55 protein-coding genes and 1 pseudogene (1 of these 56 only partly in view) are annotated in these 54,900 nt (G+C 66.1%); 17 read left to right on the forward strand and 39 right to left on the reverse strand.

What is annotated here, in order from left to right:
• Positions 1–108: 108 nt before the first annotated feature.
• Positions 109–420 (reverse strand): hypothetical protein, encoded by a 312-nt coding sequence (locus FK527_RS11795; RefSeq protein WP_144733997.1) that lies wholly within the window; start codon positions 418–420, stop codon positions 109–111.
• A 265-nt stretch (positions 421–685) separates the two neighbouring features.
• On the opposite strand from FK527_RS11795, the gene FK527_RS11800 reads away from it, so the two are divergent.
• Complete coding sequence (locus FK527_RS11800; protein ID WP_144734183.1) at positions 686–1,804, forward strand: class I SAM-dependent methyltransferase; 1,119 nt, start codon at positions 686–688, stop codon at positions 1,802–1,804.
• Positions 1,805–2,007: 203 nt separating this feature from the next.
• Positions 2,008–3,072, forward strand: a complete 1,065-nt coding sequence (fba, locus tag FK527_RS11805; protein WP_144734000.1) for a class II fructose-bisphosphate aldolase — start codon at positions 2,008–2,010, stop codon at positions 3,070–3,072.
• A gap of 128 nt (positions 3,073–3,200) precedes the next feature.
• Here fba and FK527_RS11810 read toward each other — a convergent pair whose 3' ends face one another.
• On the reverse strand, positions 3,201–4,538 hold the full coding sequence (locus tag FK527_RS11810; RefSeq protein WP_144734003.1) for a D-amino acid dehydrogenase: 1,338 nt from the start codon (positions 4,536–4,538) through the stop codon (positions 3,201–3,203).
• Between the two features lie 527 nt (positions 4,539–5,065).
• On the opposite strand from FK527_RS11810, the gene FK527_RS11815 reads away from it, so the two are divergent.
• The 5 genes from FK527_RS11815 to FK527_RS11835 all read left to right on the forward strand — a co-directional run bounded on the left by FK527_RS11815 (position 5,066) and on the right by FK527_RS11835 (position 10,723).
• Positions 5,066–6,181 (forward strand): Re/Si-specific NAD(P)(+) transhydrogenase subunit alpha, encoded by a 1,116-nt coding sequence (locus tag FK527_RS11815; protein WP_144734007.1) that lies wholly within the window; start codon positions 5,066–5,068, stop codon positions 6,179–6,181.
• 256 nt (positions 6,182–6,437) lie between these two features.
• Complete coding sequence (locus FK527_RS11820; protein ID WP_144734010.1) at positions 6,438–6,755, forward strand: proton-translocating transhydrogenase family protein; 318 nt, start codon at positions 6,438–6,440, stop codon at positions 6,753–6,755.
• Positions 6,756–6,788: 33 nt separating this feature from the next.
• Positions 6,789–8,219, forward strand: a complete 1,431-nt coding sequence (locus FK527_RS11825; RefSeq protein ID WP_144734014.1) for an NAD(P)(+) transhydrogenase (Re/Si-specific) subunit beta — start codon at positions 6,789–6,791, stop codon at positions 8,217–8,219.
• Positions 8,220–8,253: 34 nt separating this feature from the next.
• Positions 8,254–9,930 (forward strand): long-chain-fatty-acid--CoA ligase, encoded by a 1,677-nt coding sequence (locus FK527_RS11830; protein WP_144734017.1) that lies wholly within the window; start codon positions 8,254–8,256, stop codon positions 9,928–9,930.
• Between the two features lie 43 nt (positions 9,931–9,973).
• Positions 9,974–10,723 (forward strand): 5'-methylthioadenosine/adenosylhomocysteine nucleosidase, encoded by a 750-nt coding sequence (locus FK527_RS11835; RefSeq protein ID WP_144734020.1) that lies wholly within the window; start codon positions 9,974–9,976, stop codon positions 10,721–10,723.
• Between the two features lie 47 nt (positions 10,724–10,770).
• Here FK527_RS11835 and corA read toward each other — a convergent pair whose 3' ends face one another.
• Positions 10,771–11,760 (reverse strand): magnesium/cobalt transporter CorA, encoded by a 990-nt coding sequence (gene corA, locus FK527_RS11840; RefSeq protein WP_144734023.1) that lies wholly within the window; start codon positions 11,758–11,760, stop codon positions 10,771–10,773.
• Between the two features lie 205 nt (positions 11,761–11,965).
• Here corA and FK527_RS11845 point away from each other — a divergent pair, with 205 nt between their 5' ends.
• Positions 11,966–12,358, forward strand: coding sequence for an S-adenosylmethionine decarboxylase family protein (locus tag FK527_RS11845; protein ID WP_144734025.1), 393 nt, complete (start codon positions 11,966–11,968; stop codon positions 12,356–12,358).
• A gap of 1 nt (position 12,359) precedes the next feature.
• Here the strand turns inward: FK527_RS11845 and FK527_RS11850 are convergent, their stop codons facing one another.
• The 11 genes from FK527_RS11850 to FK527_RS11900 all read right to left on the reverse strand — a co-directional run bounded on the left by FK527_RS11850 (position 12,360) and on the right by FK527_RS11900 (position 22,777).
• Positions 12,360–14,012: an FAD-dependent oxidoreductase gene (locus tag FK527_RS11850; RefSeq protein WP_144734028.1), complete on the reverse strand. Its 1,653-nt coding sequence runs from the start codon at positions 14,010–14,012 to the stop codon at positions 12,360–12,362.
• The gene (locus FK527_RS11855) at positions 14,009–14,443 is read right to left on the reverse strand and encodes a type II toxin-antitoxin system VapC family toxin (protein WP_144734031.1); all 435 of its coding nucleotides are present in this window, start codon (positions 14,441–14,443) and stop codon (positions 14,009–14,011) included. The genes FK527_RS11850 and FK527_RS11855 overlap by 4 nt, the downstream gene beginning before the upstream one ends.
• Positions 14,440–14,673, reverse strand: a complete 234-nt coding sequence (locus tag FK527_RS11860; RefSeq protein ID WP_144734034.1) for a hypothetical protein — start codon at positions 14,671–14,673, stop codon at positions 14,440–14,442. The genes FK527_RS11855 and FK527_RS11860 overlap by 4 nt, the downstream gene beginning before the upstream one ends.
• A gap of 57 nt (positions 14,674–14,730) precedes the next feature.
• Complete coding sequence (locus FK527_RS11865; RefSeq protein WP_144734037.1) at positions 14,731–16,293, reverse strand: polyamine aminopropyltransferase; 1,563 nt, start codon at positions 16,291–16,293, stop codon at positions 14,731–14,733.
• Positions 16,294–16,353: 60 nt separating this feature from the next.
• Positions 16,354–16,575 carry a DUF350 domain-containing protein gene (locus FK527_RS11870; RefSeq protein WP_144734040.1) on the reverse strand — a complete coding sequence of 74 codons (222 nt, stop codon included), beginning with the start codon at positions 16,573–16,575 and terminating at the stop codon, positions 16,354–16,356.
• Between the two features lie 51 nt (positions 16,576–16,626).
• Positions 16,627–18,192, reverse strand: a complete 1,566-nt coding sequence (locus FK527_RS11875) for a DUF4178 domain-containing protein (protein ID WP_144734043.1) — start codon at positions 18,190–18,192, stop codon at positions 16,627–16,629.
• Between the two features lie 84 nt (positions 18,193–18,276).
• Positions 18,277–19,317 carry an SPFH domain-containing protein gene (locus FK527_RS11880; protein ID WP_144734045.1) on the reverse strand — a complete coding sequence of 347 codons (1,041 nt, stop codon included), beginning with the start codon at positions 19,315–19,317 and terminating at the stop codon, positions 18,277–18,279.
• Positions 19,318–19,417: 100 nt separating this feature from the next.
• Positions 19,418–20,338 carry a uracil-DNA glycosylase family protein gene (locus FK527_RS11885; RefSeq protein WP_144734048.1) on the reverse strand — a complete coding sequence of 307 codons (921 nt, stop codon included), beginning with the start codon at positions 20,336–20,338 and terminating at the stop codon, positions 19,418–19,420.
• Between the two features lie 179 nt (positions 20,339–20,517).
• Positions 20,518–21,018 (reverse strand): ribosomal protein S18-alanine N-acetyltransferase, encoded by a 501-nt coding sequence (rimI, locus tag FK527_RS11890; RefSeq protein WP_144734051.1) that lies wholly within the window; start codon positions 21,016–21,018, stop codon positions 20,518–20,520.
• On the reverse strand, positions 21,015–21,761 hold the full coding sequence (gene tsaB, locus FK527_RS11895; protein WP_144734054.1) for a tRNA (adenosine(37)-N6)-threonylcarbamoyltransferase complex dimerization subunit type 1 TsaB: 747 nt from the start codon (positions 21,759–21,761) through the stop codon (positions 21,015–21,017). Before tsaB ends, rimI begins: the two co-directional genes overlap by 4 nt.
• A 74-nt stretch (positions 21,762–21,835) precedes the next feature.
• The gene (locus tag FK527_RS11900; RefSeq protein ID WP_144734057.1) at positions 21,836–22,777 is read right to left on the reverse strand and encodes a zinc metalloprotease HtpX; all 942 of its coding nucleotides are present in this window, start codon (positions 22,775–22,777) and stop codon (positions 21,836–21,838) included.
• A 182-nt stretch (positions 22,778–22,959) separates the two neighbouring features.
• Here FK527_RS11900 and FK527_RS11905 point away from each other — a divergent pair, with 182 nt between their 5' ends.
• The 6 genes and pseudogenes from FK527_RS11905 to trxC all read left to right on the forward strand — a co-directional run bounded on the left by FK527_RS11905 (position 22,960) and on the right by trxC (position 26,921).
• Entirely contained in the window at positions 22,960–23,391 is a 432-nt protein-coding gene (locus FK527_RS11905; protein WP_144734060.1) for an Hsp20/alpha crystallin family protein, read from the forward strand.
• A gap of 14 nt (positions 23,392–23,405) precedes the next feature.
• Positions 23,406–23,819, forward strand: coding sequence for an Hsp20/alpha crystallin family protein (locus tag FK527_RS11910; protein ID WP_144734063.1), 414 nt, complete (start codon positions 23,406–23,408; stop codon positions 23,817–23,819).
• Positions 23,820–23,893: 74 nt separating this feature from the next.
• Positions 23,894–24,400 (forward strand): Hsp20/alpha crystallin family protein, encoded by a 507-nt coding sequence (locus tag FK527_RS11915; RefSeq protein ID WP_144734066.1) that lies wholly within the window; start codon positions 23,894–23,896, stop codon positions 24,398–24,400.
• A 56-nt stretch (positions 24,401–24,456) separates the two neighbouring features.
• The gene (dacB, locus tag FK527_RS11920; RefSeq protein ID WP_144734069.1) at positions 24,457–25,965 is read left to right on the forward strand and encodes a D-alanyl-D-alanine carboxypeptidase/D-alanyl-D-alanine endopeptidase; all 1,509 of its coding nucleotides are present in this window, start codon (positions 24,457–24,459) and stop codon (positions 25,963–25,965) included.
• A gap of 3 nt (positions 25,966–25,968) precedes the next feature.
• A pseudogene (locus FK527_RS11925) lies at positions 25,969–26,222 on the forward strand (SemiSWEET transporter).
• A 264-nt stretch (positions 26,223–26,486) separates the two neighbouring features.
• Positions 26,487–26,921 carry a thioredoxin TrxC gene (gene trxC / locus FK527_RS11930; protein WP_144734072.1) on the forward strand — a complete coding sequence of 145 codons (435 nt, stop codon included), beginning with the start codon at positions 26,487–26,489 and terminating at the stop codon, positions 26,919–26,921.
• A gap of 27 nt (positions 26,922–26,948) precedes the next feature.
• Here trxC and FK527_RS11935 read toward each other — a convergent pair whose 3' ends face one another.
• From FK527_RS11935 to leuC, 6 genes are all read right to left on the reverse strand, one after another.
• Complete coding sequence (locus tag FK527_RS11935) at positions 26,949–28,256, reverse strand: EAL and HDOD domain-containing protein (protein WP_144734076.1); 1,308 nt, start codon at positions 28,254–28,256, stop codon at positions 26,949–26,951.
• A gap of 64 nt (positions 28,257–28,320) precedes the next feature.
• Entirely contained in the window at positions 28,321–29,589 is a 1,269-nt protein-coding gene (locus FK527_RS11940) for an EAL and HDOD domain-containing protein (protein WP_144734079.1), read from the reverse strand.
• Between the two features lie 185 nt (positions 29,590–29,774).
• Positions 29,775–30,851, reverse strand: coding sequence for a 3-isopropylmalate dehydrogenase (leuB, locus tag FK527_RS11945; RefSeq protein ID WP_144734082.1), 1,077 nt, complete (start codon positions 30,849–30,851; stop codon positions 29,775–29,777).
• Positions 30,852–30,921: 70 nt separating this feature from the next.
• Positions 30,922–31,572, reverse strand: a complete 651-nt coding sequence (gene leuD, locus FK527_RS11950) for a 3-isopropylmalate dehydratase small subunit (RefSeq protein WP_144734085.1) — start codon at positions 31,570–31,572, stop codon at positions 30,922–30,924.
• A 32-nt stretch (positions 31,573–31,604) separates the two neighbouring features.
• On the reverse strand, positions 31,605–31,733 hold the full coding sequence (locus tag FK527_RS11955; protein ID WP_144734088.1) for an entericidin A/B family lipoprotein: 129 nt from the start codon (positions 31,731–31,733) through the stop codon (positions 31,605–31,607).
• Between the two features lie 10 nt (positions 31,734–31,743).
• Positions 31,744–33,165, reverse strand: coding sequence for a 3-isopropylmalate dehydratase large subunit (leuC, locus tag FK527_RS11960; RefSeq protein WP_144734091.1), 1,422 nt, complete (start codon positions 33,163–33,165; stop codon positions 31,744–31,746).
• Here leuC and FK527_RS11965 point away from each other — a divergent pair.
• A complete protein-coding gene (locus FK527_RS11965; RefSeq protein ID WP_144734094.1) occupies positions 33,164–33,382 on the forward strand; it encodes a hypothetical protein in 219 nt (72 codons plus the stop codon). The two genes, leuC and FK527_RS11965, sit on opposite strands and share 2 nt — an antisense overlap.
• Before the next feature lie 48 nt (positions 33,383–33,430).
• Here the strand turns inward: FK527_RS11965 and FK527_RS11970 are convergent, their stop codons facing one another.
• The 10 genes from FK527_RS11970 to grpE all read right to left on the reverse strand — a co-directional run bounded on the left by FK527_RS11970 (position 33,431) and on the right by grpE (position 44,278).
• Positions 33,431–34,795, reverse strand: a complete 1,365-nt coding sequence (locus FK527_RS11970) for an MBL fold metallo-hydrolase RNA specificity domain-containing protein (protein WP_144734097.1) — start codon at positions 34,793–34,795, stop codon at positions 33,431–33,433.
• Positions 34,796–34,921: 126 nt separating this feature from the next.
• The gene (locus FK527_RS11975) at positions 34,922–36,406 is read right to left on the reverse strand and encodes a UbiD family decarboxylase (protein ID WP_144734100.1); all 1,485 of its coding nucleotides are present in this window, start codon (positions 36,404–36,406) and stop codon (positions 34,922–34,924) included.
• Positions 36,407–36,422: 16 nt separating this feature from the next.
• Positions 36,423–37,046 (reverse strand): UbiX family flavin prenyltransferase, encoded by a 624-nt coding sequence (locus FK527_RS11980; RefSeq protein ID WP_144734103.1) that lies wholly within the window; start codon positions 37,044–37,046, stop codon positions 36,423–36,425.
• Entirely contained in the window at positions 37,030–37,461 is a 432-nt protein-coding gene (locus tag FK527_RS11985) for a putative zinc-binding protein (RefSeq protein WP_144734106.1), read from the reverse strand. The genes FK527_RS11980 and FK527_RS11985 overlap by 17 nt, the downstream gene beginning before the upstream one ends.
• Complete coding sequence (gene ubiT / locus FK527_RS11990; protein ID WP_144734109.1) at positions 37,458–37,994, reverse strand: ubiquinone anaerobic biosynthesis accessory factor UbiT; 537 nt, start codon at positions 37,992–37,994, stop codon at positions 37,458–37,460. Before ubiT ends, FK527_RS11985 begins: the two co-directional genes overlap by 4 nt.
• A gap of 175 nt (positions 37,995–38,169) precedes the next feature.
• Entirely contained in the window at positions 38,170–39,060 is an 891-nt protein-coding gene (locus FK527_RS11995) for a U32 family peptidase (protein WP_144734112.1), read from the reverse strand.
• Positions 39,061–39,108: 48 nt separating this feature from the next.
• Positions 39,109–40,176, reverse strand: a complete 1,068-nt coding sequence (ubiU, locus tag FK527_RS12000; protein ID WP_144734115.1) for a ubiquinone anaerobic biosynthesis protein UbiU — start codon at positions 40,174–40,176, stop codon at positions 39,109–39,111.
• A gap of 266 nt (positions 40,177–40,442) precedes the next feature.
• Positions 40,443–41,573 (reverse strand): molecular chaperone DnaJ, encoded by a 1,131-nt coding sequence (dnaJ, locus tag FK527_RS12005; protein WP_144734118.1) that lies wholly within the window; start codon positions 41,571–41,573, stop codon positions 40,443–40,445.
• A 94-nt stretch (positions 41,574–41,667) separates the two neighbouring features.
• Positions 41,668–43,608 carry a molecular chaperone DnaK gene (dnaK, locus tag FK527_RS12010; protein WP_144734121.1) on the reverse strand — a complete coding sequence of 647 codons (1,941 nt, stop codon included), beginning with the start codon at positions 43,606–43,608 and terminating at the stop codon, positions 41,668–41,670.
• Positions 43,609–43,720: 112 nt separating this feature from the next.
• Positions 43,721–44,278: a nucleotide exchange factor GrpE gene (gene grpE / locus FK527_RS12015; RefSeq protein WP_144734124.1), complete on the reverse strand. Its 558-nt coding sequence runs from the start codon at positions 44,276–44,278 to the stop codon at positions 43,721–43,723.
• A gap of 106 nt (positions 44,279–44,384) precedes the next feature.
• Between grpE and rlmD the strand changes: the two genes are divergently transcribed.
• Positions 44,385–45,905: a 23S rRNA (uracil(1939)-C(5))-methyltransferase RlmD gene (rlmD, locus tag FK527_RS12020; protein ID WP_144734127.1), complete on the forward strand. Its 1,521-nt coding sequence runs from the start codon at positions 44,385–44,387 to the stop codon at positions 45,903–45,905.
• A gap of 19 nt (positions 45,906–45,924) precedes the next feature.
• Here the strand turns inward: rlmD and FK527_RS12025 are convergent, their stop codons facing one another.
• From FK527_RS12025 to FK527_RS12065, 9 genes are all read right to left on the reverse strand, one after another.
• Positions 45,925–46,293: a hypothetical protein gene (locus FK527_RS12025; RefSeq protein ID WP_246072775.1), complete on the reverse strand. Its 369-nt coding sequence runs from the start codon at positions 46,291–46,293 to the stop codon at positions 45,925–45,927.
• 93 nt (positions 46,294–46,386) lie between these two features.
• Complete coding sequence (locus FK527_RS12030) at positions 46,387–47,085, reverse strand: Bax inhibitor-1 family protein (protein ID WP_144734131.1); 699 nt, start codon at positions 47,083–47,085, stop codon at positions 46,387–46,389.
• Positions 47,086–47,180: 95 nt separating this feature from the next.
• The gene (locus FK527_RS12035) at positions 47,181–47,609 is read right to left on the reverse strand and encodes an ExbD/TolR family protein (protein WP_144734134.1); all 429 of its coding nucleotides are present in this window, start codon (positions 47,607–47,609) and stop codon (positions 47,181–47,183) included.
• 2 nt (positions 47,610–47,611) lie between these two features.
• Entirely contained in the window at positions 47,612–48,334 is a 723-nt protein-coding gene (locus FK527_RS12040) for a MotA/TolQ/ExbB proton channel family protein (RefSeq protein ID WP_144734137.1), read from the reverse strand.
• Positions 48,335–48,688: 354 nt separating this feature from the next.
• On the reverse strand, positions 48,689–49,417 hold the full coding sequence (locus FK527_RS12045; protein WP_144734140.1) for an energy transducer TonB: 729 nt from the start codon (positions 49,415–49,417) through the stop codon (positions 48,689–48,691).
• Between the two features lie 166 nt (positions 49,418–49,583).
• Entirely contained in the window at positions 49,584–50,744 is a 1,161-nt protein-coding gene (locus tag FK527_RS12050; RefSeq protein ID WP_144734143.1) for an alpha-hydroxy acid oxidase, read from the reverse strand.
• Between the two features lie 84 nt (positions 50,745–50,828).
• Complete coding sequence (locus tag FK527_RS12055; RefSeq protein WP_144734186.1) at positions 50,829–51,518, reverse strand: Fe2+-dependent dioxygenase; 690 nt, start codon at positions 51,516–51,518, stop codon at positions 50,829–50,831.
• A gap of 19 nt (positions 51,519–51,537) precedes the next feature.
• A complete protein-coding gene (locus FK527_RS12060; RefSeq protein WP_342778973.1) occupies positions 51,538–53,994 on the reverse strand; it encodes a TonB-dependent receptor in 2,457 nt (818 codons plus the stop codon).
• A gap of 207 nt (positions 53,995–54,201) precedes the next feature.
• Positions 54,202–54,561 (reverse strand): SWIB/MDM2 domain-containing protein, encoded by a 360-nt coding sequence (locus tag FK527_RS12065; RefSeq protein WP_144734145.1) that lies wholly within the window; start codon positions 54,559–54,561, stop codon positions 54,202–54,204.
• Positions 54,562–54,804: 243 nt separating this feature from the next.
• Here FK527_RS12065 and rraA point away from each other — a divergent pair, with 243 nt between their 5' ends.
• A protein-coding gene (gene rraA / locus FK527_RS12070; protein WP_144734147.1) for a ribonuclease E activity regulator RraA crosses the window boundary here: on the forward strand, positions 54,805–54,900 show its 5' portion. Its footprint extends 417 nt past the window's final position; 96 of the gene's 513 nt are visible here — the first part of the coding sequence; its start codon is at positions 54,805–54,807; the stop codon falls past the right edge of the window.

Consider the following 54,900-nt stretch of genomic DNA (forward strand, 5'->3'; position numbering starts at 1 on the left):
CATCATGGTGTACGGGCTCCTTTGCTGGCTTGCTCATGTTCCTCAATCAGGGCTTGCAAAACGGCACGAGCCATGAACAGGGGGTAGCGGCGGGAGTCTATACAATCGTCAGGGATGCGACATGTAGTCGGCAATGCAGCCTCGGATGGTTGCAGTGACTCGAGCCTGAGCGTAGCGGCCACCCATGCCATTGGCCGACAAATTTTCCAATAGAGCCGCAGGCACCTCTTCGCGAAGCACGCGTTCCGTGAGCGCTTTGAGTTTTTGCGCTCCGCCATCGCCAAAGACCAGCGCCACCACGATCAGCCCCACTGGGATGCCGACCGTCAGCATCGTGACGGCCGAGGCGATGGAGTCTTTGTCCCGATGGTAGAGCCCAGCGCCCAGCAGACCCAAGGCACTGAGCAAGATCAGCAACATAATCAGGGCCAGCCCGAGCCTAGGAGCCTGTCGGACTTTGGGCGTCGATAGCGAGAATGCGCCCCAGTGAGACCAGTTTTTGCCGGATTCGCCGCCCCATAGTGGTGCTATGGGGCAAGAAGACGGTAAAAAATGGGCCGCTGCGGCGCATTCGCAGCCGACGATTGCAAAGTCCGACAGGCTCCTAGCCCAGGCGGGCAATGCCAACATTTTGAGCCAGCGGATCAAGTCGCTGGACGTTTTGAAAGACTCGTCAGTCACCTGTATGCCTCATATTCCGACCGAGAGCGCCCCGACCGAATTGGAGCAAATTATCGTGCAGGCCATCTCCGCCACCGGCGGCTGGCTGCCGTTCGACCGCTTCATGGCGCTGGCGCTGTACGCGCCGGGGCTGGGTTACTACGCGGGCGCAGCGCCCAAGTTTGGCTTGCTGCCGGATTCGGGCAGCGACTTCGTCACGGCGCCCGAGCTCTCGCCCGCGTTCGGGCAGACCCTGGCCGTGCAGGTGGCCGAGGCGCTCGACCAGACGGGCACGCAGCAGCTGTGGGAATTCGGCGCGGGCTCGGGGGCGCTGGCCTTGCAGTTGCTCGATGCGCTGGATGCGCTGGGCGTGCGCGTGCAGCGCTACCACATCGTCGAGCTTTCGGCCAGCCTGCGCGCGCGCCAGCAGGCCTTGCTCGCGCGCCATGCGCACCGGCTGCAGTGGCACGACACGCTGCCCGAGCGTTTCGAAGGTGTGGTGCTGGGCAACGAGGTGCTCGACGCCATGCCCGTCAAACTGCTGCAGCGCACGGGTGGCGTGTGGCACGAGCGCGGCGTGGGCTGGGAAAAGGACTCGGCGGCGGCGCGCTTCGTCTGGCGCGACAGGCCCACCGACTTGCGCCCGCCGCTCGACATTGCCGGCACGCACGATTATTCGACCGAAATCCACCCCCAGGCCGAAGCCTTCGTGCGCACGCTGGGCGAGCGGCTCGCGCGCGGTGCGGTGTTGTTGCTCGACTACGGCTTTGGCGAGAGCGAGTATTACCACCCGCAGCGCCACATGGGCACGCTGGTGTGCCACCGCGCGCACCAGGTCGATGCCGACCCGCTGGCCGACGTGGGCAGCAAAGACATCACGGCGCACGTGAACTTCACCGGAATCGCGCTCGCGGCGCAGGATGCGGGCTTTGCGGTGCTGGGCTACACCACGCAGGCGCACTTTCTGATCAATTGCGGTTTGGTATCAAAAATGGAGCTGCTCACGCAGGCAGGAAGGGCGCAAGCGGCCAAATTGATCATGGAACACGAAATGGGCGAGCTGTTCAAGGTGCTGGTGCTGGCCAAGGGCGCGCCCTGGAATGCGCTGGGCTTTGCGCACGGCGACCGCACGCACCGGCTGTAGGTGCGCAGGAAGAGACCATTCGGGCTGTTTCCCCACGCTGGTGCATGCTGCGCGGGCGGCTACACTCGAAAGTTGTGCTGCGGCCACGGAGAAGCGGGGAAGAAAAGGGGAAGAAAAGGGGAAGAAAAGGGGAATATTCCCCGCGCACATCCTGCCGGCTGCGCAGTAACGCATTCTTCATTCACGATTCAGGGAGCCAAACCATGCCACTCGTTTCCATGCGCGAACTGCTGGACCACGCCGCCGAAAACGGCTACGGCATTCCAGCCTTCAACGTCAACAACCTCGAACAGGTGCAGGCCGTGATGGCCGCGGCCGACGAGGTCGGCGCGCCCGTGATCCTGCAAGCCAGCGCCGGTGCGCGCAAGTACGCGGGCGAGAGCTTCATCAAGCACCTGATCCAGGCCGCCGCCGAGGCGTACCCGCACATCCCGCTCGTAATGCACCAAGACCACGGCACCAGCCCCAAGGTCTGCGAAGGCGCAATTGCGCTGGGCTTCGGCTCGGTGATGATGGACGGCTCGCTGCTCGAAGACGGCAAGACGCCCGCGCCGTTTGATTACAACGTGCGCGTCACGCGCCAGGTCGTCGAGATGGCGCACAAGGTGGGCGTGACCGTCGAGGGCGAGCTCGGCTGCCTGGGCTCGCTCGAAACCGGTGAGGCCGGCGAGGAAGACGGCATTGGCGCCGCAGGCAAGCTGGACCACAGCCAGATGCTGACCGACCCCGAGGAGGCCGCCGAGTTCGTCAAGGCCACGCAGCTCGACGCGCTCGCGATTGCCATAGGCACCAGCCATGGCGCGTACAAATTCACGCGCAAGCCCACGGGTGACATTCTGGCCATAGGCCGCGTGAAGGAAATCAACGCACGCATTCCGAACACGCACCTGGTGATGCACGGCTCGAGCAGCGTGCCGCAGGAGTTGCTTGCCATCATCAACCAGTACGGTGGCAAGATGAAAGAGACTTACGGCGTGCCGATCGAAGAAATCCAGCAGGCCATCAAGTACGGCGTGCGCAAGATCAACATCGACACCGACATCCGCCTGGCCATGACCGGCGCAGTGCGCAAGTTCCATGCCGAAAACCCCGACAAGTTCGACATGCGTGAATGGATGAAGCCCGCACGCGAGGCCGCCAAGGCGATTTGCAAGCAGCGCTACCTCGAATTCGGCTGCGAAGGCCAGGGCGCCAAGGTCAAGGGTCTGCCGCTTGCCGTGATGGCCGAGCGCTATGCGCGCGGCGAGCTCGCGCAGGTCGTGCGCTGAGCCTGGCAATACCGGGCGCGCGGCAGCCCTCCAGCGGCCGTGACGACGATGCGCCGGTTGGGTTTGCACTCAGCCGGCGCTGTTTTTTGCGCCGTGCCGCGCGGGGCACATAGAAAGAGAAAGGGCGCTCACGCATGCGCCGAGCGCTGACCTTGTCCAACGGGCAACGCTGCCTGCGGCGCGCGGCGATAGCGCTGCGGTCCGAGATCGTCGCTGCGGATGTCGGGCCGGCGTCCGAGCGCAAGGTCGGCGAGCAGCTTGCCCGAGCCGGCGGCCATGGTCCAGCCCAGCGTGCCGTGGCCGGTGTTGAGCAGCAGGTTGTTCCAGCCTGGCGCGTGGCCCAGGATGGGCGTGCCGTCGGGCGTCATGGGGCGCAGGCCCGTCCAGAAACTCGCGGCGGGCAGGTCGGCCGCGCCCGCGAGCAGGCTTTGCGTGACCAGCTCGAGCGTGGCGCGCCGGCGCGGGTTCAGGTTGAGGTCGTAGCCAGCGAGCTCGGCCATGCCGCCCACGCGGATGCGCGTGCCCAGGCGCGTGATGGCGATTTTGTAGCTTTCGTCGAGCACCGTGGAGCGCGGCGCGCGCTCGGCGTCGAGGATGGGCGCCGTGAGCGAATAGCCCTTGACCGGATAGACCGGCAAGTCCAATCCCAGCGCCTGCAGCAACTCGCGCGAGGCGCAGCCCAGCGCCACGATGACCTGGTCGGCGTGCAGGCGGCGCACTTCGCCCTGCGCGCCCGTTTGCACTTCGGCGCCCGTGATGCGCTGGCCTTCGGGCAGGTTTTCGTGGCGCAAGCGGCGCACCGTGGTGTCGAACAAAAACTCGGCGCCCAACCCGCGCGCGATGTCGGCCAAGCGTGTGGTGAACAGGTGGCAGTCGCCGGTTTCGTCGCCCGGCAGGTGCAGGCCACCGGTGAGGCCGCGCGCATGTGCGAGCGCAGGCTCGATCTGCGGCAGCTCGTCGGCATGGAGTAGCCGATAGGGCACGTGGCAGGCTTCTAGCACCGCGATGTCGCGCTGCGCAGCCTGCAACTGCTTCGTGCTGCGAAACACCTGCAGCGTGCCCAGCGTGCGCTGGTCGTATGCAATGCCCGTGTCCGCGCGCAGCTGGCGCAGGCAGTCGCGACTGTATTCGGCCACGCGCATCATGCGCTCCTTATTCACGGCGTAGCGCGCGCTGGTGCAGTTGCGCAGCATCATCGCCATCCAGCGCAGCTGGAACAGCGAGCCGTCAGGGCGCAAGCGAAATGGCGCGTGGCGCTGCAGCATCCACTTGAGGGCTTTGAGCGGAATGCCCGGCGCGGCCCAGGGTGTGGAGTAGCCGGGCGAAATCTGCCCCGCGTTGGCAAAGCTGGTTTCGAGCGCGGGGCTGCTTTGGCGCTCGATCACGGTGACTTCGGCGCCGCCGCGCGCCAGGTAGTACGCGGTGGTGACGCCTATCACCCCGCCGCCGAGAACGATGACTTTCATGCCTGCTCTCCTGTTGAACCCAGATTGTCCATGAGGCGGTGCTACGCACCTACGCGGGCGCTGGCGGACGTCTGCCGGCCATTTTGGCCGCTGCTTCGGCGCCCATGGCACCGGCCATGGGCTTCTCATCAGCGACCAAACTGTCTCGCCAGCCGCCTCGCCATCGTCCCGCGTCCTCCTGGACAATCTGGGTTGAACCCAGATTGTCCAGGAGGCGGTGCTACGCCGTATGTGCCTGCGACCATGTTTCGTCATTGCGAGGGCCGTCAGGCCCGCGGCAATCCAGCCTCGGCTCTGCAAGGGGCGCGCAGGCGCTGAGCCTTGAGGCCGCATGGATTGCCGCGCGCCCCTACGGAGCTCGCAATGACGGGTGCCTCAGCCGCGAGCGAACTGGCTCGCCAGCTGCCTCGCCATCATCTCGCGTCCTGCATCAAGCGTTTTCCGTGATTTTCAGAAATTCGGGGTGGGGCATCATGTAAGCTCGTGTTTCGTCCATCCACGAACCTCACCCAGCAAAAGGAGACAAGATGCGCATAGGTGTGCCTGCGGAAACCATGCCGGGGGAAACCAGGGTCGCGGCGACCCCCGAGACGGTGAAAAAACTTTGCGCCCAGGGCCATCAGCTCAGCGTGCAGGCCGGCGCCGGCCTCGCGGCGAGTGCGCCCGACGCGGCGTACCAGGCGGCTGGCGCCGAGATCGTCGATGCCGCCGCGGCCTTCGGCGCCGACGTGGTGCTCAAGGTGCGCGCGCCCAGCGTGGCCGAGCTCGCCTTGCTGCGCCCGGGCGCCGTGCTCGTGGGCATGCTCGATCCCTTCGACCGAGTGGGGCTGGAGCGCCTCGCGCAGGCGGGCGTCAGTGCCTTTGCGCTAGAGGCCGCGCCGCGCACCACGCGCGCGCAGAGCATGGACGTGCTCTCGAGCCAGGCCAACATCGCGGGCTACAAGGCCGTGCTGCTCGCGGCCAACGCCTATCAGCGCTTCTTTCCCATGCTCATGACGGCGGCGGGCACCGTGAAGGCCGCGCGCGTGCTCGTGCTCGGCGCAGGCGTGGCCGGTTTGCAGGCCATCGCCACGGCCAAGCGCCTGGGCGCGGTGATCGAGGCTTCGGACGTGCGCCCCAGCGTCAAGGAGCAGGTCGAGTCGCTGGGTGCAAAGTTCATCGACGTGCCCTTCGAGACTGCAGAAGAAAAAGAAGCCGCCGAAGGCGTGGGCGGCTATGCGCGTCCCATGCCGCCAAGCTGGCTCGAGCGTCAAAAGGCCGAAGTGGCCAAGCGCGCGGCGCTGGCCGACGTGCTCATCACCACGGCCTTGATTCCGGGCCGGCCCGCGCCCGTGCTCGTGAGCGAGGACATGGTGCGCGCGATGAAGCCGGGCTCGGTGATCGTCGATCTCGCGGCGCACCAGGGCGGTAACTGCCCGCTCACCGAGCCGGGGCGCACGGTGGTCAAGCACGGCGTGACGCTGATCGGCGAGACCAACCTGCCCGCGCTCGTCGCAGCCGACGCCTCGGCGCTGTACGCGCGCAACGTGCTCGATTTTCTGAAGCTGGTGCTGCCCAAGGAGGGCGGCGTGCAGATCGATCTGCAGGATGACATCGTCGCCGCCTGTCTGGTCGCGCACCAGGGCGCGGTGCGGCGCGCCTAGGAGCCTGTCGGACTTTGGGCGTCGAAAGCGAGAATGTGCCCCAGCGAGGCCAGTTTTTGCCGGATTCGCCGCCCCATAGCGGGACTATGGGGCAAGAAGCCGGTAAAAAATGGGCCGCTGCGGCGCATTCGCAGCCGACGACTCCAAAGTCCGACAGGCTCCTAGCCTGCCTGCCCCGCGCGCAACGCGGTTTTGCTCGTAGCGCGCGCCGCAGGTGCCTTGTCAGCTCAGCCTTTTTCCTTTTTACGGAGGCCCCATGGAAGCCGTTTCGCCCACCCTCATCAACCTGACCATCTTCGTGCTCGCGATCTACGTGGGCTACCACGTGGTGTGGACCGTCACGCCCGCGCTGCACACGCCGCTGATGGCGGTGACCAACGCCATTTCGGCCATCGTCATCGTCGGCGCCATGCTCGCGGCCGCGCTCACGCAGGGCGGCTTTGCCAAATTTCTGGGCGTGGCTGCGGTGGCGCTCGCCGCGGTCAACATCTTCGGCGGCTTTCTGGTCACCCGGCGCATGCTCGAGATGTTCAAGAAAAAAGAGAAGAAATCGGCCTCTGAGGCACACAAATAAAGCATAAGCAGCTACTAATAAAGGAGAAAACCCATGAGCATGAACCTCGTCACGCTGCTGTACCTGGTCGCCAGCGTGTGCTTCATCCAGGCGCTCAAGGGCTTGAGCCACCCGACTACCTCGATCCGCGGCAACATGTTCGGCATGACCGGCATGGCCATCGCCGTGCTGACCACGGCGGCGCTGATCGTCGAGCTTGCCGGCTCGGCCCAGGGACTGGGCTGGGTGCTGCTGGGGCTGGTCGTGGGCGGCGGCTACGGCGCCTGGCGCGCCAAGACCGTCGAGATGACCAAGATGCCCGAGCTCGTGGCCTTTTTCCACAGCATGATCGGCCTGGCCGCGGTGTGCATCGCCGCCGCCACGGTGGCCGAGCCGGCAGCCTTCAGCGTCATGGAAGGCGGGGGCGAGCATGGCGGCATTCCGCCTGGCAACCGCATCGAGCTGGCGCTGGGCGCCTTCATAGGCGCCGTGACCTTCAGCGGCTCGGTGATCGCCTGGGGCAAGCTCTCGGGCAAGTCCAAGTTCCGGCTGTTCCAGGGCGCGCCCGTGGTGTTTGCGGGCCAGCACTGGCTCAACCTGCTGCTCGGTGTGCTCGCCATCGTGGGCGTGGCGCTGTTCTGGCAGACGCAGGGTGCCATCCCGTTTGCCGCGGTGTGCGCGCTCGGCTTCGTGATCGGCGTGACGCTGATCATCCCGATCGGCGGGGCCGACATGCCGGTGGTCGTGTCCATGCTCAACAGCTATTCGGGCTGGGCTGCGGCGGGCATTGGCTTTTCGCTCAACAACAGCATGCTCATCATCGCGGGCTCGCTCGTGGGCAGCTCGGGCGCGATCCTGAGCTACATCATGTGCAAGGCCATGAACCGCTCGTTTTTCAGCGTCATATTGGGCGGCTTTGGCGGCGAAGCGGCGAGCGCCGGCGCCGCGGCCCAGGAGCAGCGCCCTGTCAAGACGGGCAGCGCCGACGACGCGGCCTTCGTGCTCGGCAACGCCGACAGCGTGATCATCGTGCCCGGCTACGGCCTGGCGGTGGCGCGCGCGCAGCACGCAGTCAAGGAGATGGCGCAAAAGCTCACCGAAAAAGGCATAGACGTGAAGTACGCCATCCACCCCGTGGCCGGGCGCATGCCGGGCCACATGAACGTGCTGCTGGCCGAGGCCGAGGTGCCCTACGACCAGGTGTTCGAGATGGAGGACATCAACGGCGAATTCGGCCAGGCCGACGTGGCCATCATTCTGGGCGCCAACGACGTGGTCAACCCCGCGGCGCTGCAAAAGGGCAGCCCGATCTACGGCATGCCCATCCTCGAGGCCTACAAGGCCAAGACCGTGATCGTCAACAAGCGCTCCATGGCCGCAGGCTACGCGGGCCTGGACAACGAGCTTTTTTACATGGACAAGACCATGATGGTGTTCGGTGACGCGAAGAAGGTGGTCGAGGACATCACCAAGGCGCTCGAATGATCAGCACGCAAGAAAAACAAGGAGGCAAAAAACCATGACCGACCGTCCCTGGCTCGCGGCCTACCCCGAAGGCGTGCCCGCCGACATCGACCCGCTGCGCTTTCCCACGCTGGTGCACCTGTTCGACGAGGCCTTTGCGCGCTACCCCGAGCGCCCGGCCTACAGCTTCATGGGCAAAGAGCTCAGCTACGCGCAGGCCGGCGCCCTCGGGCGTGCGCTCGCGGCCTATTTGCAGGGGCTGGGCCTGGTCAAAGGCGACCGCGTGGCGCTCATGATGCCCAACATGCCACAGTACGCGGTGGCCGTGGCGGCGGTGCTGCGCGCGGGCTGCGTGGTCGTGAACGTGAACCCGCTCTACACCGCGCGCGAGCTCGAGCACCAGCTCAAGGACTCGGGCGCCAAGGCCATCGTCATTCTCGAAAACTTTGCGCACACCCTGCAGCACTGCATCGCGCAGACAGCTGTTCAGCACGTCGTGCTGTGCGCGCTCGGCGATCTGCTCGGTTGGCCCAAGGGTGCGCTGGTGAACCTGGCGGTGCGGCACCTCAAAAAGCTGGTGCCGGCCTTCAGCCTGCCCGCGGCCGTGCGCTTCAACGAAGCGATCCGCCAGGGCCGGCGCGGGCGCCTGCAGCCGCCGCCGCTGGCCCCCGAAGACCTGGCCGTGCTGCAATACACGGGCGGCACCACGGGCACGCCCAAGGGCGCGATGCTGCTGCACCGCAACCTCGTCGCCAACACCTTGCAGTCCGAAGCCTGGAACGCCCCCGCGATGGCGCAAATCCCGCCCGGCGAGCAGCCGGGCACGGCCTGCGTGCTGCCGCTCTACCACATCTTTGGCTTCACGCTGAACCTGCTGTTGCCGCTGCGCACGGGCAACAAGGTCATCATGGTGCCCAACGCGCGCGACCTGCCCGCCGTGCTCAAGGAGCTCGCGCAGCACCGCTTTCACATCTTTGCCGCCGTCAACACCTTGTTCAACGGGCTGCTGCACCACCCCGACTTCGACACCGTCGATTGGCGCCACCTCAAGGTCAGCGTGGGCGGCGGCATGGCCGTGCAAAGCGCGGTGGCGCAGCGCTGGCTCGAAAAAACCGGCTGCCCGATCTGCGAGGGCTACGGCCTGTCCGAGACCAGCCCCTCGGCCAGCTGCAACCCCGTGACCACGCGCGAATTCACGGGCACCATTGGCGTGCCACTGCCCAGCACCTGGATGAAGCTGCTCGACGACGACGGCCACGACGTCACCACGCCGGGCGCGCCCGGCGAGATCGCGATCCGCGGGCCACAGGTCATGGCCGGCTACTGGCAGCGCCCCGACGAGACCGCCAAGGTCATGACCGCCGACGGTTGGTTCAAGTCGGGCGACATCGGCACCATGGACGCGCGCGGCTACTTCAAGATCGTCGATCGCAAGAAGGACATGATCCTCGTGAGCGGCTTCAACGTCTATCCGAACGAGGTCGAAGACGTGATCGCGAGCTGCCCCGGTGTGCTCGAATGCGGCGTGGTCGGCATCCCCGACGAAAAATCGGGCGAGGCCGTCAAGGTCGTGATCGTGCGCCGCGACCCCAACCTCACTGAAGCGCAGGTGCGCGCCTTCTGCCACGAAAACCTCGCGGGCTACAAGCGCCCCAAGGTGATCGAGTTCCGCAACGAGCTGCCCAAGACCACGGTGGGCAAGGTGCTGCGGCGCGAGCTGCACAAAACCTGAGCCTGCGCCTTGCGTTGCCTGTGCACGCAGCGGCTTGACTTCCATGCCCACCGCCATCCTCAGCGCCCTGCCGCAAGAACAAAGCGGCCTGCTCGCGCAGCTTGTGCAGCCGCAGCACCTGCAGCACGCGGGGCGCAGCGTCTGGTGCGGCACGCTGCACGGCCAGAGCGTGGTGCTCGCCCTCTCGGGCATAGGCAAAGTGGCCGCGGCGACCACGGCCACGGCGCTGATCGAGCGCTTCGGCGTCGCGCGCATCGTGTTCACGGGCGTAGCCGGCGGCGTGGGCACGGACGTGCAGGTGGGCGACGTGGTCGTGGCGCAGGACTATGTGCAGCACGACATGGACGCCTCGCCGCTCTTTGCGCGCTGGGAGCTGCCCGGCTATGGCCGCCAGCGCCTGGCCTGCGATGCCGCGCTGTCTGCTCTGCTATTGGAAGCTGCTTGCGCTTGTGTATCAATGGCTGGATGCCGTTTTGGCTTGAAATACCAGGCAGGCCACCCGCGCGTGCACCACGGCCTGGTGGCCAGCGGCGACCGCTTCGTCGCGAGCGCGCACGAGGCGCAGGGCCTGCGCGCCGCGCTGCTCACGGCCGGCCATGAGGTGCTGGCCGTGGAGATGGAAGGCGCCGCAGTGGCCCAGGTCTGCCACGACTACGGCCTGCCCTTTGCCGCGGTGCGCACCATCTCCGACCGCGCCGACGACAGCGCGCACCTGGACTTTCCGCAATTCGTGCGCACCGTGGCCAGCCGCTACGCCGAGCTGATCGTGCAAGGCTTGCTGCAAAAACTATGAAATAAATAGCTGCTAGCACTCATTCCATCAGCATAAACGGCCGATTTTTACATCAACCACCCGCGCTTGCGGAAGTACCACATCGGGCCGATGGCGGACACCACCATCAGCGCGAGCACGTAGGGGTACATCGCGGGCCCGAGCAGTTCCAGCTCGGGGAACTGCATGTTCATGCCGTAGATGCTCGCGATCAGCGTGGGCGGCAGCAGCGCCACGCTGGCCACCGAGAAGATTTTGATGATCTTGTTCTGGTTGATGTTGATGAAGCCCACGGTGGCGTCCATCAGGAAGTTGATCTTGTCGAACAAAAAGGCCGTATGGTTGTCCAGCGACTCGATATCGCGCAGGATCTGGCGCGCGTCCTCGAACTGGCTCGCGTTGAGCATCTTGCTGCGCATCATGAAGCTCACGGCGCGGCGCGTGTCCATGACGTTGCGGCGGATGCGCCCGTTCAAGTCCTCCTGGCGCGCGATGGCAGAAAGCACCTCGCCCGCACGCGCGTCGGTCACGTCGCCTGCGAGCACCTGCCGGCTGACCTTTTCGAGCTCGTCGTAGATGTTTTCGAGCGTGTCGGCCGAGTATTCGGCGTCGGCGTCGAAGAGCTTGAGCAGCACGTCCTTGGCGTCCTCGATCAAGCCCGGCGCACGCCGCGCGCGCAGGCGCAGCAGGCGAAACACCGGCACGTCCTCGTCGTGGATCGAAAACAGCACGCCGCGGCTTTTGAGGTCGGTGTTGTGCTGGTTCAAGATGAATGCCGTGCGCACCGAGCGCGGGTTTTCGTCGTCGTCGATCAAAAAGTCGCTGCGGATATGCAGCTCGCCGTTGTCTTCCTCGTAAAAGCGCGCGGACTCTTCGATGTCCTCGTCCATCGCGTCCTCGGGGATGGACAGGCCGTAGTGCTGCTTGATCCAGCGCTTTTCTTCGAGCGTGGGCGCTTCGAGATCAACCCAGATCGGCTGGAATTTGGCGAGTTCCTCGAGCGATTCGATCTCTTCCTGGAACAGGCGGCCGTTGACGAGCGTGAAAATGTTGAGCATGGGCTCACTCCCGGGGTGCGTGGCGTCTGCGAAAATTGGCGAAAGGGGGGATGCGGTGCTTTCAACCCCCGCTTTCTTTCTTGGCAAGCCGGGAGTTGAAAGCTACCGACTAGGGTAGGTTTCCATGGGATGTCTCCGTCAAAGCGGCGGATTATGGCATTGCAGGCAGCGGCTTTCGTGACGGTCGATCCGCTACAGTGCGCGCATGCACGGCCTGCACCTGACCGCCGACCTTCACGACTGCCGCTGCGCCGCGCGCTGGCTTGTCGATGCGAGCCTGCTCGGCGCGGCCTGCCGCGATGCGGCCCAGGCCGCGGGGCTGCAGGTGGTGGGCGAGCTGCTGCACACCTTTGCCGCAACCCGCCACGGCCCCGGTGGGGTGACTGCAGCCCTGCTGCTCGCCGAAAGCCATGTCTGCGTGCACACCTGGCCCGAGCGCAAGGCCGTGACGCTGGACGTGTACGTGTGCAATTTCGGCGCGGACCACAGTGCCAAGGCGCAGGCGCTCATGGCAGCCTTGCTCGCGCTGTTCGAGCCGCAGCACGCCGAGCGCCACGCGCTGCAGCGCGGCGCCTTGCCTGCGCACCTCGTCGGCTGATTCACACCGCGCCGCCCGCCGCGTGGCCGCGCGTGAAGGCTTCCTCGAAGATCGAATAGCCGGACCAGTCCGCGTGGGCGAAGTGCAGGCGGCCGCTGCGCACGTTCGCGGCTTGCGCGGACGGCGCGCCGTGTGAGCCTCGTGCATCCGCGGAGGCGGCGGAGAGCTGCCGCAGCCGGCGCAGCGTGCCTGGCTGCGGGATGGCCATGGCGTGGCCCCAGCGGGTGATGTCCATGCGCGTGAGGCGCTGCGCCAGGTCCGGGTGGGGCGCGGCCAGCGCAGCCAGGATGGCGTCGCGCCAATGGCTCCAGGGCTGCGTCAGCAGCTGCTGGCGCGCGCCGGGCAGGTCACCGAGCGTGCGGTAGTAGCTGAGCACCGTGGGGCCGGGGCGCGGGTCCAGGCTTTGGTGGTGCGCATCCACGTAGCCCAGGCCCCCGCCAGGTTCGCCGTAAACCACGTTGTCCCAGGCCGGCGCGGCGCCGGGGCGGTCCTGCAGCGGCGCGGCCAGGTGCAGGTTGGCCACCAGCCACGGGGCGTAGGCCAGATTCCGGGCGATGTCCACGAGCCACGCCGGCGGCTGCTCGATCACGCGCGCGGCGATGAACGCGGGCAGCGCGACGATGCACTGCGCGGCCTGCCAGCGCACGACGCAGCCGTCGGCATGGCGCAGCGCATCGACGGCCACGCCGTGGCGCTCGGTGCGGATGCGCAGCACGCTGTGGCCGGTGCGCAGGCGCTCGCCCAGGGGCGCGGCGAGCCGGCGCGTGAGCCAGGCGTTGCCCTCGGGCCAGGTGAGCACGGCGTCGCTCTCGGCGTCGGCGCTGATGGGGGCGCCCAGGTCTTCGGCGTCCGCGCTGGCCTGCGGTGCGCGAAAGCCGTGGCGGCTCGCGAAGTAGTGGATGCAGGCCCAGGCGGACACGCGCTGCAGCCCCGCACCGTAGTCGTCGCGGCAGCAGTAGTCGAGGTACCAGCGCAGATGCGCATCGGTCAGGCCCTGGGCGCGCAGCCAGGCATCGGCCGTTTGCGCGTCGAGGGCGGCATGCTGCGCAGTGAAGGGCGCGCGCAGCGCCGGAATGCAAAAGCGGCTCGCACGCGCGAGCCCATCCACCTGCGCGGCAAAGCGCCGGTACTGCGCGAGCGTGTCGGCGCCCACCCCGGCCAGGGGCAGCAGGCCTTCCTGCCACGCGCCCTGAAAGAACAGCCGCTCCTGCGGGCTGTGGCACAGGTGGAGCTCGTCGTACTGCCAGCGCCCGGCTACGCGCCGGCGCAGGCCGAATTCTTCGAGCAGGTCTTGCACCTCGTGCGCGTCTGCACCTGGCAGCGGCAGGTAATGCGCGCCCTGCGGGCAAGCGATGCCGCTCATCATGCCTGCGCGCGCGTTGCCGCCGGCATCGTCTTCGAGCTCCAGCAGCACGAAGTCCTCGATGCCGCGCAGGCGCAGCGCCCGCGCCGCCGCGAGCCCGGCCACGCCCGCCCCCGCGATGACGACTTGCGTGCGCCGCGTGGCCTGCGGCGCGGGTGGCGTGCCCAGATCGCGCAGCGCATGGCCGCGCGCAGCGTTGATGCCGGTAAAGCCGCCGGTGATGGCGGGCGCGGGTTCGCAGCCGAGCAAGGGCAGGGCACTGGCGGCAAGAAGATGGCGACGCCGGATCATGCGGCAAAGTCAGCAAGCCAGACCATGCGGCCCAAGTGCCGGGCTTTGTCGAAGTAGCGGCCGTCGGCCGTCACCAGTACCGCACCCGGGGTCTGCAGGGCCAGCGCGTGGTAGAGCGTGTCGAAGAGGTGGTGGTCGAGCGTGGTCGCCAATTCCACGGCGCTCGCATAGATCGTGGCGTCTTGCGTGGCGTCGCGTTGCATGCCGAGCAGATCGAGCAGGTCCAGGATGTTTTCAGTTGCGGATTGGGGCAGCAGACGCGCCAGCACTGCGGCGACTTCCGCGATGAAGTGCGGCGGCTGCAGCAGTGTCAGGCGCCCCTGCACGGCACTTGCGAGCAGGCGCAGTGCTATGTCTGAATGTGCTTCCTGCGCAGGGTCAGACACGAACCACTTGACGGCCACGCTGGCATCGACCACGACGGGGTTCACGGACGCCCTTCTTCGCGGGCCGCGCGCAACTGTGCTTCGGTGAAGGCGGGGGCGCTTTCTCTGCGCGCCAGGATGCGCGCGTAGGCTTGCTCTCTGCGCCGCCGCTGCTGTTCGCGCTCCACGGCTTCGCGCATCAGTTCGGCAATGATCGCGCTCTTGTTCTGCCCTTCGAACGTGGCGTTGAACAGGGCTTTGACATCGTCGGGGACGCTGAAATTGACGGTGCTCATGGCAAGTCCAGGTTGTTGAAAGTTTCAACAACATTGTGGCTTCGCCAGGGCGCAGGGTCAATGCGCAGCCACCTTCCCCCACTCCTGCTCGTAGCGCGTTACCAGCACCTGGTTCGACAGGCGGTTGACCTCGGCGGGCACGCGCGCCATGTCGAGCGGGAAGTCGAACAGCAGCGGCAGCGTCGCCACGCTCAGAAAGCGCAGGTCTGGGGGCAAGGCTTCGGGCAGGCGCCACGGACGGTGGCTGGCGAGGATGAAGCCCCATTCGCCAAAGCTGGGCACGTGTGCGTGGTAGGGCGCGGCACGCAGGCCGACCGATTGGACGGTCTGCACCACCGTCCAGAAACTCTGGCGCGCCACCAGCGGCGAGGTGGTCTGGATCACGGCATAGCCGCTCGCGGCCAGGCGCTGATCGAGCAGGGCGTAAAAGCTGTTGGTGTAGAGCTTGCCGATGGCGAAGTTGGTGGGGTCGGGAAAGTCCACCACGATCACGTCGAACATTTGCTGCGTGTTTTGCAGCCACTGGAAGGCGTCGGCGTGGATGATTTTGACCGTGGGCGAGCGCAGCGCGTAGCGGTTGAGCGCGGCCAGCGCCTCGTGCGTGGAAAAGAGCTGCGTCATGTGCGGGTCTAGCTCCACCAGCACGACTTCCTGCACCGAAGGGTATTTGAGAATTTCGCGCACCGCCATGCCGTCGCCGCCGCCGAGCACGGCCACGCGCCGCGGGGCGCCGTGGGCGGCCATCGCGGGGTGTACCAGCGCTTCGTGGTAGCGGTATTCGTCCTGCTGTGCGAATTGCAGGTTGCCGTTGAGGAACAGCCGGTAGCCGCTGCGCCCGTGCGTGACCACGATGCGCTGGTAGGGCGAAGAGGCGGCATAGACGATGGGGTCCTGGTAGAACCTGTCTTCGGCCAGGGTGCTGATGCGCTCGGCGCCGAACATGGCTGCACCCAGCGCCGCGCAGGTCAGCAGGCCGGCCAGCGCATGCGCGCGCAGGTGGCGCAGCTCGTGGCGGAACATCCACAGCGTCCACAGCGCCACGCCGGCGTTCAGGAGCCCGAACAGCAGCCCCGTGCGCACCAGCCCGAGCTGCGGCACCAGCAGCAGCGGAAACGCGAGCGATACCGCAAGCGCGCCCAGGTAATCGAAGGTGAGCACCTGCGAGACCAGCTCCCGCAGCGCCACGTGGCGCCGCAGTATGCGCATGACGAGCGGAATCTCCAGCCCCACGAGCATGCCCACGAACAGAACCAGCGTGTAAAGCACGAAGCGGAACGCGCCCGGCACGTAGGCATTGGCCAGGAACAGCAGCGCCGGCAGCATGCCGCCCGCGAGCGCCACGAGCAGCTCTATGCGCAGGAAATGCGCGGGCAGCTGGCGCTCGAAAAAGCGCGACAGGTACGAGCCCAGGCCCATCGCGAACAGGTAGCTGCCGATGATGGTGGAAAACTGCAGCACCGAGTCGCCCAGCAGGTAGGACGCGAGCGTGCCCGCCGCGAGCTCGTACAGCAGCCCGCACGCCGCCACCACGAAGACGCTCGCGAGCAGGGCGATTTCGACGGGGCGCGGGGCGGTGGAGGTACCTGGGTGGGCTGCCGCAGCGCGGGTGTCGGGGCTCATGTCAGGAAGGGCGTGCAGGCCGGGCGCGGCCCACACTGGCGCGGCGCGGGCGACAAACCATCATCCGTGGATTGCCGCCGCCACGATGATCGATATGCCCAGACACATCGCGGCCACGACCAGGGCCAGCGCGCGGTTTTGCTTTTCGACGATTTCGGCCCACAGGTCGTGGGGTGTGATTTTGTCGATGACGATGAAGCAGAGCAAAAAAATGACGACGCCGATCAGCGCATACACGATCGAGCCGAGGAAAGCCGCAGGCCTGAGCCATTCAAGTTCCATGGAAACCTCCTGGAAAAAGGAAAGAAATGGGTGCGCCCACTGGTGGTGCGCTCACTTGTGCCCGCCTCCGCTCGTATAGCCACCATACGAGCCGCCCGCGCTGCGTATGCCGCTGCCCACGAACGCAGGGCCGCACGAGCGCAGGAGGATGAGCAGCACGATGAGCAGCAGCACCACGATCACGATGGTGCGCAGGCTGAGCTGGGGCACGGCAGAAAAGGGCTTGACGTCGTCGCGCCGGAACATCGCGGCCTGGTCCTGCAGGCCGAAGGCCTGGGCGACGGTGTCGCTGCGCAGCCTGCTGCCCGCCGACCAGGTGACTTCGGTCGCGGTTTGCTCCATGCTCAGCAGGCCCTTGGCGCTGGCGAAGTCGCGGTTGAAGGTTTTTTGCCCGCGCACCACGGGCCAGTAGAACTCGCCCGCGACGTAGGTGGTTTCGGCCTCGTAGCTGTATTGCAGCGTGTAGGTGGTGCCCAAATAGGTGGCGGTGCGCGCGTTGCGGCCCGCGAGCGTGGGGGCGCCCGTGGTGGGCCGCACCAGGCTCCAGCCTTCGGTGGAATCCACCAGAAAGCAAAAGCCGCGCTGGCGGTGGTAGAGCAGGTATTCATCCCAGCCGAACAGCTCGTCCTCGCCGGGCACCTGCCCCATGCGGTGCTGAAACCCCACCACTTGCCACGGCACGCCCTGCAACTGGCCGGTCGCGCCCAGGGGGATGAGCGGCTGCACGGGCTCGTCCTGCTCGGCGTGGCGCAGCTCGCCGCCCAGGCCCTGGCTCAGGTCGATGATGCTGTGGCAGGCGTTGCAGGTGACGCTTTTGCTGCGCTCGAGCTGCACCTGCACCGGCGCGCCGCAGTGCGGGCAGCTGAACTGGCGCGCCTTTTCTTCGCGCGCGGATTCGTCCTTGAGGCCCTGCAGCTGCAGTTCGTCGAGCGAAACGGCGCGCCCGCGTGAGACGCTGGGCGCCGCGGGCTGCAGGGTTGCCGCGGTGGCCGGGTCTGGCGCTGCGGCCAAGGCCGGCGCCGCACCCGCGCTTGCCGGGTTGTATTCGAGGCTCAGCACCTCGCCGTCGGCGCTGCGCAGTTCGACCACGGCAAAAGGCACGCCCAGCGGCGGCAGCTTGGGCAGCTCGCCCTGCGCGGCGATCAGTGCGACCTGCTCGTTGAAGGTGACGCTAAAAGGCTTGCCCTCGATCGCCGTGCCCGTGCCCACGCGAAACCGCGCCGCGTCGGGCAGGGGCCGCCTGGGCGCCAGTGGCCGCGTGAAGACGTAGGCGCCGTTGTCCTCGGCCAGCCAGGCGATGTTGCCGTCTTCCAGCAGTGCGTACCACTCGCTCCACACGCCCGTGGAGGACTTGTATTGCAGCCGCCCGACGAGGGTGAAGGCCAGCGCCTTGCCGCCCTCCTGAAAACGCCCGCACGCGCCCAGCTGCAGCGGGCTGTGGTCATCGAACAGCTCGGCCATCCTGCCCAGGCGCGCCAGCACTTCGCCGCTGCGCACCACCGTGCTCTGGCAATAGGCGCAGACCGCATGCGTGCTCTGCGCGCTGCGAAACTCCACCGGCGCGCCGCAGCCAGGGCAGGGCGCACGGTAGTGGCGCTGGGTGGCGTCAAGGGCCATCGGAAAATTATGAGCGTTTTTGGGCTTTAGGCGCCGTTTGACAAGCGTAAGCAGCTATGTAAAAAATAGCGTAGCGGCGGACCCTCAAACGAGCTTTTTCAGCAGCTCGGCCTTCTTCGCGTCGAACTCCTGCTGCGTCAGGATACCTTTGGCTTGGAGCTCGGCGAGCTTTTCGAGCGTAGCCATCACCTCTTCGGGTTTCACGCCTGCGGGCGCGGCGGCCGGGGCGGCGGCAACAGGGGCACCCCCTTGCAGCCCGGCCTGCAGGTTTTGCGCCAGCACCTGGCCCAGCGCCACGCCGGCACCCAGGCCCATCGCATCGCCCGCAATGCCGCCGCCCGCGCCCGCGGTTTCGGCCAGCTTGGGGATGGCCTGCGCGGTCTGGTATTGCATGAATTTGCCCATGTCGTTGCCGACCATGCCCATGCCGATTTTCTGGTCGAGGATTTTTTGCAGCTCTTCGGGCAGCGACACGCTTTGCACCGTAAAGCCGTCGAGCTGCAGCCCGAGCTTGGCAAATTCAGGCTGCAACTGCCGCGCGAGCGCCTCGGCAAACATGCTCTGGTTGGCCGCCAGGTCCAAAAAGGGCAGGCCGCTCGCGGCAATCGCGTTGCTGATGTTTTGCAGCACCAGGCCGCGCAGCTGGCCGTCCAGGTCTGCCACGGTGTAGCTGTCGCGCGTGCCCGAGACATTGACGTGGAAGGCCTTGGGGTCGGCAATGCGGTACGCATAGTTGCCGAAGGCGCGCAGGCGCACCGCGCCAAAGTCCTGGTCGCGGATGCTGATGGGCTGCGGCGTGCCCCATTTCTGGTCGAGCTGCTGGCGCGTGCTGAAAAAATACACGTCGCTCTTGAAAGGCGATTCGAAGAGCTTGTCCCAGTTCTTCAGGTAGGTCAGCACCGGCAGCGTCTGCGTGCCGAGCTTGTGCATGCCGGGGCCAAACACGTCGGCCACCTGCCCCTCGTTGACGAACACCGCCACCTGCGATGCGCGCACCGTGAGCATGGCGCCGTTCTGAATCTCCATGCCCGCCATCGGAAAACGCCAGGCCAGCGTGCCGTCACCCGACTCGGTCCATTGGATGACGTCGATGAACTGCTTCTTGATGAAGTCCATGAGGGCCATGCGAGCGCTCCTGAAAAGTGAGATCGCGGCATGATACCTGCGCGCCGGGCGCGGCTTTGCTGTGCGCGGCTTTGTGGCCCGGAAGGCAAGCAGGCGCGCGTCAAGCGGTCGTCGCCCGCACCAAGGCCAGCGCGTGGCACAAGTCGGCCCAGGCGGCGGCCTTGCTGGCCTGGGAGCGCAGCAGGAAGTCCGGCGCATAGCTGACCACGGCGGGGGCAGAGCCGATCTGGTGCGCACCCGCGCGCAGCGCGCCCAAGGGGTCGGCGCGCCCCAGGGCCACGCGCGCGGGCAGCAGGCCCAGCAGCAACACCATGGCTGGCTGCATCTCGGACACGGCGGCGGCGAGCGTCGCGGGGATGTCGGCGCTGGCGACGAGGCTGGGCGCGCGGGCCTCGGGAGCGAGGAGGGTGGCAGGGACAGGGGTGGCAGGGACGGGGGCAGCATCGGCAACCGCGGCGCCGGCGTGCGGTGCGGGCCTCTCGAGCGCGAGCAGGAACACGCGCGGGTGCAGGTGCAGGTGCAGCGCGCGCAGCATGTTGTCGAGCAGCTTGCGCGCGGCTGCGGCGTGCGGGTTCGTGGGCGGCAGCGTTTCGGTCACGACGAGCCAGCCTGCGCCGAGTTCGGGCGGCGTCTGCTGCGCGTCGGCCTGCGGGTACAGCGCCTGCAGCGCATACACGTACAGGGCCGGCGGCAATGTGTCGGCGGCTGCGCCGGCGCGGGAGGTGGCGGGCGCGCCCGGCTGGCTGCGCGGCGGGGCAGGGCGGTTTGCGGGCGGGGCGGCGGTGGGGGTGGCGTCTGCCATCCGTGGCTGCGATGGCTGGGGGCGTGGCGCCGCTACGCGCGCGCGCGGCAGGTCGGCATCGGCCACGGCCGCCGCGGCGTTGGGCACAGGGGTATCGACTACGGCGTGGCGGGCCGTCTGTGCGGGCTGCTGGGGCAGGGCTGCGGGCTGCGGCAGCCACAGGGCGATGCCCATTTCTTGCAGCATGGCGCGCTGGCGCGCATCGAGGTGCAGGCTCATGGGGCGATGGTAAACGGGCAAGGGGCGAAAAAGCGGACGCTGTCATGGGGGACACGCCGGACGATGCAGGATGCGACGAACCGAGACGAGACCTGGACTTACGCAAACAAGGATGCAGCGAGGTGTTTTGCCATGGGGCGAACGCCTGGCCTAACCCCGATTTGCGTAAGTCGTGGAGACTACAAGCGCAGGCTCATCACGAGCGCATCTTCGCGCGTGCCGGCGGCCGCGGGGTAGTAGCGTTTGCGCACGCCCACGCGCTGAAAGCCGTGCGCGGCATAGATTTTTTGTGCGCGCAGGTTGCTCATGCGCACCTCGAGCCAGAGCCACTGCGCGCCGCGCGCGCGTGCCCACAGGCCCAGCGCATCAAGCAGCACGCGCGCCCAGCCTTGCTGCTGGAACGCCGGCGCCACCGTGAGGTTGAGCAGGTGCGCCTCATCGACGCCGAGCATGGCGACGTAATAGCCTATGACCTCCCTGCCGCCGAGCAGCACTTGCGTCTGGTAGCCGGCTGCGAGCGTGTCCATGAAGTTGCCGCGGCTCCAGGGGTGGGAATAGGCGACGTTTTCGATGTCGAGTACGGCATCGAGCGACTCGAGCGAGAGCGGCGCAAGGCGCACCTCGGGTGGTAGCGCTGGCAGTTCTGGTGGCGCGGCAGGGCCTTGGATGCGTGCGTTCATGGCGAGATGCCGGCAACGTGGCCCGCACCGGAGCGCGCGGCGGCGCGCTCGGCCGTAGTCTGCGCGACTTTATCGCGGATGTAGAGCGGCAGTGCGGCGCGCGCAGGCACGGCCTGTCCGGCGGCAAGCAGCGCCGGAGCCAGGCGCAGCAGCGCCGTGGCTGTGGGCAGCGCCGCAAACACGGGCGCGGCTCTGCCCTCGTGGTGTGTGTGGGCAGCCAGGCGCGCGCCATACACGGCGCCGGCATTGCCCGCAAGCGCCCAGCCGGGCGGCACCTGCACGGCTTCAGGCGCGCTCAGCTGGGCTGGCAGCGTGCATTCCCACAGGCCCGCGCTCCTGCCGCTGCGGCGATAGTGCGCGACATAGACCTCGTCCATGCGCGCGTCGAGCGCCGCGACGACCTGCGTGCAGCCGTGCTGGTGGCGCGCCTCCTCGGCCACGGCGAGCAAGGTGTCTATGGGCAGCACCGGCACGCCCTGACCCCGCCGCGCGCCCAGCGCCAGCCCCTGCGCCACCGCGCAAGCCGTGCGCAGCCCCGTGAACGAGCCCGGCCCGCGGCTGAAGACGATGGCGTCCAGCGTGTCGAAAGACAGCCCGGCTTGCGCGAGCAGCGCGCGCACCGTGGGGATCAGCGCCGCAGAAGCCTGCGCGCCACCGGGGCCGCTGTGCTGCCACAGCCCCGCGCCGTGCTGAATGGCGACGCTCAAGGTGTCGGTACTGGTGTCGAAGGCGAGCAGATTCATGGTGAGGTGGCGGCTGGAATAGGTGCAAAAATCATAGCTTTATACGAAGGTTATATGAGCGATTATCGACAAAATCAATGCCAAAAACCGCCCCAATGCCAGCGCGCCGGGCGTGGCGGGCTCATGGGTGGGCGGTAGTCGCCCGGGCTGGGCAGTGCGCTGGCCGGCGGCATGGACGCCGCGAGCTCGCGCAGGCGGCGGATGCGCTCGGCGGTCGGCGGATGCGTGCGCAGCCATGAAGGCTCGGCCTCGCCCCAGCCGGGCAACAGCCAGGAGCGCCAGTTGCGCGCGCTGCGCTCGATTTTTGCCAAGGCCAGCGCGAGCCCTTCGGGGTCGCCGCTGAGCTGCGCCGCGGTCTGGTCGGCGTCGAACTCACGCACGCGCGACAGGCCCAGTTGCAGCAGCATGGCCAGTTGGGGCGAGAAGGCGAGCAGCAGCAGGCCCGGCCAATACACCTGCGCAAGCCCCGTGGCGAGCCAGGGCAGCGCGAGCAACAGCATCATCTGCCCGGCCAGGGCAAACATGCCCGTGAGGCGGCTCACGTAATCGGCCAGCCCGAGCACGCGCAGGTCTTCGTGCGCGATGTGCGCAACCTCGTGCGCGAGCACGCCTGTGAGCTCGCGCGGCGTGAGCGTGCGCAGCAGCCCGTCGGTGAGCGCGATCACGGCGCGGCGCCGGTTGCCAATCGTGAAGGCATTGACCACGGCACTGGGCACATAGTAGGGTTGTGGCACGCTGGGCAGGCCCGCGCGCTCGGCCAGCTGGCGCAGCAGCGCCCACAGCTGCGGCGCCTGCTGCGGCGCGATGGGCTGGGCGCGGTACAGCCTCAGCGTGAGCCGGGCGGCTGCGGCGGGCTCGAGCAGCAGCGCCGCCGTGCCAAACCCGAGCGCGAGCCACAAACCCATGCGCCCGAGCAGCATCTGGCCTGCGAGGGCGCAAATCCCCAGCATCACGCCCACGAGCGCGAGCGTTTGCAGGCGGTTCGTGAGGCGGTGGCGGTTCCAGGCAGAGGGCATGGCGGGTAATCCGATGGCAAGCCGCAAGGGTGGCGGCGCAGCGCGCATTTTGATGCAGCGCAAAAAGCAGGGTGCTGCGCTGCGTTGACGCGATCTTAAAAAAAACGGGTGCCACCATAGTTTGCGTGACGAGGGCGCTGCCCGCAGCGCCAGTGCCAGACCCACAGAAAGGAGCCTGAGTCATGTATTACCGCTCTCTCTTTCCGAGTTCCGTGTTTGCGGATCTCGACCGTCTGCAGCGCGAAGTGCAGCAGGTGTTCGGCCTCGGGCCGAGCATCCGTGGCCTGACGCGCGGTTTTCCGGCGCTCAACGTCGGCGGCACGCCGCAGTCGGTGGAAATTTATGCCTTCGCGCCCGGCCTCGATCCTGCGAGCCTGGACGTGCAGATCGAAAAAGGCACCTTGACGCTCGCGGGTGAGCGCAAGGCTGCCGATGTGCCCGAAAAGGCCACCGTGCATATCAACGAGCGTTTTGCGGGGCGTTTCCGCCGCGTCATTTCGCTGCCAGACGACATCGATCCGACCTCGGTGGCCGCGAAGTACCGTGATGGCGTGCTGCATGTGCGCATTCAGCGCAAGGAAGAAGCCCAGCCGCGCCGCATCAGCATCGAATGATGGAGGGTTGCACCATGAGCGAAAACCAAGTCACCCAGGCCGCACAGAACGCGGCGAGCCAAACGGCAGACAAGGCACCAGACAAAGCGCCAGAGGATTTCACGCTGCTGCCGCCCGTGGACGTGATCGAGGATGCCGGCGGAATTACCTTGTACGCCGACCTGCCCGGCGTGCCCAAGGACAAGCTGAGCCTGCAGGTCGAGTCCGACACGCTCACGATCGAAGGCGAAGTTGCGCTCGACGTGCCGCAAGGCATGGAGGCGAGCCATGTCGAGGTGGGCCTGCCGCGCTACCGGCGCGTGTTCACGCTCTCCAAGGAGCTCGATCCTGCCAAGACGCAGGCCAAGTTCGAGCAAGGCGTGTTGAGCCTGCGCATTCCGAAGGCCGAGCATGCCCAGCCGCGGCGCATTGAAGTGCAGGTGGCCTGAGCCACACTTGGCAAGCAAAACGCCACGCCTGGTGCCTTGCCAGGCGTTTTTGTTCATAGAAACGGAGGTTCGCGATGAAAGTGGAATCCTTGAAGGAAAACGTCGGCGCCCTGTGGGACAACCTCTCCGAAGGCTGGCGCAGTCTCACGCGCTTTGCCGCGGGGGCCTTGACGCGCTTCAAGCCCGGCGCACAGACGCAGCTGCCGGCCAAGACCGAGATGGATGAAGATTTTTTTCTGCCCGCGCGCAACTGGGCTGTGCTCGGCGCCGACCTGTTCGAGGATGAAGAGCGCCTGGTCGTGCGGCTCGAACTGCCGGGGCTGGACAAGAGTGACCTGCGCATCGAGGTGCACGGCGACATGCTGGACATCAGCGGTGAAAAGCGCTTCGAGCGTGAGAGCACGCAAGGCCGCTGGCGCGTGATGCAGTGCGCTTACGGCAGCTTTCAGCGCAAGGTGCCGCTGCCCGTGCCGGTGCGCGCCGATGCGGCCCGCGCGACGTACAAAAACGGTGTGTTGCGCGTCGAGCTGCCCAAGGCTGCGCCCGGCAAACCACTGCCGATGACCGTGCCGGTCGAGTGAGGCGCAGCTGCAATCCGCAAGCGCAAGGCGATCTTGGGGCGCTCTACACTCGCTCCATGTGCTGTGCGCTTTCTTCTTCGAGCATCCGCGTGGACTGCTGCGTTTTGCTGCGGGCCGCGCGGTTTTTTTTCGTGGCGGCGGCGTGGCTGCTCTTGTGCCCGGGCACGGCCTGGGCCCAGCCTGCGGCGGCGGATGCTCCTGATTCAGTAGCTTCATCCGCCCTACCTGCGCCCGTGGAAGCCGCGTTGGCGCGTGCGCAGCTGCCGCGGGAGGCTCTGGCCATCTGGGTGGCCGACGCGCAGGACAGGCGCCAGCCGCCGCGCCTCGCGTACCGCGCCCAGGCGCCCATGAACCCGGCCTCGGTCATGAAGCTGGTCACCACCTACGCGGCGCTTGATTTGCTCGGGCCGTCCTTCACTTGGCAAACGCCCGTCTATGCCGATGGCGCGGTGCAGGGTGGCACCTTGCACGGCAACCTGTACCTGCGCGGCCAGGGCGACCCCAAGCTCGTGGCCGAGCGACTGTGGCTGCTGCTCAAGCGCGTGCAGGCGCAAGGCATACAGCGCATCGCCGGCGACATCGTGCTCGATCGCACGGCCTTCGAGCTGCCGGCGCAAGACCCGGCTGACTTCGACAACGAGCCGCTGCGCCCCTACAACGCCGCGCCCGACGCGCTGCTGCTCAACTACCAGGCCGTCGCCATGAGCTTCATCCCCGATGAGGCCGCGGGCGTGGCGCGCATCGCCTATGACCTGCCGCTCGCGGGCGTGCAGCGCCAGACGCAGGTGCCGCTCGCGCCAGCCGGCGCGCCCTGCGGCGACTGGCGCGCAGGCCTGCGCGCCGAGCTGGCCGACGCGCAGCGCACGCTATTTCGCGGCAGCTACCCGGCGGCCTGCGGTGAGCGCGTGTGGCCCGTAGCGGCGGCCGACCCGCAAAACTTCGCCGCGCAGGCGATCGCCGGCCTGTGGCGCGAGCTTGGTGGAAAGTTGGACGGCAGCGTGCGCGATGGGCGCGTGCCCGCGGGGCTGCAGCCGATGTTCAGCGCAAGCTCGCCCACGCTCGCCGAGGTGGTGCGCAATGTGAATAAATTCAGCAACAACGTCATGGCGCAGCAGGTCTTCCTCACGCTCGCGCTGCAAAAAAACGGCGTCGCCACGCCCGAGGGCGCACGCGCCGTCGTGCGCCAGTGGTGGCAGGAGCGCCTGCCAGACACCGCGCCGCCGCAGCCCGACAACGGCGCGGGCCTGAGCCGCAGCGCGCGCATCAGTGCACAAGCGCTCGGGCGCATGCTGCAAAGCGCCTGGCGCGCGCCCGTGATGCCCGAGCTTGCCGCGTCGTTGCCCATCCTTGGCGTCGATGGCACCTTGCGCCGCAACCAGGCCAGCGCTGCGGGCCGGGCGCACCTCAAGACGGGCAGCCTGCGCGACGTGGTGGCCATCGCCGGCTACGTCGATGCGCCCAGTGGCCGGCGCTGGGTGCTCGTCGCGCTGGTCAACCACCCCAACGCCGCCGCCGCGCGCCCGGCACTCGAGCGCCTCGTCGAGTGGGTGCACGCGCAGCCCTGACGTATGCAATGGACGGATTGGATAGGCTACCTTGCCGCCCGCTCACCACCTGCAGCTTCGTGCCGCAGGCCCTGCACACTTTTCGCACGCGCGACGTGCGGGGCATTTCGCTGGGCATGTACGCCGTGTTCACCGTGGGCATTGCGCTGTGGCTCGTCTATGGTCTGCTGCTGCAGGCTTGGCCCCTCGTCGTTGCGAATGCGGTCACGCTCGCACTCGCGGGGACCATCCTGGCGATGAAGATTCGCTACGGATAAGGTGGGGATTGGCATTGAACCCAGATTGTCCATTAGGCGGTGCTGCGCACCTACGCGGGCGCTGGCGGGCGCCTGACGGCCATTTTGGCCGCTGCCTCGGCGTCCATGGCACCGGCCATGGACTTCTCCTCAGCAGCCAAACTGCCTCGCCAGCCACCTCGCCATCATCCCGCGTCCTAATGAACAATTTGGGTTGAACCGCGCGCAGGCAACCCGATATGCAAAGGCAGCGATTGATTCCACGCTTTTCACTGCGAGACCACCATGACCGAAGCCTTGCACATCGTCTGCCCCCATTGCCACACCACCAACCGCGTGCAGTCCGCGCAGCTGCGCAGTGCGCCCAATTGCGGCAAATGCCATAAGCCGCTGTTCACGGGAGCGCCACTGGAGCTCGACGCGCAGAGTTTCGAGCGCCACATCGGGCGCAACCAGATTCCTGTGCTGGTCGATTTCTGGGCGCCCTGGTGCGGGCCGTGCCGCCAGATGGCGCCGGCCTTTGCCGAGGCCGCGCGCCAGCTCGAGCCCGAAGTGCGCCTGGCCAAGCTCAACACCGAAGAGCAGCAGGAAATCGCCGCGCGCTACGGCATTCGCAGCATCCCGACGATGATCCTGTTTCGCGGCGGGCGTGAGGCGGCGCGTATTTCGGGCGCGCTGGGCGCGGCCGACATCGTGCGCTGGGTGCGTTCGGCAGGCTGACGGCCGCTGGGCCCGCGCACCCGCGCGTCAGGCGGCTGCTTCGTCCAGGCTTTCGGCCCAGGTGAGGGCCTGCAGATGCGCCCAATTGACCTGCCGGTTAGAGAGGTGCAATTCCTGCGCGAGGCGCGCGAAGGCTTCCTCGTCGCCGCTTTCACAGGCTTTGGTGAGTTCGAGCAAAGGCGCGAACACTCCTTTGCCGTGCAGCAGCGCGTCGGTCACGGAATCCGGCAAGGCCACGGATTCCAGGGCTTTTGCCAGCGGCATGCCGAGCATGACGTCGAGCAGCGAAAACACGCCCACGACAAAGGCGTTGTCGCATTCCTCGGGCGGGAGCAGTTCGGCGGCCAGCAATTCCATGAGGCGCCCGCGCACCACGGCGGTGGTGCCTACGACGGGCGGCGGCCCGCCAGCGCGCGAGGTGGTCAAAAGCAGTGCCGCCCAGCGGAACAGCTTCTTGAGGCCGAGGATCATCACCGCATGCCGAAACGAGGTGACTTCGCACGACAGCCCGAACCCCGAGGAGTTGATGAAGCGCAGCAGATTGAAGGACAGGGCTGGGTCGCGCTTGAGCAGTTCCTCGATCTCAGCCGTGCTGGCCTGCTTGCGCACCAGGTTGATGAGCTGGATGGTGGTGGCTTGCGAGGGGCGCGCGATGGTGGTCTGCACCAGCACGGGGTGCGCGAACCAGAACCCCTGGAACAGCGTCACGCCGAGGTCCGCCATGCGCTGGAATTGCTCTGCGGTTTCTACTTTTTCGGCGATGAGCGTAGCCTGGCTGTGCGCACGCGCGAATTGCACCAGCGGCGCGGCGAGTTCCGGCTTGAAGGCTTGCATGTCGAGCTTGATGAAGCTTGCCAGCGGCAGCCAGCTGGCGTAGGGGCGGCGCAGCACCTGCTGGTCGAAAGCGAGGCGAAAGCCGCGCTGGCGCAAGGCTTGCAGCGCAGAAACACGCCCTTCGATGTCCTCGGCCGAGGCGTCGCCCGCGAGCGGCGGCACCTCTAGCACCACTTTTTCGGGATGGATGAGTTCCAGATGGCCGCCGGCCAGGCTCTCGTGCGTGCAATTGATGAACACCGTTTTTTTGCCGACCAGCGCTTCGGTGCCGGCATTGGACAGTGCGGTGAACAGCAAGGCCGCGTCGCTGGCGGCAGTATGGTGGTCCGAGGCCGTGGTGCGGTCAAACAGCTCGTAGCCATACACGGCGCGCTGCGCATCGACGATGGGCTGGCGCGCGATGATGGCCAGATTCGTGGCTTCGGCAGCTTCTGCGGAAGCTGCGTGCTCTGTGGTGGCAGCGTTGGCGCTTGCAGTGTCTGTGGTGTGGGTGCTGGACATGGCGTGCAAAGGGGGGCCTAGAATGCGGCATTCTATGGCCCATGCCAAGACCTGTGATCAGGTGTTACTGCTCGCTGAATTGGTCGGCCCAGGCCAATGCCTGCAGGTGCGCGAGGTTGATCTGCGGACTTGTCAGGCGCAGGTTGTGTGCGGCGCGGTCGAAGGCGGCATCGTCGTTCATCTCGCAGGCTTCGGCCAAGGTCAGCAAGTCACCCAGAGTACCCTCGTGCCGCAGCAACGCGGCCACGACGGCGGCGGGGAGATTCAGCAGGCCCAGGGCGGCTTCCATGGGCATGCCCAGCATCACGTCGAGCAAAGAGAAAATCCCCGTGACGAAGGCCTGGTCAGCTTCTTCCTGGGAAAAAATTTCCAATGCCAGCAGTTCCATGAGCCTGCCGCGCACCACCGCGGTGTGGGCGAGCGGTGAAGGCGCCCCGCTCGCGCGTGTGGCCGTGAGCAGCAGGGCGGCCCAGCGGAACAGCTTTTTGAGGCCCAGCAGCAACACAGCCTGGCGCAGCGAGGTGATTTCCTGCCGCAGGCCAAAGCCGGCCGAGTTGATCAGGCGCAACAGGTTGAAGGCCAGGCTCGGGTCTTTCTTGAGCACCTCTTCGATCTCTTCTGTGCTGGCTTGCTGGCGCACCTTGTTGATGAGTTCGATGGTACTGACCTGGGCAGGGGTGAGCACGCGTGCCTCTATGACCGCCGGACGCGCGAACCAATAGCCCTGGAAGAGTGCAATGCCCTGGCTTGCAGCAAAGTCGTACTGCTGTGCGGTTTCGACTTTTTCAGCGATCAGTTCGGCCTTGGAGTGTCGCCCGGCATAGCGCACGAGCACGGCCAGTTGGTCGGGTGCGAGAACGGACAGGTCGAGCTTGATGTAATCGGCCAGCGGCAGCCAAGGCGCGTAGGCCGATTCGAGCACCGTATGGTTGAAAGCCAGGTGAAAGCCGCGTTCGCGCAAGGCGTTCAGAATGGGCAGGCGGGCGTTGACCTCGTCGACCGCGGTGTGGCCCAGGGGCGGGATCTCGAGCACCACCTTGTCCGGGTTCAACAGCTCCAGATGCCCCCCCGCGAGGGTTTCGTGCGTGCAGTTGATGAAGATGAGCTTGTTGCCCAGCAACTCCTCGGCGCCCGTGTGCGACAAAGCCGTGAAAACTAGAAGTACGTCACTGGTCGCCGTGTGTTCGCCGCTCGGGCGCGCGCGGTTGAACAGCTCATGGCCAATCACCGTCTGCTGGGTATTCACGATGGCCTGGCGCGCGATCATGGTGACGGCGAAGGGCCCCTGGGCAGACGCTGCAGTGGCTGTGCCTGGTGTGGCTTGGGTGGACATGGGCGACGGCCGTAGTAGTGAGGGATGGGCGGAGGCGGATGCCTGCCGCATTTTAGGGTTCCGGCGGGGTAGGTTTTGCCGTGCCAAGTGTTGCAATGTGTGTAGCAGCACATTCCACGGCGCCGCGCCGCGCGGGCCTCTTTGATCCCTTCGATCTCTCGGGGCCTTGCGACGCGCGCGATGCCTTAGTTGTCTTTTAGCGCCTTGACCACCGCATCGCCCATTTCGCGCGTGCCCACGCGCGTCGTGCCTTCGCTCCAGATGTCGGCGGTGCGCAGGCCCTGGGCCAGCACTTGCCTGACGGCGGCCTCGATGCGCTCGGCGGCGGCCGGCTGCGCTAGCGAAAAGCGCAGCATCATGGCCGCGCTCAGGATGGTGGCGAGCGGGTTCGCAATGCCTTTACCTGCAATGTCGGGCGCGCTGCCGTGGCTGGGCTCGTACAGTCCCTGACCTTTTTCGTTGAGCGAGGCCGAGGGCAGCATGCCGATCGAGCCCGTGAGCATGGAGGCCTCGTCGCTCAGGATGTCGCCGAACATGTTGCCCGTGACGAGCACGTCGAAGTTTTTCGGTGCTTTGACCAGCTGCATCGCGGCGTTGTCCACGTACATGTGCTCGAGCGCGACGTCGGGGTAGTCCTGGTGCGCCTCGGTGACCACGTCTTTCCAGAACTGGAAGGTTTCGAGCACGTTGGCTTTGTCCACGCTCGTGACTTTTTTGCCGCGCTTGCGTGCGGCCTCGAAGGCCACGCGGGCGATGCGCTCGATCTCGGGGCGCGTGTAGCGCATGGTGTCGAAGGCTTCTTCGGCGCCCGCAAAGGCGCCGTCGGGTGCGCTGCGGCGTCCGCGCGGCTGGCCGAAATAGATGTCGCCCGTGAGCTCACGGATGATGAGGATGTCCAGACCCGCGACGAGCTCGGGCTTGAGGCTGGAGGCGCCCACGAGCTGCTCGTAGCAGATCGCAGGGCGGAAGTTGGCGAACAGCCCCAGGTGCTTGCGCAAGCCCAGGATGGCCTGCTCGGGGCGCAAGTGGCGTTCGAGCTTGTCGTACTTCCAGTCGCCCACGGCGCCGAACAAGATGGCGTCGGCCTGCTGCGCGAGGCGCAAGGTGGCCTCGGGCAGCGGGTGGCCCGCGGCCTCGTAGGCGGCGCCGCCGACAGGGGCCGTTTCCATCTCGAAGCGCAGGCCCAGCGCCTGCAGGACTTTGACCGCTTCGGCCATGATTTCGGGGCCTATGCCGTCCCCGGGGAGGATCGCAATTTTCATGAAAATACTTCTTTATTCATAGCTGCTAGCGCTTGATACATCTGCGCTAGAGGCCGTTTTTATCAATAATTCAAGCGAACAGCGTGTGCGCGAGCCAGGGTTTGGTGGCCAGGCGCCGTGCCTCGTATTCGCGGATTTTGTCGGCGTGGCGCAGCGTGAGGCCGATGTCGTCGAGGCCGTTGAGCAGGCAGTATTTGCGAAAGGCGTTGACCTCGAACGGGATTTCTTCGCCTTGCGGGCACACCACGACCTGGCGTGGCAGATCGATCGTGAGCTCGTAGCCGGGAAAGGCCGCCACTTCATCGAAAAGCTGGTCGACGATGCCCTCTGGCAGAGCGATGGGCAGCAGGCCGTTCTTGAAGCAGTTGTTGAAGAAGATGTCGGCAAAGCTCGGCGCGATCAGCGCGCGAAAGCCGTATTGCTCGAGCGCCCAGGGCGCGTGCTCACGGCTCGAGCCGCAGCCAAAGTTTTTGCGCGCAAGCAGGATGGACGCGCCCTGGTAGCGCGGCTGGTTGAGCACGAAGTCGGGGTTGGGCTTGCGGCTGGCCGGGTCCATGCCAGGCTCGCCGTGGTCGAGGTAGCGCCACTCGTCGAACAGATTCGGGCCGAAGCCCGTTTTCTTGATCGACTTGAGGAACTGCTTGGGGATGATGGCGTCGGTATCGACGTTCTCACGGTCGAGCGGGGCGACCAGGCCCTCGTGGATGGTGAATTTCTGCATGGCGATGTCTCTGGGGCTTGGCACAGGTTTTTTTACTTGGCAGCGCGCTCGATGGCGCTGCCGGCTTTCTGCACGTCCTGCCCCATGCCTTGCACGGTGTTGCAGCCGCTGAGCAGTACGCCCAGCACAAACGCGAAAACGGTGGCGGTGGTTTTTTTCATGGTGAAAGCCTCAAGCGAATTGGCGCACATCGACGAAATGGCCGTGGATGGCGGCCGCCGCGGCCATCGCGGGGCTCACGAGGTGCGTGCGCCCGCCCGCGCCCTGGCGGCCTTCGAAGTTGCGGTTGCTGGTGCTCGCGCAGCGCTCGCCGGGCTCGAGCCGGTCGGCGTTCATGGCCAGGCACATCGAGCAGCCGGGCTCGCGCCACTCGAAGCCGGCGGCGCGGAAGATCTCGTGCAGGCCCTCGCGTTCGGCCTGTTCCTTGACCAGGCCAGAGCCCGGCACGACCATCGCGAGCTTGACGTTTTTCGCGACCTTCTGGCCGAGCTTTTTGACCACGGCGGCGGCGGCGCGCAGGTCTTCGATGCGGCTGTTGGTGCACGAGCCGATGAAGACCTTGTCGATGTGGATGTCGGCCACTGGCTTGCCGGGCGTGAGGCCCATGTAGGTCAGCGCGCGCTCGATCGCGTTGCGCTGGTTGGCGTCTTTTTCTTTGTCAGGGTCGGGCACGCGCGCATCGATGCCGAGCACCATTTCGGGGCTCGTGCCCCAGGTGACCTGCGGCACGATGCTGCCCGCATCGAGTTCGACCACGCGGTCGAACTGCGCGTCGGGGTCAGAATGCAGCGTGCGCCAGTAGGCCACGGCCTGTTCCCATTCGGCGCCCATGGGCGCGAGCGGGCGGCCCTTGACGTACTCGATGGTTTTGTCATCGACGGCCACGAGCCCGGCGCGCGCGCCGGCCTCGATCGCCATGTTGCACACGGTCATGCGCCCTTCCATGCTGAGCGCGCGAATTGCGGAGCCGGCGAACTCTATGGTGTAGCCCGTGCCGCCGGCGGTGCCTATCTTGCCGATGATGGCGAGCACGATGTCCTTGGCGCCAACGCCGCGCGCGAGTTGCCCTTCGACCTTGACGAGCATGTTCTTGACCTTCTTGGCCAGCAATGTCTGCGTGGCGAGCACGTGCTCGACCTCCGAAGTGCCGATGCCGTGCGCGAGCGCGCCAAACGCGCCGTGCGTGCTCGTGTGGCTGTCGCCGCAGACTACGGTCATGCCGGGCAGCGTGGCGCCTTGCTCGGGGCCCATGACGTGCACGATGCCCTGGCCCTTGGACATGAAGGGAAAGAACGCCGCCGCGCCGAACTCGGCGATGTTGGCGTCGAGCGTGGTGATCTGCTCCTTGCTGATCGGGTCGGCGATGCCGTCGTAGCCCAGCTCCCAACCCGTGGTCGGGGTGTTGTGGTCGGCGGTGGCGACGACCGAGCTTACGCGCCAGACCTTGCGGCCGGCCTGGCGCAGCCCTTCGAAGGCTTGCGGGCTGGTGACCTCGTGCACCAGGTGCCGGTCGATGTAGAGCAGGGCGGTGCCGTCTTCCTCGGTGTCTATGACGTGCTCGTCCCAGATTTTGTCGTAGAGGGTGCGTCCCATGGGTGGTTCTCGAAAGGGGCTAGGAGTCTGTCGGACTTTGGGCGTCGAAAGCGAGAATGCGCCCCAGCGAGAGCAGTTTTTGCCGGATTCGGTGCCCCATAGTGGTGCTATGGGGCAAGAAGACGGTAAAAAATGGGCCGCTGCGGCGCATTCGCAGCCGACGATTCCAAAGTTCGACAGGCTCCTAGATGTTGGGGAAACGGAGATTTTAGGATGATGTGGGGCGCGGTGCCGCGTGCGCACCGCGCAGTATGGGCGCTGCAGCTCAGGCCGGGCAGGTGCTGGCGTGCTCGGGCACGGCGACGCGCCAGCGCAACTCGTGGGCGATGCGCTCGCGCAGCGCGTCTGCAGCGCGCGGCTCGCCGTGCACCACGTACACCTGCTGGGGCGCGTGCTCCATGCTGCGCAGCCAGGCCAGGGTCTGGTTGGCGTCCGAGTGCGCGGAGGCGCAGCTGAGCGTGACCACTTCGGCGCGGATGTCCACCTCCTGGCCAAAGATGCGGATGCGCTTTTCGCCGTCCGCAATGCGCGCGCCGCGCGTGCCCGGCGCCTGGTGGCCCGTGATGATGATCATGTTGCGATGGTCGCCCGCGTACAGCGCCAGGTGGTGCAGCACGCGCCCACCCGTGGCCATGCCGCTGGCCGACAGAATCACCATGGGGCCGTGGCGGCGTGCAAGCGCCTTGGATTCGTCGGTGGTCTGCACCATGGTGGCCTCGCGCGAGAGCGCCTGCGACTGGCGCATGTTCAGGCGATGCTCGCCCAGGTGCTTTTCGAACAGCCCCGTGGTGCTGACGGCCATGGGGCTGTCGAGGAAGACGGGCAGCGATGCAGGGATGGCTTTGCGCGCCTTGAGCATGTGGATCGCATGCAGCACGGTCTGCGCCCGGCCCACGGCGAATACCGGCACCACGGCCACGCCGCCACGCTCGGCGAGCCGCTGCAGCGCCGGGCCGAGCTCTTGCAGGATGTCGGTGGGCGGGTGCTCGCGGTCGCCGTAGGTGGATTCGACGAGCACGGTGTCGGCCTGCGGGGGCGCTTCGGGGGCATTCATGATGAGGTCGTCCGGGCGGCCGAGGTCGCCCGAGAACAAAATGCGCCGCCCGCCGACTTCGAGCAGCACGCTGGCTGCACCCAGGATGTGGCCTGCCGGCATGAAACGCACACGCCAGCCGGAAATCGGCTCGAACGGTTGATGGAAGGCGTGGGCACGAAATTGCTTCAGGCAGCGCTGCGCGTCGAGCTGGGTGTAGAGCGGCAGCGCGGGCGTGTGCTCGCTCAGGTGGTGGCGATTCAAAAATGCGGCGTCTTCTTCCTGCAGATGGCCGCTGTCTGGCAGCAGGATGGCGCACAGGTCGCGTGTGCCCGTGGTGCTGTGCACGGGGCCGTGGTAGCCGTCGCGCGCGAGCAGTGGCAGGTAGCCGCTGTGGTCCAGGTGCGCGTGCGTCAGCACCAAGGCGTCGATTTCGGCGGGCGCGACGGGCAGGGGCTGCCAGTTGCGCAGGCGCAGCTGTTTGTAGCCTTGAAACAGGCCGCAATCGACGAGCAGACGGCGTCCGTGGTAGTGCACGAGGTATTTGGAGCCGGTGACCGTGGCCGCGCCACCGAGAAAGCTGATGTTGACCGTCATGGGGGATTTTTTTGCGGACTTGTGTGAGGCTGTTGCTGGGGCGCCAAGGGTGTGGACGGCGCCGCCGCATTTTGCAAGGCATCGCCGGTAGGCGCAGGAATCGAACGCGGCGCCGGCAATAAAAAGCTACAGGCCCAGAGCGTCCGCCAAGGCGTTCATGCGCGCAGTGACCGCAGCGTCCATCACCAAGGAACGGCCCCATTCTCGCAGGGTTTCGCCGGGCCACTTGTTGGTGGCATCGAGCCCCATTTTGCTGCCCAGACCGGCTACGGGCGAAGCGAAGTCGAGGTAGTCGATGGCCGTGTGCTCGATGAGCAGGGTGTCGCGTGCCGGGTCCATGCGCGTGCTCAAGGCCCATATCACCTCCTTCCAGTCGCGTACGTTCACGTCCTCGTCGACCACGACGATGAACTTGGTGTAGAGGAACTGGCGCAGGTGGCTCCACACGCCCATCATCACGCGCCGGGCATGGCCGGGGTAGGCCTTGCGGATGCTCACCACGGCCAGGCGATAGCTGCAAGCCTCGGGCGGCAGATAAAAGTCCGCAATCTCTGGGAAGGCGCGCTGCAGCAGGGGGACGAACAACTCGTTGAGCGCGAGCCCCAGCATGGCTGGCTCGTCTGGAGGCTTGCCGGTGTAGGTGCTGTGATAGAGCGCCTTTTCACGCAGTGTGATGCGTTCCACGGTGAGCACGGGAAATTCCGCGCTTTCGTTGTAATACCCCGTGTGGTCGCCATAGGGCCCCTCGGTGGCATGGTGCCAGCCACTTGGGTGGCGGGAGTCGGGGCGGATATGGCCTTCGAGCACGATCTCGGCGCGTGCCGGCACCGACAAAGGAACACCGAGCGCAGGCGCAAGCTCAGTGCGCGCACCGCGCAGCAGGCCGGCGAACTGGTATTCCGACAGGCTGTCGGGCACGGGTGCGACGGCCCCGAGCAGAGTGGCCGGGTCGGCGCCTATGGCCACGGCCACGGGGAAGGCCAGGCCTGGATGCGTGGCGCAATGGTCGGCAAAGTCGAGTGCGCCGCCGCGGTGTGCGAGCCAGCGCACGATGAGTTCGTTGCGCGATAGCACCTGTTGGCGGTAAATGCCCAGGTTTTGCCGTGTCTTGCGCGGTCCGCGTGTAATCGTGAGACCCCAGGTGACCAGCGGTGCGACGTCGCCGGGCCAGCAGTGCTGCACAGGCAGGCGGGCCAGGTCCACGTCCGGCCCTTCCCAGACGATCTGCTGGCATGGCGGCTGGCGCACTTGGGTGGGGGCCATGCTCCACAAGGTTTTGAGCAAGTGACGCCGCTGCCACAAGTCTTTCACACCATTTGGCGGCGCCGGGTCTTTGAGTGCGGCCAGCACTTCGCCATACGCGCGCAGGTCCTGGAGATCCTGCGCCCCCAGTACCCGCGCCACGCGCGCTGGTGTGCCGAAAAGATTGGTGAGGACGGGCATCTCGTACCCTTGCGGCTGCTCGAACAACAACGCCGGGCCTTGCGTGCGCAGCACACGTGCACTGAAAGCCGTCATTTCCAGCCGGGGCGAGATCGGCGCGGCAATGCGGCGCAACTCGCCTACAGCCTCGAGCTGGGCCAGGAATTCGCGTAGATCGCGGTAAGACATGGTCTGGAAAGGCTTTTTATGTTCGCGCGGCGGCGGCCATTTGTCCCCGGTCAGGGGGCAATCCCTGCCAATGCGGCGCCAGGTTGTGTGCCAGGCCCAGCAGGTCGAGGGCCCGCGCCACGCTGTGATCGACGATGTCGTTCACCGTGGTGGGGCGCTGGTAGAACGCCGGCACGGGCGGACAGACGATGGCGCCCATCTGCGTCACGGTGGCCATGTTGCGCAGGTGTACCAGGTGCAGCGGCGATTCGCGTGCGAGCAGTACCACGCGACGGCGCTCCTTGAGCATCACATCCGCTGCGCGCGTGAGCAGGTTGTCGGACAAGCCGTGGGCGATGGCTGCGAGCGTGCGCATGGAGCAGGGCGCGACGACCATGCCATGCACCGGAAAAGATCCGCTGGCGATGGATGCGCCCACGTTGTCCGCGTCATGTACGACGTGAGCCAGGGCCTCGACGCGCCCGCGCTCCAGGTCGAGCTCGTGGTGCAAATTGCGCCATCCCGTGGCGGAAACCACGAGATGCGACTCGGTGCCCGGTATTTCGCGCAGTGCCTGCAGCAGGCGTACGCCATACACAGAGCCGCTTGCGCCTGAGATGCCGACGACGATGCGGCGCGGTGGCTCAGGCGTGAGGTTCATCGTGCATGCCAGGGTGCAACAGGGCCTGGTCGATGGCTTCAGGAGGGCGCTGGCGCAAGTCAGCTTCGATGCGGGAAAGCACTTCGGCGGCCTGATCAGGGTCGAAGTCTTCATGCGTGCGTCTTTTTACTCCGTATCTGTGCAGCTCATAGTGCCGTGCGGGATGCAGGCCGTGCCGTGCCAGACTGCTCTTGACGCAAAACAAGGGGCAGCCGTCGAGCGCAATGATGGGGCGGCCCGAGTGTGCGAGCTTCAGCAACTGCGGCACGTCGCCACCTACGCCTGCAATGCATGACATCTCGGCCATGCCATGTCTGTCCAATTGCAGAGCCAGATGGTTGGCGAGTTGGGCGGCGCTCGAGCAACCCGAGCACGAATAAACCAGCGGATGGCTGGGAGCGGAAGGTTTTGTCATCGGCGGTTTTCGGCAGACAAGGGTGGAGATGGCAGCTGCCAAGGCCTGCGCGAGGCCCAGCGCGTGAGTACGGCACAGGGGCTCCAGTAGCGGGGATCAAGGAGCGGGAGCTCCATGGCATCGAGCGCGTTTTTCACCACCAGTCCGAGCTCTGTATCTCCTTCCATCAGGAGGCGACGGTTGAAGAACAGGGTGTCGGGGTCCTGGCGGCGCTGTGCGAGCAGCATGAAGTCCTGGAGATGGGCGCTGATGGCGAGGTCTGGGTTGGGTTGGGGAGCAGACGGTGCAAAGCGCCACCCCGTCCAGACGAAGTCGAATGCCAGGCGCGCGTCGCGCACCCGGATGGACAGTCGCCTGTCCTTGAGTAGCACCGCCACGTCGGGCGGCAGATGGGGGGTCAGCGCCAAGTTGATCGCCGTCACCAGCAGCATTGATCCTGGATAAGCCGGCAGCCGGGAAAGAACCGCGCCCAGCGGCCGGGGCAGCGTAAAAGGTGTTTCAGGAGCGGAAGATGACCAAGATGTTCGATGCATGGCAAGTCAGGGTTGAAAGAACGGAAAGAGGCACGACAGCGATCGGCCCGGCGGGGCCGGGTGAGGGGCGCAACTCTGCTTTGTGGCGTACCTTGGCCATGCCGAAGGCGGGCGTTGTCGCAAAGGCATATACCAGCGTCCATGGTGTGCATGGCCTGCGCCGCTTCGGGTGCGGCTACCGTCCGGCCAGTTCGAGGCCCGGTTGACCGTGCCAGTAGCCATTGCAGGGCGCAGCGGGCATGAGGGCACACATCTGTTCGAGTGCGCCCGGATTGGGCGGGTCTGCGCGGCGCGCAGCGTCGAACGCTGCGACCACCTGATCCATCTGGTGTGCCTGCGGGCTCAGCCGCACCACGTCCACCCCGAGGGCCTGTATCTGGTGCATTTCGTTCACCAGGTTGAAAACCCGTGCCGACTGGGTCTGTATGCCGTTGAGTACCAGAAAGGGCTCACCCTCCCTGGTGGACAGCAGCTGCCCATCAGGATGGTCTATGCAGCTGAAGCCGCAGCTGTCCTTGGGCCGGTTGTAGTGGCGCGCCGTGAAGCAGCGTGCCGAAAAAGCCAGGGGCAGACGTCCATAGGCAAACACCTCGGTCTGCAGCCCCTTGGGCTTGGCAGCGAGCAAGGCGGCCAAGCTCCTATGGTGCATTTCCACCGGCATCACCCAGCGGCTGGCGCCAAGTTGCGCCATCCATGCGAGCGCCTCGGTATTGAAGATGTTAAGTTGGGGGCCAGCGACGAAGGGCTGTTGACCCGCAAGATTGTGCACGGCGCCCATGTCGTTGGCCTCGACGAGAAATTCACCGTTGCGCACGATCTTGTGCATTTGGCCTACATCGGCGGTCGATTCGAGCAATACCTGCGTGGACAGCACGACCTGTTTGCCCGCGTCTTGCAGCATGTGGGCGACCGCCAGCCAATCTGGCAGACGCAGTTCGTGGCGGCGCGAGCACACCGTCTCGCCCAGATAGATCACGTCGAGCGGCGTGCTTGCCATGGCTTCGTAGAAGGCCAGGACAGTGTTGCGGGGCCAGTAATAGAGCAGCGGGCCGAGAGCGAGTTGCATGGGCATTCATTTCCTTGGGGGAGCGGCGCGAGGCAGGTGACGGTCGTCTCATTTCCAGGGGCGGTGATAGGCCCCCAGCGTGTGCTGCTGGCCTTCCGCAAGCTGCTCCAAGGAGGTCATCCACGTCGTCTTTGGGGTGTAGCGGTGCATTTGCGCCATGCAGTGGTCTATGGCCTCGCGCCACACACGCGTGACCTGTGCCACATAGGCTGGGCTGCGCTGGCGCCCCTCGATCTTGATGGCGCGCACGCCCATGTTCACGAGTTGAGGCAGCAATGCCAGCGTGTTCAGGCTGGTGGGCTCCTCCAAGGCGTAGTAGCCGTGCTCCTCACCCACGTCGAAGCGGCCTTTGCACAGCGTGGGATAACCGGCGTTTTCCAGCGGCGCGTAGCAGTCGATGAGCACTCCGTTCAGGCGCGCATCCAGCCCCCGCGGTGTTTCTTGCCAGCGTACGGCTTTAGCGGGCGAGCACACGCCGTGCGTGTTCGGCGATTCGCCCGTGGCGTAGGAGGAGAGCGCGCAGCGGCCTTCGACCATCACGCACAGGCTGCCGAAGCCGAATACCTCGATCTCCACGGGCGTTCGCTCGATGAGCTGGCGCACCTGTTCCAAGGACAGCACGCGCGGCAGAACGGCGCGCCGAATGCCGAACTGTGCGTGGTATAGCGCTATGGCCTCGTGGTTGGTGGCGGAACCCTGCACCGAGAGGTGCAGTCGCAGTTCAGGATGGCGCGCGGCCGCGTAGCGCATCAGACCGGGGTCGGCCAGAATCACCGCATCGACGCCCCAGGCCGCAGCGTGATCGAGTGCCGAGCGCCAAGGAGCATGGTCGTCAGCCAGCGGGTAGGTGTTGAGTGCCAGGAACACCTGGCAGCGCCGTTCATGGGCATAGGCAATGCCGCTGCGGATTGCTGCTTCGTCGAAGTTCAGGCCGGCAAAGTTGCGGGCATTGGTGGCATCGCGCAGACCGAGATAGACGCAATCCGCCCCCTCGTTCACAGCCGCCTTGAGCGCAGGCAGGCTGCCCGCGGGGCATACCAGTTCAGGCCTGAGCGCAGGCGTTGGATGGGCCGCAGCCGGGGCGGCGGCCTGTGGCAGACTGGACGTGGCAATCATGTCGATGTTTTTCCGGCGGGCAGATACAAGCCACGATCACGGCGCGCACGCAAGCGGAAAGAGGCAGGCCACACGCGCCGGGTCGGTGAAAGCTGGACATGCTAAAGATGCCGGAAAAACACCAATCTGATCTTTGTCAATAGAGGTAAAAAATTCCTGAATGAATTTATCGGATTTCGCGGGGTTTTGATGCCATGCAAAATCCGACGGGACGCTATCGCGTGCGGCATGGTTGCATGCAGCGACCGTCCCACAGTCCGCTGGGTTCAGCTGAACCAGTTCTTCAGCCGTTCGGTCCAGCTCTGCGTGCTGGGGGAATGGCGGTGTCCGCCTTTCTTGAGCGACTCGTCGAGCTCGCGCAGCAGCTTGCGCTGGTGCTCGGTGAGGCGCACGGGTGTTTCGACGGTGATGTGGCAATACAGATCGCCGGCGTGGCTGGAACGTATGCCCTTGATGCCCTTGCCGCGCAGGCGGAACTGCTTGCCTGCCTGCGTGCCTTCGGGGATGTCGATGGCGGCCTTGCCGTCGAGCGTGGGCACCTCGATTTCGCCGCCCAGCGCTGCGGTGATGAAGCTCACGGGCACCTGGCAGTGCAGGTCGTCGCCGTCGCGCTCGAAGATCTCGTGCTTTTTGACGCGGATTTCGATGTAGAGGTCGCCCGGCGGGCCGCCGTTGACGCCCGGCTCGCCGTTGCCGGTGCTGCGTATGCGCATGCCGTCGTCTATGCCCGCAGGAATTTTCACTTCGAGCGTCTTTTGCTTCTTCACGCGGCCCTGGCCGTGGCAATTCGGGCAGGGCTCGGGGATGATCTTGCCCGAGCCGCGGCAGTGCGGGCAGGTTTGCTGCACGCTGAAAAAGCCCTGGCGCATCTGCACCGTGCCGCTGCCGCCGCAGGTGCTGCAGGTCTTGGCGCTGGTGCCGGGCTTGGCGCCGCTGCCGTGGCAGGTGTCGCAGCCCTCCCATGCGGGGATACGGATTTGCGCGTCCTTGCCGTGGGCGGCTTCTTCGAGCGTGATCTCGAGCGCATAGCTCAGATCGCTGCCGCGATAGACCTGGCGCCCGCCGCCGGGGCGCCGGCTCTGGCCGAAGATGTCGCCGAAGATGTCGCCGAAGGCCTCGGCGAAGCCGCCGAAGCCGTCCCCGCCGCCGGGCCCGCGCATGTTCGGATCGACGCCGGCGTGGCCGTACTGGTCGTAGGCCGCGCGTTTTTGCGGGTCGGACAGCATCTCGTAGGCCTCTTTGGCCTCTTTGAACTTTTCTTCGGCGGCCTTGCCGGCATCCCCCTGGTTGCGGTCGGGGTGGTGCTTCATCGCCAGCTTGCGATAGGCTTTCTTGATCTCGTCGTCGGAGGCGTTCTTGGGAACGCCCAAGACTTCGTAATAGTCTCTTTTGGACATGTTTCAGGGCCGGGGTGGAACATGGAAACGCCGCGCCAGCCTCTTGCGAGGTCCAGGCGCGGCGGTGGAGCGTCAGTCAAGGCGCGGCGTGCGCTCAGTCTTTCTTGACTTCCTTCACTTCGGCGTCGACCACGTCATCCTCTGCATGGGCAGAAGACGATGCGCCCGCCGTGCCGCCGCCCGCTTGCGCGCCTCCTGCGGCCTGTGCCGCCTGGGCATCGGCGTACATCTTCTCGCCGAGTTTTTGGCTTGCGCTCATCAGGGCTGCCGTCTTGGCCGTGATGGTGTCCTTGTCGTCACCCTTGATGGCGTCTTCGAGCTCCTTGATCGCAGCCGTGATCTTGTCCTTCTCGGCGGCGTCGAGCTTGTCGCCATGCTCGGCCAGGCTCTTGTTGACGCTGTGGATCGCGGCATCGGCCTCGTTGCGTGCCTGCACCAGTTCGACCTTGCGCTTGTCCTCGGCGGCGTTGAGCTCGGCGTCCTTGACCATTTTCTGGATCTCGTCTTCCGAAAGACCCGAGTTGGCCTTGATGGTGATCTTGTTTTCCTTGCCCGTGCCCTTGTCCTTGGCGCTCACGTGCAGGATGCCGTTGGCGTCGATGTCGAAGGTCACCTCGATCTGCGGCAGGCCACGCGGCGACGGGGCGATGCCCTCGAGGTTGAATTCGCCCAGCAGCTTGTTGCCGCTCGCGAGCTCGCGCTCACCCTGATAGACCTTGATGGTCACGGCAGGCTGGTTGTCCTCGGCCGTGGAGAAGGTCTGCGCGAACTTGGTCGGGATGGTCGTGTTCTTCGCGATCATCTTGGTCATGACGCCGCCCAGGGTCTCTATGCCCAGCGACAGCGGCGTCACGTCGAGCAGCAGCACGTCCTTGCGCTCGCCCGAGAGCACCTGGCCCTGGATGGCCGCGCCCACGGCCACGGCTTCGTCAGGGTTCACGTCCTTGCGCGGCTCCTTGCCAAAGAACTCCTTGACCTTCTCCTGCACCTTGGGCATGCGCGTCATGCCGCCCACCAGGATCACGTCATCGATGTCGGACACGGACACGCCGGCATCCTTGATGGCGATGCGGCAGGGCTCGATGGTGCGCTGGATCAGCTCCTCGACCAGGCTCTCGAGCTTGGCGCGCGTGAGCTTGATGTTGAGGTGCTTGGGGCCAGAGGCATCGGCCGTGATGTAGGGCAGGTTGATGTCGGTCTGGGTCGAGTTCGAGAGCTCGATCTTGGCCTTTTCGGCGGCCTCCTTGAGACGTTGCAGCGCCAGCACATCCTTGCTGAGATCAACGCCTTGTTCTTTCTTGAACTCGGTGATGATGTAGTCGATGATGCGCTGGTCGAAGTCTTCACCACCGAGGAAGGTGTCGCCGTTGGTCGAGAGCACCTCGAACTGCTTTTCGCCTTCGACGTCGGCAATTTCGATGATGGAGATGTCGAAGGTGCCGCCGCCCAGGTCATACACGGCCACCTTGCGGTCGCCCTTGCTGGTTTTGTCGAGGCCGAACGCCAGTGCCGCAGCGGTGGGCTCGTTGATGATGCGCTTGACTTCCAGGCCGGCGATGCGGCCGGCGTCCTTGGTGGCCTGGCGCTGGGCATCGTTGAAGTAGGCCGGCACGGTGATCACAGCCTCGGTCACGGGCTCGCCCAGATAGTCCTCGGCGGTTTTCTTCATCTTGCGCAGCACTTCGGCGCTGATTTGCGGCGGGGCGAGCTTCTGACCACGTACTTCGACCCAGGCATCTCCATTGTCGGCCTTGACGATTTTGTAGGGCATCAGGTGGATGTCCTTTTGCACCTCTTTTTCGTCGAATTTGCGGCCAATCAGGCGCTTGACGGCGTAGATCGTGTTTTTCGGGTTGGTGACCGCCTGGCGTTTGGCCGACGCGCCCACGAGGATTTCGCCGTCTTCCTGATAGGCCACGATGGACGGCGTGGTGCGCGCGCCTTCGCTGTTTTCGATCACGCGCGGGGTGTTGCCCTCCATCACGGCCACGCAGCTGTTGGTCGTGCCGAGGTCAATGCCGATGATTCTTCCCATGTTTAATTCTCCTGATGAAACTGAAATATGGTTTGCTTGGCTCGTAACTTGTGGATCAGCACCGGGGCTTCAAGTCAGAGGGCCAGATTTATTGCGGGTGGATTGCCGTTTTTTATTTGGGCGCGGCCACGGTCACGAGCGCGGGGCGCAGCACGCGGTCGGCGATCAGATAGCCTTTTTGCAGCACCGCGACGACGGTGTTGGGTTCCTGCTCGGCGGGCACCATGCTGATGGCCTGGTGGCGGTGCGGGTCGAACTTTTCGCCTGCAGCAGGCTGGATGGCGAGCACCTTGTTGCGTTCCAGCGCCGTCATGAGCTGGCGCAGTGTGGCGTCAACGCCTTCGCGCAATTGCTGCGGCGTGGCTTCTTTGACGGCCAATGCCGCTTCAAGGCTGTCGGCCACGGGCAGCAGGCTTTCGGCAAAACTCTCGATGCCAAATTTGCGCGCCTTAGCGATTTCTTCTTCGGCGCGGCGGCGGGCGTTTTCGGCGTCGGCCTTGGCGCGCAGGAACTGGTCGGCGAGCTCGGCGCTCTTGGCCTTGAGCTCGGCCAGTTCGGCCTGCAGGCGCGAAATTTCATCGGAGGCGTGCGCAGCCATGGATTCTTCCGCAGGCGTTGCTGCGGGGGTGTGGGTGTCGGTGGGGGGGGTGTGGGGTGCGTTGTCGGACATGTCGATTTTTTATGGATGGAACAACGTGCAGAAAGATGGGGCGCGGGCTGCCGATTTCAAGGCTGGAGCAAAAAGGTCCCGAAAAGCGCTCTGAGACAATTGCCGCATGAGCGAAACGTCTGCAACAGTCCTCCCCTCCAAGCCCGCCGACACCATTGCGGGCGCCCCTGATCCCTTGCCTGACCCGCTGCCAGAAGGCTGGCTGGCCGTCGAGTCACTCGACCTCGAGGCGCAGGGCATTGCGCACCGGCCCGACGGCAAGGTGGTGTTCATCGAAGGCGCACTGCCTTTCGAACTGGTAAGCGCGCAGACCTACCGCAAAAAGAACCAGTGGGAGCAGGCCAGCCTCACGGTCATCCACCGGCCCTCGTCGCAGCGGGTGCCACCCGGCTGCCCGCATTTCGGCCTGCACGCGGGTGCCTGCGGGGGCTGCAAGATGCAGCATTTGCACCCCAGCGCGCAGGTCGCGATCAAGCAGCGCGTGCTCGAAGACAACCTTTGGCATCTGGGCAAGGTGCGGCCCGACCTGGTGCTGCGCCCCATCGAAGGGCCGGCCTGGGGCTACCGCTACCGCGCACGCCTGTCCGTGCGCTATGTGGCCAAAAAGGGCGCTGTGCTGATCGGCTTTCACGAGCGCAAGAGCCGCTACGTGGCCGACATGCAGGTCTGCCCCGTGTTGCCCGCGCACGTGAGCGCGATGCTGCTGCCGCTGCGCGCGCTGGTGGCGTCGCTCGACGCGCGCGACAGCTGTCCGCAGATCGAGCTCGCCTGCGGCGATACCGTGACCGCGCTGGTGCTGCGCCACTTGCAGCCACTCTCGGCGGCCGACCTCGCGCGGCTGCGCGCCTTTGCCGCCGCGCATGGCGTGCAGTGGTGGCTGCAGCCCAAGGGGCCGGACACGGTGCATTTGCTCGACGAAGGCGGCGCGGAACTGGCGTACCGCCTGCCAGAGTTCGGCATCACCATGCCCTTTCGGCCGACCGACTTCACGCAGGTGAACCCGTACATCAACCGCGTGCTGGTCGCGCGCGCGCTGCGCCTGCTCGACGTGCGGACGCATGAGCGCGTGATCGACTGGTTTTGCGGTCTGGGCAACTTCACGCTGCCGCTGGCCACGCAGGCGCGCGCGGTGCTGGGCGTGGAGGGCAGCGCCGCACTGGTCGCACGCGCGCGTGAAAATTATGAGAAAAATCAGGCGCTAAGGCAGGTGGGACAAGCGCTTGCAGATACGAAGTTCGTAGCGCGCAACCTGTTCGAGATGACGCCCGAGCAGCTCGTGGCCGACGGCGTGGCCGACAAGTGGCTGGTCGATCCGCCGCGCGAAGGGGCTTTTGCGCTCGCGAAGGCGCTGGCCGACATCGCGCAGGCCCGCCGGGGTGCAGAGGGCGCGCAGGGCACTGCGCCGCTGCCCGCCTCTGCCGCGGGCTGGACGCCGCCGCGGCGCATCGTCTATGTGAGCTGCAACCCCGCGACGCTCGCGCGCGACGCGGGCCTGTTGGTGCACCTGGCGGGTTACCGCTGCGCGGCGGCGGGCGTGGTCAACATGTTTCCGCACACAGCGCACGTGGAGAGCGTGGCGGTGTTCGAGCTGCCCGATCCGGCCCAAGCACCCGAGCCTGCGGTCTGAAGCGCCGGGCTGAAGTGTGTCAAGACTTGCTGGCCGCATCCGCAGCGGGCGGTGCTTCGGTGTTGCCGCCTGCTTCGCCGTTCGCGGGCGGAATGCTTTTGCTGAGCTGCGGCGGGATGCCTTCGATCTTGTTGTCGCGCATGTATTGGTCCATGTCCTTCCAGCCTGCGAAGACGGCGGCCTTGGGCGCCTTGGCGTTGAGCGCGTAGCAGTCTTCGAGGCTGCGCTGCGCGTGCCGGCAGGCCGCGCCTATGGCCTGCGCCTCGGCCTCGCGCTGGGCGATGCGCGGATCGGGCCCGAGGCCCGGAATGTCGCAGCCGGCGAGCAGCAGGCCGAGCGCGGCGACGAGCAGATGCGCGTAGGGAAGGTGGATGGCGGGGCGAGACATTGCCTGGATTATCGACAAAGGGCCGCGCAACCTTGATGCGGAAATGCAAAAAGGCTCCTCGCGGAGCCTTTTTCAGTGTTGACGAGCGGCCGCTCAGTCACGCTCGCCGCCGAAGATGCCCAGCAGCGCGAGCAGGCTCTGGAACACATTGAACAAGTCCAGGTACAGGGCCAGCGTGGCGCTGATGTAGTTGGTTTCGCCGCCGTCGATGATCTGCTTGAGGTCGTACAGCATATAGACGCTGAAAATGCCTATCGCCGCGACCGAAATCGCCAGCATGCCCGCTGTGGAACCCACGAACAGGTTGATCACGCTGCCCACGAGCAGCACGAGCACGCCCACGAACAGCCATTGCCCAAGGCCCGAGAGGTCGCGTTTGATCACGCTCGCAAGCGTGGCCATGACGACGAACACGCCCGCCGTGCCCGCGAATGCGGTGGTGATGAGCGAAACGCCGTTCTTGAAGCCCAGCACCATGCCGATCAGACCCGAGAGCATCAGCCCCATGAAGAAGGTGAAGCCAAGCAGCACGGCGATGCCGCTGGCCGAGTGCTTGGTCTTTTCGATTGCGAACATGAAGCCGAACGCGCCGGCCAGGAAGACGATCAGCCCCAGCCCGCCGTGCAGCACCTGCGTGATGCCCGTGGCCACGCCCAGCCAGGCGCCGAGCACCGTGGGCAGCAGGCTCAGTGCGAGCAGCCAGTAGGTGTTGCGCAGGACTTTGCGGCGCTGCTCTTGCGCGGACAGGTCTAAAACCTGCGCGGGGTTCAGGGTGGAAAGCGGTTGGTTCATGGCGTCGGCTCCTTGTCGGTCTGATGAACGCGGGCATTGTAGATGGGGCTTGGCCGTGATTCGTCAATGGCCCTACGCGTCTTTGCCTATTTTTGTCAAGGGTTTTGCGGCTCGATCACGAAACCGATCTTGCCTAAGCCCGCGCGCTGCGCCAGTGCCATCGCCTGGGCCACGCGCTCGTAGCGCACCGCGCGGTCGCCGCTGATGTGCAGGTCGGGCTGCGGCCGCCGGGCGGCCTCGGCCTGCAAGAGAGCGGGCAGCGCGTCGTCTGACACCGGCGTGCCGTTCAGAAAATAGCGGCCGTCGGCGGCGACGCTCAGGCGCACCGTGCTCGGCTGCACGACTTCGGGCTGGTTGGCCGCGCGCGGCAGCTCGACGTTGACCGAGTGCTTCATCACGGGCACGGTGATGATGAAGATGATGAGCAGCACCAGCATGACGTCGACCAGCGGCGTCATGTTGATCTCGTTCATGACCTCGTCGTCGCCGTCGCCGAAGGCATCGTCCTGGATTCCGAACGCCATGGTCATGCGCCTTTTTTAAGCGCCAACACCTTGCCGGCGGCCTCGGCCCCGGTGGCAGTGGCGGCGCGGCTGCCGGCGACGAAGTAGCTGTGCAGGTCGTGCGCAAAGCGGCGCAGCTGGTGCAGCCCGGCCTTGTTGCCGCGCACCAGCGCGTTGTAGCCGAGCACCGCAGGGATCGCCACTGCCAGGCCCAGCGCCGTCATGATCAGCGCCTCGCCCACCGGGCCCGCGACCTTGTCTATGGTCGATTGGCCCGTGGTGCCTATGGCCAGCAGTGCGTGGTAGATGCCCCACACGGTGCCGAACAGGCCCACGAAGGGCGCGGTCGAGCCCACCGAGGCCAAAATGGCCAGGCCCGATTGCAGGCGCGCGCTGCAGTCGTCGAGGTGGTTGCGCAGGCTGCGCGTGATCCACTCGCTGCGGTCGAGCTGGTCTTGCAGGCTCGCCTGCGCGTGGAGCGCGTTGGCCTCCTGCGCGGCCTGGGCGAGTTGGCGAAAGGGGTTGCCCGGATCGTCACCCAGGTGCGCGAGGCCCGAGGCGAAGTCTTCGCTGCGCCAAAAATCCTGCGCCGCGCGCGCGTGGCGGCGCAGCCGCAGCACGTCCCACGCCTTGAGCACGATGACGATCCACGAGGCCAGCGACATGAGCAGCAGCAGCACGGCGACGCCGCGCGTCACCCAGTCACCCTGCGCCCAGAGGTTGGCGATGCCGAATTGGGATTCCATAAAAATTCTCCTTTGAGGCTATTTCGATAGGGAACATACCCCGCGTTGCGGTCAGGGGCGGATGGATGCAAGGCGCAGCGCGCCGTCCATGCTAGGAGCCTGTCGGACTTTGGAATCGTCGGCTGCGAATGCGCCGCAGCGGCCCATTTTTTACCGGCTTCTTGCCCCATAGTCCCACTATGGGGCGGCGAATTCGGCAAAAACTGGCCTCGCCGGGGCGCATTCTCGCTTTCGACGCCCAAAGTCCGACAGGCTCCTAGAGGCCTGGACAAGCGCTGCAACGCCGCAGACGCCGCCTCTGACCGCAACCCGGAGGGCTATGGCGCGGGGTATGTTCCCTATCGAAGTGGCCTCTCATTCCAAGACAAATTGAATGGGCACCAGCGTCCACATGGCCTCGGGCACGCCGTTGCGCTTGCCGGGCACGAAGCGCCAGTGCTGCACGGCCTCCTGGGCTTGGCGGTCGAGCCGGTCGTAGCCGCTGGATTGACTGATTTCGACCTTTTGCGGCAGCCCTTCGGCGCTGATGAGCACGCGTAGCACCACCTTGCCCTGCTCGCCCATGCGCTTGCTGATGGCGGGGTAGGGCGGCTTGGGGTTGTTGAGGTAGGCGGCGTTGCTCGACGGTAGTTCGATGCGCGGTGGCGCGGCCGGCGCGGGCGCAGGGGCGGTCGGGGCGGCGGCGGGGGCGGGAGTGGGTGCCGCGCTCGGTGCATTGGGCGCAGGCTCGGCCGAAGCTTGTGCTGCCACAAGTTCCGAGGGGGCTTGCGTGGCCGGTACGGGCTGCGCTTTGGGTTGCGCCTTGGGCGCAGGCTGGGGCCGCGGCGTGGGGCGGGGCTTGTCCGGCACGGGGGGCGAGGGGGCGGGCTTGGGCGCTGGAGTGCTTTGCGGCGCAGGTGGGGTGGCGGCTTGGCTGAGCAGCTCGGCCGGCACGATCAAAGGCTCTCGCGCGGGCGGAGCCTGGCGCTGCAGGCCCGCTTGCAAAGCCCACAGCGCCGCGCCGTGCAGCAGCAGCACCAGCGTCGCAACCACAGCCTTGCGGCCGGTGCCTGCGGGTGCATGGAAAAGCGGTGATTCAGACATGAAAAAGTGAGCTGCCAGCGCTGGTGGAATCTGGGCTAAGGGCCAAAAACATCAAAAATTCATTTGCGCAAGATCCAGCACGCCGAGCCGGCCACCAGAATCAAGCTGAGCATGAGGATGGCAAATGGTTCCATGGGGCTTGTCTCATCGTGGTGCTTGGCATGGATTATGAATGAGAATATGTCTCATTTGAGGCGCCGGGGTAAAAATTTCCGACATCCGCGAGTATCTCGCGCCCGGCCTGCGCGAGCGTGGCGCAGCCCGTGAGCGCCATCGCGGCTTCGAGCTCGTCGCGCAGCAGGCGTAGCACGTGCGCGACGCCAGCCGCGCCCGAATGGGCCAGGCCCCAGACGATGGGCCGGCCCACGAGCACGGCGCGCGCGCCCAGGGCGATGGCCTTGAGCACGTCGGTGCCGCGGCGGATGCCGCCGTCCACGAGCAGCGGCAGCGCGCCGCCCGTGGCGTCGGCGATGCGCGGCAGCACGCTGGCCGTGCTCGGCGTGGTGTCCAGCGTGCGCCCACCGTGGTTCGAGACGATCACGGCGGCCACGCCGTTGTCCATCGCAGCGCGTGCGTCCGCAGGGTGCAGCACACCTTTGAGCAGCACGGGCAGGCGCGTGATGGACTGCAGCCATTGCACGTCGTCCCAGGTGGGGGCGTGGCGCAACAGGCCGTCGAACAAGGCGCTGGAGCCTGCGCCGCCGGGCGCGCTGATAGCGGCAGCCTCAGGCAGATTCACCGCGCGTAGGCCGGGCGGCAGGCGAAAGCCGGCGCGCCATTCGCGCTCGCGCACGCCGCTGCAGGGGGCATCGACGGTCAACACCAGCGCCTCGTAGCCCGCGGCTTCGGCGCGTTGCACGAGCGCGCGCGTGTGGCCGCGGTCGGGCTGCAGGTAGAGCTGGAACCACAGCGGGCCGCGGCCCGCGTCGCCCAGCATGGCCTGGGCCACGGCTTCGAGCGGCTGGCTGGCCTGCGTGCTGAGCACCAGGCCCGCGCCGAGCGCCGCGGCGGCGTAGGCCGTGGCCAGTTCGCCGTCGGCGTGCGCGAGGCGCTGGAACGCCACGGGCGCGAGCAGGATGGGATGCGCGAGCGTGCGCCCGAGCAGCTCGCAGCGTGTGTGCCCGCCCGCGAGTGGGCGCAGCACGCGCGGCAGCAGCGTGAGCGCGTCCCAGGCGCTGCGGTTCGCGCGCAGCGTGATCTCGTCGGCCGCGCCGCCGCTGAAGTAGGCCCAGACCGGCGCGTCCAGGCGCGCACGCGCATGGCGCTCGTGGTCGGCGAGGGTGAAGAGGTCGGCGGGCAGCGTGTGCCTTTGCGGCGTGGTGGACATGGTTGAATTTCAAGCAAAATTGGCCTCTAGCGCTTATCCATCAAGCGCTAGCAGCTATCAAAATGATATTTTGCAAACCACATCTCAGGTGTCGGCCCACTGGCGCAGCAGGTTGTGGTAGGTGCCCGTGAGGCCGATCACGGACGGGTCGCTCTCGCCCAGGCTTTGGCGCAGCGCGAGCAGGTGCATGTCCATGTCGTAGAGCAGCTCGCGCTGCGTGGTCGAGCGCACCATGCTTTGCACCCAGAAAAAGCTCGCAAGGCGCACGCCGCGCGTCACGGGCGTGACCTGGTGCACGGTGCTGCCTGGGTAGAGGATCAGGTCGCCCGCAGGCAGCTTGATGCGGCGCTCGCCCTGTGCCTGCTGGATCAGCAGCTCTCCGCCCTCGTATTCGTCGGGCGCGCTCAGAAACAGCGTGCACGAGATGTCGCTGCGCACCCACTGCCCCGTGGCCTGCGAGTGCAGCACCGCGCCGTCGATGTGCGGGCCGTAGAAGTTGCTCTCGCCGCTGTAGCGGTTGAACAGCGGGTTGAAGATTTTTTGCGGCAGCGCGGCCGAGAAAAACAGCGGCGCGCGCTGCAATGCCGAGAGCACCAGCGTGCGCAACTGCTGCGCCTGGGGGCTGGTTTGCGCGAGCTGCGCGTTGTTTTTCTGGGCCAGCGCCTGCGCGCCGGCGCTGCTGCGGCCGTCTAGCCAGGGCGCGTCGGGGCCAAGCAGACGGCGCGCCGTCGCGAGCTCTTCGGCGTCCAGGATGTGGGGGATGTGCAGGAACATGGTGCGGATCACGAACGGTTCAAAAGCGGCTTTTGAACGTCAGCTGCGCCGCGCGCGCCGCGCCGGGGGCGTAAAAGCCGCGGTACAGCGTGTCGGCGTAGAGCTTGTTGGACAGGTTGCTGACGTTGAGTTTGAGCGAATTTTTCTCGTCGATGGTGTATTCCAGCATTGCATCGATGGTGGCAAAGCCGGGCGCGGTGACGTTGCGTGCGCCTTCGGGGTTTTGCCGGCCGCGGTAGTTCAGGCCCCCGCCCAGGCGCAGTTCGGGCGTGAGGGCGTAGGTCGTCCAGAGGCTGCCGCTGTGTTTGGGCGTGAGCGCGGGTCGATCGCCTTGCACCTGCGCGCCGCCGCCGTTGGCGGCGAGCGCCTGGTTGCTCTGATCGATCTTGGCGTCAGGGATCCAGGTGTGGTTGAAGAACACCTCCCACTTGGGCGTGATGCGCCCCGCGAGGTTGAATTCCATGCCCGCGGCGTGGCGCTTGCCTGACAGCAGCAGCTGCTCGGCGGCGACGTCAGGGTCGGTGTTGCGCTCGTTGTATTTTTCGCTGTAGAACAGCGCAACGCCCAGCGCTGCGCGCCGCTCGAACAGGTCGAACTTGCCGCCGATTTCGAAGTTGCGGCTCTTTTCGGGGCCGGTGTTCGCGGTTTTGGCCGTGCTGGCGCTGGGGTTGATGTCGTACTGGTAGGCGTCGCCAGAGGTGTTGTATGACGTGCCATACGACACGTAGTACGAGGACACAGGGCTCGGCTGGTAGAGCAGGCCCAAGCGCGGGCTCCAGAGATTGTCGTCGCGCTCGTTGTTGATCTTACCCGAAGGACTGTAGTACGAGGCCGAGAAATGGTCGTAACGCAGCCCGGCCACGAGCTTGAAGGCGCCCGTGAGCTCCAGCGTGTTCTGCACATACAGACCCAGGTCGTGCACCGCGTAGGTGTTGAAGACGGGGTTGCCGCGCGTGTCGGGCCGCCAGGCGCCGTCGTTGGGCGTGCCCACCGTGGTGTTGAGGCCGCTTGCCGGGCCCGCGAAATTCTGGTTGCGCCGCGCATCGTCGTAGTAATAGTCCAGTCCCGCGAGGATCGCGTTGTTCTTGCCGAACCACGAAAAGTTGCGGCTGTAGTCGCTTTGCAATTGCGTCAGCTCGCTGATGCCCACGCGGCCTTTGGGCGTGCGGCTGATGGCGGTGTCGGGGTTGAGGTTGGCTAGCGTGGTGCCGGGCGCGAAGCGGATCGCGCTGGCCCAGAGGTCGCGCTCGTAGCGGCCATGGCGCAGGCGCGTTTGCAGCGTGCCGTCGGCGTTGAAGCCCTCGTCCTCGAAGCGGTGCGTGTGCGAAAAGGTCACGTACTGCGCCGAGGTATCGAGATAGTCGCTCGCCAGGCCGTAGTAATTGCGCGCCGGCAGCGTCGGGATGATGGTGCCTTTGCTGCTCAGGAACCAGGGATGGTTGTAAAGCGGCCTGCCGTGCACCTCGAGGTAATACGCGCCAATGGAAAACTCATCTGCGCTGCCTATGCCCCAGCTGTAGGTGGGTGCAATGCCGCGCTTTTTCTTGAAGGCGCCGAAGTCGTATTCGTTGTGCACCAGGGCATTGAGGCGCAGCGCCGCGTCCTTGCCGGTCTGGATGTTGAAGTCGCCCGTGAGGCGATGCTCGCGCCCCGTGCCAAAGGTGTAGCTGACCTCTTTTTGATCCATCAGCATAGGCATTTTGCTGACCTGGTTCACCACGCCGCCGGTCGAGCCCTTGCCAAACAGCATCGAGGCCGAGCCCTTGAGCACCTCCACGCGGTCGTCGTTGAAGGTGTCGCGCTCGTACAGCGGGGCGTCGCGCATGCCGTCGATGTAAAGGTCGCCCGCCTGCATGAGCGAAAAGCCGCGCATGCGCACGTCCTCCTCGCCCGTCTCACCGGCCTGGAAGGTCACGCCCGCGGTGCTGCGCAGCACGTCGCGCAGGTCATCCTGATTGCGGTCGGCCATGAGCCGCTCGGTGAACACCGTCACGGTCTGCGGAATGTCGCGCAGTTCCTGCTCGCCTTTGCCGATGCGCGATTTTTCCACTTTGAGTGTGTCCTTGGCCTGGACTTGCACGCTCTCGCGCACGGTGACCGTGGAGAGGGTCGGGCTGCTGGCGTCACTGGCCTCCTGCGCCCACGCGCCCATGGATGCCGAGGTGGCCAGCATCAGCGCGCCTAGGAGCCTGTCGGACTTTGGAATCGTCGGCTGCGAATGCGCCGCAGCGGCCCATTTTTTACCGTCTTCTTGCCCCATAGCACCGCTATGGGGCGGCGAATCCGGCAAAAACTGGTCTCGCCGTGGCGCATTCTCGCTTTCGACGCCCAAAGTCCGACAGGCTCCTAGCAACCGGTCCGGCGCTGGATGTGCGCTGCCCCAAGGCTGATGGGCCGGCAGGGCAATGCCTTGCGTGGATGGTGCGGGCCTTGCGGAGCCTGCTATGGAGGCATGGTGTTGGGTGGGCGGTGTCAATCCGATCTCCTTGCAAAAAATTGCGCCGGTCTCGCTGTCCGGCAGGGCTGCGCCGCATGCGCACAAAGAGGCATGGGCACGGGAACTGAGGATGGATCATAAAGCAAATGCGAGTCATTCCCATTCGAATGTTGATCGAAGCCAAAAAAAAAAGCCGGCAGAGCCGGCCTTTGGGTAGTGTGTGCCGGGCCGCGTGCCCGGCGGGTTTCAGGAGACGTGCTTGCCCACCAGTCCCGCGAGCTCGAACATCGTGACCTGCTTTTTGCCGAAAAAAGGCTGCAGCTTGGCGTCGGCGTTGATGTTGCGCTTGTTCTTCGCGTCTTGCAGATCGTGGGCTTTGATATAGACCCACAATTTGCTGATGATCTCGGTGCGCGGCAGCGGGGCCGAGCCCACGATTGCGGCCAGCGCGGGGCTGGGCGTGAGGGGCTTCATGAAGGCGGCGTTCAGGGTACGCTTTTTGGCAGGCGCGGCAGCTTTGGCCTTGGGTGTCTTGGCAGGCGCTTGGCTGGCGCTGGGGGTTTTGGCGGCGGCCTTCTTGGCCGGGGCTTTTTTCGCTGTTGCCATCTCGGGATTCCTTGTTGGATGTGGATTGCGCCAGCCCAAACCGAGTCTGACCGGTTCTGTTGCTGGCAGCATTCGATGCTATAGGGAATTCAGCCCTTTTCCTACGCGAGACAACCCCTGCAAGCCCCATTTTGTGTGAAAAAAGGGACAAAAATTGAGCAAAAAGCGCCGCTGCGCCCTGGGGACGGTGGCTGTCTGCAGGACAATCGCCCGCGTTTTCCCTGTGACGAAAGGCTTCATTCCATGACGACCAGCTCCGCTTGCACATTCAGCACCTGTGATTTCTGCGACGTCCACAAAGGCGACGACAGCGGCGCCTTCCGCGTGCTGCCGCCGATG

The organism is Extensimonas perlucida (assembly GCF_007655255.1).
GTDB lineage: Bacteria > Pseudomonadota > Gammaproteobacteria > Burkholderiales > Burkholderiaceae_C > Extensimonas > Extensimonas perlucida.

Coding starts and splice junctions, on each gene's coding strand:
- FK527_RS12030 (WP_144734131.1), bottom strand. CDS start 47,085: ATGAACCAACCGCTTTCCACCCTGAACCCCGCGCAGGTTTTAGACCTG.
- FK527_RS11870 (WP_144734040.1), bottom strand. CDS start 16,575: ATGGAACTTGAATGGCTCAGGCCTGCGGCTTTCCTCGGCTCGATCGTG.
- FK527_RS11810 (WP_144734003.1), bottom strand. CDS start 4,538: ATGAAAGTCATCGTTCTCGGCGGCGGGGTGATAGGCGTCACCACCGCG.
- FK527_RS11845 (WP_144734025.1), top strand. CDS start 11,966: ATGCACGGCCTGCACCTGACCGCCGACCTTCACGACTGCCGCTGCGCC.
- FK527_RS11865 (WP_144734037.1), bottom strand. CDS start 16,293: ATGAGCCCCGACACCCGCGCTGCGGCAGCCCACCCAGGTACCTCCACC.
- FK527_RS11795 (WP_144733997.1), bottom strand. CDS start 420: ATGTTGCTGATCTTGCTCAGTGCCTTGGGTCTGCTGGGCGCTGGGCTC.
- FK527_RS11875 (WP_144734043.1), bottom strand. CDS start 18,192: ATGGCCCTTGACGCCACCCAGCGCCACTACCGTGCGCCCTGCCCTGGC.
- leuB (WP_144734082.1), bottom strand. CDS start 30,851: ATGAAAATTGCGATCCTCCCCGGGGACGGCATAGGCCCCGAAATCATG.
- FK527_RS11825 (WP_144734014.1), top strand. CDS start 6,789: ATGAGCATGAACCTCGTCACGCTGCTGTACCTGGTCGCCAGCGTGTGC.
- FK527_RS11830 (WP_144734017.1), top strand. CDS start 8,254: ATGACCGACCGTCCCTGGCTCGCGGCCTACCCCGAAGGCGTGCCCGCC.
- FK527_RS11880 (WP_144734045.1), bottom strand. CDS start 19,317: ATGGCCCTCATGGACTTCATCAAGAAGCAGTTCATCGACGTCATCCAA.
- FK527_RS11975 (WP_144734100.1), bottom strand. CDS start 36,406: ATGTCTTACCGCGATCTACGCGAATTCCTGGCCCAGCTCGAGGCTGTA.
- dnaJ (WP_144734118.1), bottom strand. CDS start 41,573: ATGTCCAAAAGAGACTATTACGAAGTCTTGGGCGTTCCCAAGAACGCC.
- FK527_RS11835 (WP_144734020.1), top strand. CDS start 9,974: ATGCCCACCGCCATCCTCAGCGCCCTGCCGCAAGAACAAAGCGGCCTG.
- FK527_RS11900 (WP_144734057.1), bottom strand. CDS start 22,777: ATGCCCTCTGCCTGGAACCGCCACCGCCTCACGAACCGCCTGCAAACG.
- FK527_RS11955 (WP_144734088.1), bottom strand. CDS start 31,733: ATGAAAAAAACCACCGCCACCGTTTTCGCGTTTGTGCTGGGCGTACTG.
- grpE (WP_144734124.1), bottom strand. CDS start 44,278: ATGTCCGACAACGCACCCCACACCCCCCCCACCGACACCCACACCCCC.
- FK527_RS12045 (WP_144734140.1), bottom strand. CDS start 49,417: ATGTCTGAATCACCGCTTTTCCATGCACCCGCAGGCACCGGCCGCAAG.
- FK527_RS12065 (WP_144734145.1), bottom strand. CDS start 54,561: ATGGCAACAGCGAAAAAAGCCCCGGCCAAGAAGGCCGCCGCCAAAACC.
- FK527_RS11935 (WP_144734076.1), bottom strand. CDS start 28,256: ATGTCCAGCACCCACACCACAGACACTGCAAGCGCCAACGCTGCCACC.
- FK527_RS11915 (WP_144734066.1), top strand. CDS start 23,894: ATGAAAGTGGAATCCTTGAAGGAAAACGTCGGCGCCCTGTGGGACAAC.
- FK527_RS11885 (WP_144734048.1), bottom strand. CDS start 20,338: ATGAGCCTGCACCTCGATGCGCGCCAGCGCGCCATGCTGCAAGAAATG.
- FK527_RS11910 (WP_144734063.1), top strand. CDS start 23,406: ATGAGCGAAAACCAAGTCACCCAGGCCGCACAGAACGCGGCGAGCCAA.
- FK527_RS11985 (WP_144734106.1), bottom strand. CDS start 37,461: ATGACAAAACCTTCCGCTCCCAGCCATCCGCTGGTTTATTCGTGCTCG.
- FK527_RS11820 (WP_144734010.1), top strand. CDS start 6,438: ATGGAAGCCGTTTCGCCCACCCTCATCAACCTGACCATCTTCGTGCTC.
- FK527_RS11940 (WP_144734079.1), bottom strand. CDS start 29,589: ATGTCCACCCAAGCCACACCAGGCACAGCCACTGCAGCGTCTGCCCAG.
- ubiT (WP_144734109.1), bottom strand. CDS start 37,994: ATGCATCGAACATCTTGGTCATCTTCCGCTCCTGAAACACCTTTTACG.
- FK527_RS12040 (WP_144734137.1), bottom strand. CDS start 48,334: ATGGAATCCCAATTCGGCATCGCCAACCTCTGGGCGCAGGGTGACTGG.
- tsaB (WP_144734054.1), bottom strand. CDS start 21,761: ATGAATCTGCTCGCCTTCGACACCAGTACCGACACCTTGAGCGTCGCC.
- rimI (WP_144734051.1), bottom strand. CDS start 21,018: ATGAACGCACGCATCCAAGGCCCTGCCGCGCCACCAGAACTGCCAGCG.
- FK527_RS11800 (WP_144734183.1), top strand. CDS start 686: ATGCCTCATATTCCGACCGAGAGCGCCCCGACCGAATTGGAGCAAATT.
- FK527_RS11905 (WP_144734060.1), top strand. CDS start 22,960: ATGTATTACCGCTCTCTCTTTCCGAGTTCCGTGTTTGCGGATCTCGAC.
- FK527_RS11815 (WP_144734007.1), top strand. CDS start 5,066: ATGCGCATAGGTGTGCCTGCGGAAACCATGCCGGGGGAAACCAGGGTC.
- ubiU (WP_144734115.1), bottom strand. CDS start 40,176: ATGATTGCCACGTCCAGTCTGCCACAGGCCGCCGCCCCGGCTGCGGCC.
- FK527_RS11850 (WP_144734028.1), bottom strand. CDS start 14,012: ATGATCCGGCGTCGCCATCTTCTTGCCGCCAGTGCCCTGCCCTTGCTC.
- FK527_RS11860 (WP_144734034.1), bottom strand. CDS start 14,673: ATGAGCACCGTCAATTTCAGCGTCCCCGACGATGTCAAAGCCCTGTTC.
- FK527_RS12055 (WP_144734186.1), bottom strand. CDS start 51,518: ATGTTCCTGCACATCCCCCACATCCTGGACGCCGAAGAGCTCGCGACG.
- FK527_RS11965 (WP_144734094.1), top strand. CDS start 33,164: ATGGGTGGTTCTCGAAAGGGGCTAGGAGTCTGTCGGACTTTGGGCGTC.
- rlmD (WP_144734127.1), top strand. CDS start 44,385: ATGAGCGAAACGTCTGCAACAGTCCTCCCCTCCAAGCCCGCCGACACC.
- FK527_RS11970 (WP_144734097.1), bottom strand. CDS start 34,795: ATGACGGTCAACATCAGCTTTCTCGGTGGCGCGGCCACGGTCACCGGC.
- FK527_RS12035 (WP_144734134.1), bottom strand. CDS start 47,609: ATGGCGTTCGGAATCCAGGACGATGCCTTCGGCGACGGCGACGACGAG.
- FK527_RS12050 (WP_144734143.1), bottom strand. CDS start 50,744: ATGTCCACCACGCCGCAAAGGCACACGCTGCCCGCCGACCTCTTCACC.
- fba (WP_144734000.1), top strand. CDS start 2,008: ATGCCACTCGTTTCCATGCGCGAACTGCTGGACCACGCCGCCGAAAAC.
- trxC (WP_144734072.1), top strand. CDS start 26,487: ATGACCGAAGCCTTGCACATCGTCTGCCCCCATTGCCACACCACCAAC.
- dacB (WP_144734069.1), top strand. CDS start 24,457: ATGTGCTGTGCGCTTTCTTCTTCGAGCATCCGCGTGGACTGCTGCGTT.
- FK527_RS11980 (WP_144734103.1), bottom strand. CDS start 37,046: ATGAACCTCACGCCTGAGCCACCGCGCCGCATCGTCGTCGGCATCTCA.
- leuC (WP_144734091.1), bottom strand. CDS start 33,165: ATGGGACGCACCCTCTACGACAAAATCTGGGACGAGCACGTCATAGAC.
- FK527_RS12025 (WP_246072775.1), bottom strand. CDS start 46,293: ATGTCTCGCCCCGCCATCCACCTTCCCTACGCGCATCTGCTCGTCGCC.
- dnaK (WP_144734121.1), bottom strand. CDS start 43,608: ATGGGAAGAATCATCGGCATTGACCTCGGCACGACCAACAGCTGCGTG.
- leuD (WP_144734085.1), bottom strand. CDS start 31,572: ATGCAGAAATTCACCATCCACGAGGGCCTGGTCGCCCCGCTCGACCGT.
- corA (WP_144734023.1), bottom strand. CDS start 11,760: ATGCTCAACATTTTCACGCTCGTCAACGGCCGCCTGTTCCAGGAAGAG.
- FK527_RS11995 (WP_144734112.1), bottom strand. CDS start 39,060: ATGCAACTCGCTCTCGGCCCGCTGCTCTATTACTGGCCCCGCAACACT.